This window comes from Frankia sp. Hr75.2 (assembly GCF_949319125.1).
In the GTDB taxonomy this organism is placed as follows: Bacteria; Actinomycetota; Actinomycetes; order Frankiales; family Frankiaceae; genus Parafrankia; species Parafrankia soli.
Window position 1 is genome coordinate 115,344 of sequence record NZ_CASGGV010000299.1, and the last position, 57,671, is coordinate 173,014.

45 protein-coding genes, 1 tRNA gene and 1 pseudogene (2 of these 47 cut by a window edge) are annotated in these 57,671 nt (G+C 73.1%); 14 read left to right on the forward strand and 33 right to left on the reverse strand.

Annotation, left to right across the window (positions count from 1 at the left end; genetic code table 11):
* A protein-coding gene (locus AC559T_RS24060; protein ID WP_498870191.1) for a hypothetical protein crosses the window boundary here: on the reverse strand, nt 1-323 show its 5' end (the start). The gene continues 922 nt to the left of window position 1, outside the view; only the first 323 of its 1,245 coding nucleotides appear in the window; the start codon lies at nt 321-323; the stop codon falls past the left edge of the window.
* A 559-nt stretch (nt 324-882) separates the two neighbouring features.
* Between AC559T_RS24060 and AC559T_RS24065 the strand changes: the two genes are divergently transcribed.
* Both AC559T_RS24065 and AC559T_RS24070 read left to right on the forward strand, forming a co-directional pair.
* Nucleotides 883-1,080: a hypothetical protein gene (locus AC559T_RS24065; RefSeq protein WP_071060904.1), complete on the forward strand. Its 198-nt coding sequence runs from the start codon at nt 883-885 to the stop codon at nt 1,078-1,080.
* A 657-nt stretch (nt 1,081-1,737) separates the two neighbouring features.
* On the forward strand, nt 1,738-2,613 hold the full coding sequence (locus tag AC559T_RS24070) for a helix-turn-helix domain-containing protein (RefSeq protein ID WP_235013682.1): 876 nt from the start codon (nt 1,738-1,740) through the stop codon (nt 2,611-2,613).
* An 18-nt stretch (nt 2,614-2,631) separates the two neighbouring features.
* Here the strand turns inward: AC559T_RS24070 and AC559T_RS24075 are convergent, their stop codons facing one another.
* The gene (locus AC559T_RS24075) at nt 2,632-3,438 is read right to left on the reverse strand and encodes a Cof-type HAD-IIB family hydrolase (RefSeq protein WP_071060907.1); all 807 of its coding nucleotides are present in this window, start codon (nt 3,436-3,438) and stop codon (nt 2,632-2,634) included.
* A gap of 238 nt (nt 3,439-3,676) precedes the next feature.
* Between AC559T_RS24075 and AC559T_RS24080 the strand changes: the two genes are divergently transcribed.
* The 3 genes from AC559T_RS24080 to glsA all read left to right on the forward strand — a co-directional run bounded on the left by AC559T_RS24080 (nt 3,677) and on the right by glsA (nt 7,047).
* Nucleotides 3,677-4,138 (forward strand): phosphoribosyl-ATP diphosphatase, encoded by a 462-nt coding sequence (locus AC559T_RS24080; RefSeq protein WP_243657398.1) that lies wholly within the window; start codon nt 3,677-3,679, stop codon nt 4,136-4,138.
* A 64-nt stretch (nt 4,139-4,202) separates the two neighbouring features.
* The gene (gene hisG, locus AC559T_RS24085; protein ID WP_071060945.1) at nt 4,203-5,048 is read left to right on the forward strand and encodes an ATP phosphoribosyltransferase; all 846 of its coding nucleotides are present in this window, start codon (nt 4,203-4,205) and stop codon (nt 5,046-5,048) included.
* A gap of 199 nt (nt 5,049-5,247) precedes the next feature.
* Nucleotides 5,248-7,047 carry a glutaminase A gene (gene glsA, locus AC559T_RS24090; protein ID WP_498870192.1) on the forward strand — a complete coding sequence of 600 codons (1,800 nt, stop codon included), beginning with the start codon at nt 5,248-5,250 and terminating at the stop codon, nt 7,045-7,047.
* Between the two features lie 102 nt (nt 7,048-7,149).
* On the opposite strand, the gene folE is transcribed toward glsA, so the two are convergent.
* From folE to dacB, 5 genes are all read right to left on the reverse strand, one after another.
* Nucleotides 7,150-7,914, reverse strand: coding sequence for a GTP cyclohydrolase I FolE (gene folE / locus AC559T_RS24095; protein ID WP_071060914.1), 765 nt, complete (start codon nt 7,912-7,914; stop codon nt 7,150-7,152).
* Nucleotides 7,911-10,172, reverse strand: a complete 2,262-nt coding sequence (gene ftsH / locus AC559T_RS24100) for an ATP-dependent zinc metalloprotease FtsH (protein ID WP_112105040.1) — start codon at nt 10,170-10,172, stop codon at nt 7,911-7,913. The genes folE and ftsH overlap by 4 nt, the downstream gene beginning before the upstream one ends.
* Nucleotides 10,173-10,472: 300 nt before the next feature.
* Nucleotides 10,473-12,299, reverse strand: coding sequence for a hypoxanthine phosphoribosyltransferase (gene hpt / locus AC559T_RS24105; protein WP_498870212.1), 1,827 nt, complete (start codon nt 12,297-12,299; stop codon nt 10,473-10,475).
* 70 nt (nt 12,300-12,369) lie between these two features.
* Nucleotides 12,370-13,503, reverse strand: coding sequence for a zinc-dependent metalloprotease (locus AC559T_RS24110; RefSeq protein WP_071060918.1), 1,134 nt, complete (start codon nt 13,501-13,503; stop codon nt 12,370-12,372).
* A 132-nt stretch (nt 13,504-13,635) separates the two neighbouring features.
* A complete protein-coding gene (gene dacB / locus AC559T_RS24115) occupies nt 13,636-15,123 on the reverse strand; it encodes a D-alanyl-D-alanine carboxypeptidase/D-alanyl-D-alanine endopeptidase (RefSeq protein WP_498870213.1) in 1,488 nt (495 codons plus the stop codon).
* A gap of 616 nt (nt 15,124-15,739) precedes the next feature.
* Between dacB and AC559T_RS24120 the strand changes: the two genes are divergently transcribed.
* Nucleotides 15,740-16,282, forward strand: coding sequence for an inorganic diphosphatase (locus tag AC559T_RS24120; protein ID WP_112108403.1), 543 nt, complete (start codon nt 15,740-15,742; stop codon nt 16,280-16,282).
* Nucleotides 16,283-16,441: 159 nt separating this feature from the next.
* Here AC559T_RS24120 and AC559T_RS24125 read toward each other — a convergent pair.
* Nucleotides 16,442-16,513: transfer RNA gene (locus AC559T_RS24125), tRNA-Thr, on the reverse strand.
* Nucleotides 16,514-16,972: 459 nt separating this feature from the next.
* Between AC559T_RS24125 and AC559T_RS24130 the strand changes: the two genes are divergently transcribed.
* A complete protein-coding gene (locus AC559T_RS24130) occupies nt 16,973-17,704 on the forward strand; it encodes a response regulator transcription factor (RefSeq protein ID WP_012157746.1) in 732 nt (243 codons plus the stop codon).
* Here AC559T_RS24130 and AC559T_RS24135 read toward each other — a convergent pair.
* The 9 genes from AC559T_RS24135 to AC559T_RS24175 all read right to left on the reverse strand — a co-directional run bounded on the left by AC559T_RS24135 (nt 17,664) and on the right by AC559T_RS24175 (nt 32,077).
* Nucleotides 17,664-18,332 carry a histidine phosphatase family protein gene (locus AC559T_RS24135; protein ID WP_071066210.1) on the reverse strand — a complete coding sequence of 223 codons (669 nt, stop codon included), beginning with the start codon at nt 18,330-18,332 and terminating at the stop codon, nt 17,664-17,666. The genes AC559T_RS24130 and AC559T_RS24135 overlap by 41 nt on opposite strands.
* 112 nt (nt 18,333-18,444) lie before the next feature.
* Nucleotides 18,445-19,482, reverse strand: coding sequence for a PSP1 domain-containing protein (locus tag AC559T_RS24140; protein ID WP_368951784.1), 1,038 nt, complete (start codon nt 19,480-19,482; stop codon nt 18,445-18,447).
* Between the two features lie 162 nt (nt 19,483-19,644).
* Complete coding sequence (locus AC559T_RS24145; RefSeq protein WP_498870193.1) at nt 19,645-20,565, reverse strand: metallophosphoesterase family protein; 921 nt, start codon at nt 20,563-20,565, stop codon at nt 19,645-19,647.
* Between the two features lie 42 nt (nt 20,566-20,607).
* Nucleotides 20,608-21,864 carry a DNA polymerase III subunit delta' gene (locus AC559T_RS24150; protein ID WP_498870214.1) on the reverse strand — a complete coding sequence of 419 codons (1,257 nt, stop codon included), beginning with the start codon at nt 21,862-21,864 and terminating at the stop codon, nt 20,608-20,610.
* Between the two features lie 16 nt (nt 21,865-21,880).
* Nucleotides 21,881-24,337 (reverse strand): dTMP kinase, encoded by a 2,457-nt coding sequence (gene tmk, locus AC559T_RS24155; RefSeq protein ID WP_498870194.1) that lies wholly within the window; start codon nt 24,335-24,337, stop codon nt 21,881-21,883.
* A complete protein-coding gene (gene topA, locus AC559T_RS24160; protein ID WP_498870195.1) occupies nt 24,337-27,423 on the reverse strand; it encodes a type I DNA topoisomerase in 3,087 nt (1,028 codons plus the stop codon). Before topA ends, tmk begins: the two co-directional genes overlap by 1 nt.
* Nucleotides 27,424-28,078: 655 nt before the next feature.
* A complete protein-coding gene (locus AC559T_RS24165; protein ID WP_071066187.1) occupies nt 28,079-30,439 on the reverse strand; it encodes a sodium-translocating pyrophosphatase in 2,361 nt (786 codons plus the stop codon).
* 657 nt (nt 30,440-31,096) lie between these two features.
* Nucleotides 31,097-31,699 carry an ATP-binding protein gene (locus AC559T_RS24170; protein ID WP_071066188.1) on the reverse strand — a complete coding sequence of 201 codons (603 nt, stop codon included), beginning with the start codon at nt 31,697-31,699 and terminating at the stop codon, nt 31,097-31,099.
* A 36-nt stretch (nt 31,700-31,735) separates the two neighbouring features.
* Entirely contained in the window at nt 31,736-32,077 is a 342-nt protein-coding gene (locus tag AC559T_RS24175) for an STAS domain-containing protein (RefSeq protein ID WP_012157755.1), read from the reverse strand.
* Nucleotides 32,078-32,412: 335 nt separating this feature from the next.
* Here AC559T_RS24175 and AC559T_RS24180 point away from each other — a divergent pair, with 335 nt between their 5' ends.
* Together AC559T_RS24180 and AC559T_RS24185 are read left to right on the forward strand one after the other, a co-directional pair.
* On the forward strand, nt 32,413-34,860 hold the full coding sequence (locus AC559T_RS24180; protein WP_498870196.1) for a DEAD/DEAH box helicase: 2,448 nt from the start codon (nt 32,413-32,415) through the stop codon (nt 34,858-34,860).
* Nucleotides 34,861-34,968: 108 nt separating this feature from the next.
* A complete protein-coding gene (locus tag AC559T_RS24185; RefSeq protein ID WP_498870217.1) occupies nt 34,969-36,018 on the forward strand; it encodes a hypothetical protein in 1,050 nt (349 codons plus the stop codon).
* 131 nt (nt 36,019-36,149) lie between these two features.
* Here AC559T_RS24185 and AC559T_RS24190 read toward each other — a convergent pair.
* The 7 genes and pseudogenes from AC559T_RS24190 to AC559T_RS24220 all read right to left on the reverse strand — a co-directional run.
* Nucleotides 36,150-36,527 (reverse strand): annotated as a pseudogene (locus tag AC559T_RS24190) (Rv3654c family TadE-like protein); the annotation flags it as partial.
* On the reverse strand, nt 36,524-36,934 hold the full coding sequence (locus AC559T_RS24195) for a TadE family type IV pilus minor pilin (RefSeq protein ID WP_112108391.1): 411 nt from the start codon (nt 36,932-36,934) through the stop codon (nt 36,524-36,526). The gene AC559T_RS24195 and the pseudogene AC559T_RS24190, both read right to left, overlap by 4 nt.
* A 10-nt stretch (nt 36,935-36,944) precedes the next feature.
* Entirely contained in the window at nt 36,945-37,199 is a 255-nt protein-coding gene (locus tag AC559T_RS24200) for a DUF4244 domain-containing protein (protein ID WP_071066192.1), read from the reverse strand.
* Nucleotides 37,200-37,390: 191 nt separating this feature from the next.
* Nucleotides 37,391-38,956, reverse strand: a complete 1,566-nt coding sequence (locus tag AC559T_RS24205; RefSeq protein WP_498870197.1) for a type II secretion system F family protein — start codon at nt 38,954-38,956, stop codon at nt 37,391-37,393.
* Nucleotides 38,953-40,332 carry a TadA family conjugal transfer-associated ATPase gene (locus tag AC559T_RS24210; protein ID WP_498870198.1) on the reverse strand — a complete coding sequence of 460 codons (1,380 nt, stop codon included), beginning with the start codon at nt 40,330-40,332 and terminating at the stop codon, nt 38,953-38,955. The genes AC559T_RS24205 and AC559T_RS24210 overlap by 4 nt, the downstream gene beginning before the upstream one ends.
* Before the next feature lie 215 nt (nt 40,333-40,547).
* A complete protein-coding gene (gene ssd / locus AC559T_RS24215; RefSeq protein WP_498870199.1) occupies nt 40,548-42,020 on the reverse strand; it encodes a septum site-determining protein Ssd in 1,473 nt (490 codons plus the stop codon).
* A 158-nt stretch (nt 42,021-42,178) separates the two neighbouring features.
* Nucleotides 42,179-43,126, reverse strand: a complete 948-nt coding sequence (locus tag AC559T_RS24220; RefSeq protein ID WP_498870200.1) for a Fic family protein — start codon at nt 43,124-43,126, stop codon at nt 42,179-42,181.
* Between the two features lie 353 nt (nt 43,127-43,479).
* Between AC559T_RS24220 and AC559T_RS24225 the strand changes: the two genes are divergently transcribed.
* Together AC559T_RS24225 and AC559T_RS24230 are read left to right on the forward strand one after the other, a co-directional pair.
* A complete protein-coding gene (locus AC559T_RS24225; protein ID WP_112108388.1) occupies nt 43,480-43,980 on the forward strand; it encodes a phage holin family protein in 501 nt (166 codons plus the stop codon).
* Nucleotides 43,981-44,096: 116 nt separating this feature from the next.
* Nucleotides 44,097-45,149 (forward strand): alpha/beta fold hydrolase, encoded by a 1,053-nt coding sequence (locus tag AC559T_RS24230; protein ID WP_368951796.1) that lies wholly within the window; start codon nt 44,097-44,099, stop codon nt 45,147-45,149.
* A 9-nt stretch (nt 45,150-45,158) separates the two neighbouring features.
* On the opposite strand, the gene AC559T_RS24235 is transcribed toward AC559T_RS24230, so the two are convergent.
* From AC559T_RS24235 to nth, 4 genes are read right to left on the reverse strand one after another with little or no spacing between them, the layout of a single operon-like run.
* Nucleotides 45,159-46,340, reverse strand: coding sequence for a MarP family serine protease (locus AC559T_RS24235; RefSeq protein WP_071066198.1), 1,182 nt, complete (start codon nt 46,338-46,340; stop codon nt 45,159-45,161).
* A gap of 19 nt (nt 46,341-46,359) precedes the next feature.
* Nucleotides 46,360-46,776 (reverse strand): cupredoxin domain-containing protein, encoded by a 417-nt coding sequence (locus AC559T_RS24240; protein ID WP_498870201.1) that lies wholly within the window; start codon nt 46,774-46,776, stop codon nt 46,360-46,362.
* Nucleotides 46,773-47,594: an NUDIX hydrolase gene (locus AC559T_RS24245; protein WP_498870202.1), complete on the reverse strand. Its 822-nt coding sequence runs from the start codon at nt 47,592-47,594 to the stop codon at nt 46,773-46,775. The genes AC559T_RS24240 and AC559T_RS24245 overlap by 4 nt, the downstream gene beginning before the upstream one ends.
* Entirely contained in the window at nt 47,591-48,316 is a 726-nt protein-coding gene (nth, locus tag AC559T_RS24250) for an endonuclease III (RefSeq protein ID WP_012157769.1), read from the reverse strand. Before nth ends, AC559T_RS24245 begins: the two co-directional genes overlap by 4 nt.
* 119 nt (nt 48,317-48,435) lie before the next feature.
* On the opposite strand from nth, the gene AC559T_RS24255 reads away from it, so the two are divergent.
* Together AC559T_RS24255 and AC559T_RS24260 are read left to right on the forward strand one after the other, a co-directional pair.
* On the forward strand, nt 48,436-48,672 hold the full coding sequence (locus tag AC559T_RS24255) for a hypothetical protein (protein WP_012157770.1): 237 nt from the start codon (nt 48,436-48,438) through the stop codon (nt 48,670-48,672).
* Between the two features lie 290 nt (nt 48,673-48,962).
* Nucleotides 48,963-49,652 (forward strand): Crp/Fnr family transcriptional regulator, encoded by a 690-nt coding sequence (locus AC559T_RS24260; protein WP_018506292.1) that lies wholly within the window; start codon nt 48,963-48,965, stop codon nt 49,650-49,652.
* 130 nt (nt 49,653-49,782) lie between these two features.
* On the opposite strand, the gene AC559T_RS24265 is transcribed toward AC559T_RS24260, so the two are convergent.
* From AC559T_RS24265 to sp36, 5 genes are all read right to left on the reverse strand, one after another.
* A complete protein-coding gene (locus tag AC559T_RS24265) occupies nt 49,783-53,622 on the reverse strand; it encodes a tetratricopeptide repeat protein (RefSeq protein WP_498870203.1) in 3,840 nt (1,279 codons plus the stop codon).
* A 475-nt stretch (nt 53,623-54,097) separates the two neighbouring features.
* Nucleotides 54,098-54,877 carry an MBL fold metallo-hydrolase gene (locus AC559T_RS24270; protein WP_071066202.1) on the reverse strand — a complete coding sequence of 260 codons (780 nt, stop codon included), beginning with the start codon at nt 54,875-54,877 and terminating at the stop codon, nt 54,098-54,100.
* Complete coding sequence (locus AC559T_RS24275) at nt 54,874-55,953, reverse strand: NUDIX hydrolase (protein WP_498870204.1); 1,080 nt, start codon at nt 55,951-55,953, stop codon at nt 54,874-54,876. Before AC559T_RS24275 ends, AC559T_RS24270 begins: the two co-directional genes overlap by 4 nt.
* Before the next feature lie 38 nt (nt 55,954-55,991).
* Nucleotides 55,992-56,483, reverse strand: coding sequence for a RidA family protein (locus AC559T_RS24280; protein ID WP_071066204.1), 492 nt, complete (start codon nt 56,481-56,483; stop codon nt 55,992-55,994).
* Nucleotides 56,484-56,569: 86 nt separating this feature from the next.
* Nucleotides 56,570-56,731 carry a Sp36 family protein gene (gene sp36, locus AC559T_RS24285; protein ID WP_012157776.1) on the reverse strand — a complete coding sequence of 54 codons (162 nt, stop codon included), beginning with the start codon at nt 56,729-56,731 and terminating at the stop codon, nt 56,570-56,572.
* A 119-nt stretch (nt 56,732-56,850) separates the two neighbouring features.
* Here sp36 and bagA point away from each other — a divergent pair, with 119 nt between their 5' ends.
* Nucleotides 56,851-57,671 carry the 5' portion of an ATPase BagA gene (gene bagA / locus AC559T_RS24290; RefSeq protein WP_071066205.1) on the forward strand. It continues 199 nt past the right edge of the window, so the window shows 821 of its 1,020 coding nt (coding positions 1-821); its start codon is at nt 56,851-56,853; its stop codon lies beyond the right edge, outside the window.

Below are 57,671 nucleotides of genomic sequence, written 5' to 3' on the forward strand. Positions count from 1 at the left end.
CCGAGGATGATGAGCACCGCGCCGAGCACGGTCAGGAAGAAAGCGCCCCAGTGCGTGCCGCCGCCGGGTGCGGCGCCGGCGGTGGCCTCGGGGGACAGGCTCCGCGCCGGCGGCGGGACTGTGTTGCCGCTGTCGGCCGTGCCGCCGAGCAACCAGCCGAGTATCGACGCGATGCCCGCGAGCAGCAGTGTCGGAATGCCGAGGATGAATGCGGCGCGGAGCCTGCCGAGGCAGGCGGCGACGACGGTGAGCGCCACACCGATGACGACGAGGTCCCCGACTGGGATCTCAGTTCCTGGCTCAATGGATGTGAGCGCGGTCATCTCACACCGCCCGCAGCCCTGTGTCAGCGCGGTCTGGCTCCAGGCGAGCCCCTCGAATGGGCCGCGAAAGCATGCTCCGGCGCGTCGCATATGGTTGGACAGGCATGAACGAAGGGGACCACGGCCGCGTTGACAATCGTGGTTCGGTGGATGGCCATGCCCCCGTGCCAGACATCCATGCACCTCCTCGGGTGCGGGAGGACCTTGAGGCCCTGGCCACCGCCAGGACCTACACGAATCGTGACCGTCCTGGCCGCGAATCGCAAGTACTTAAGCCGGAATAATCGGCGAGTTTTCGCGAATCCCGTCCAATGCCCGTTTCTGTCAACATCGGGTAGTTGTATGACTACTTCTTGTCCTATTTTTATGATTATGGGTGCTTTCGGGTGAGAGGTACGGATCCGTCGGCCGTCGCAGTCCGTGAGTGTGGTGCGCTGTTGTGGTCTACTCGGTTCAACGATCCCGTCGTAACGGACGGCGAGTCCGTCCGGGCTGCGCCACGCCACGCCTGATTTGTCGGTGGCGGTGGCCGGGGGCGCGCGAAGAGAGGTCGGACCGGATGCGTATGACCCCACTCACGCCCGCGTGTGGAGCGGGCTCCTGTCCTCGGCTGTATCTGACCGAAGCCGGCACGATCGCCGTCCAGGGGCCTGGCGTCTCCGCTGATGAGGCGGAGGTCGAACTGGCTCCGGGTGAGCATCTCGTGGAGATCCCACGGGAGCTTCTGATCGCCGCCGTACGGAGCCTGGGCGCCTAGGCCGCGCCGGGCGCCTGCCTCCGTCGCCACGCTGGAACCGGGCCACCGGACGGCCGCTGACGCCGCACCGCACCACCGCCGGCAGGTTACTGCGTCGATTGGACCGAGGTAGGTCCGTTGCGGCGTGTCAATCGTGTTTGGGAGTCCGTGACCAGCGCTGATTGCGCCAATGGTGATCTATGTGCGGGCCGTCGAGGGACGCGTCGCGGGCGTCGTCCACGGCGGGCCAGGCCGGTCCGCGACCGCCGTAGTATTCCGGGTGCCCGTCATAGTCCGCAGAGTCGCAGGTTATTCCTGTTCCGACCCTGCTAGTCTCAGCACACTCGCGTAGATCGCGTGCGCGAGGGGGGAAGGTAGCGAATGAAACTCGTGCCTGTGGCCACCTGCAACGGGGGCGCCTGTCCGACGATCTACGTTACGGACGACGGTGACGTCGTCGTCCAGGGCTGGGTGTTCCCGCAGCAGAGGTCGCACGAGGATCCCCCGGATGGGGAAGCCCGGGTCCGGATCCCACGTGAGCTGCTGCTCCGCGCCGCGGATTCGCTCCCGACAGGAATATAGCGAGGACAGGCTCGATGTCGGTCGGTGCTGGGCTCGGCGAGCGACACCGACCCGGCACCGCCTGCCTCCCGGGCGTCCCGATGGCGGACGAAGGAAATGACTGAGCGCGGTAGCGATCTTTCTGGCAGGGAGCCGGTGGGCGTCGTCCTTGCTCGGCTGCGCGGTGAGCGGGGGCTGACCGGGGAGCGGCTGGGAGCGCTGGTGCACATGAGCCAGGCGAAGATCTCGAAGATCGAGCGGGGTGTCGCGCGGCCGTCCCCCGCCGACGTGGAGCGCATTGCCGTCGCCCTGGACGCGCCGCAGGCCCTTGTCGCCAGCCTCGTCGACCAGGCGGGTGCGGATCAGGACCATGCCGGCACGACCCGTGGTCCCGCCCGCAGAGGCACTGTCGGTCAGCAGGACTTCTCCGCCGAGGAAACGCGAGCGCATCGGATCCGGAATCTGGAACCGATCCTGATACCCGGCCTGCTCCAGATCGGTGAATACACTCGACGGGTAATCAATGAGTACTTCGGTCTCACGCACGGGGACGCGGAGAGTAAATGGGCTGATACCGCAGCGACGGTGTCACTGCGTGCGCGCCGTCAAGAACTCTTATACGACCCGAGTCGAGAATTTGAGTTCGTAATATTCGAGACGGTTTTCCGGAACAGGTTCGCACCCCCGGGCGCCATGCTGGCTCAGGTCGACAGGGTCGAGGCCGTCGCCCAGCTCGCCAACGTGACCGTGAAAGTGGTTCCGGACACAGCTGATCTCGGTTACCCGCCTATGCAGGGGTTCACCATCCTGGACGACAACGTCGTGTTGGCGGAGTCGATGGACGCCACGATCCTGCGTGACCGGAAAAGCGTCGACTTCTACACGCGCTTCTTCGACCAGTACGCCAGCCGCGGCGTGGACGATCTGGAGCCGATCCTCTCGCGGTACAAGACCCTGTACGCCGACCTGGCCCGGCCGAGGGGCGACGGCTGACCCGGCCGGCCCGTCGTTTCAGGAAAACAGTCGTTCCAGTACCTGAGCGACACCGTCGTCGTCGTTCGACGCGGTGATCTCGTCGGCGGCGGCGAGGACGTCCGGATGGGCGTTGGCGACGGCGACCGCGTGCCCGGCCCAGGCGAACATGGGCAGGTCGTTGGGCATGTCGCCGAACGCGACCACCTCGGCGGCGAGCACACCGCGCTCGCTCGCCAGTTCAGCCAGCGCGACGGCCTTCGACACCCCCGGGCCGGCGATCTCGATCAGGTCGTGACTGGACGTCGTGACGACCGCCTCGGTTCCGGCCAGGGCGACGACCGTCTCGTACACGTCGGCCAGCGACGCGCCGCCCCGGCGGACCAGCAGCTTCGTCGCAGGCAGGTGCTCGAGCAGCTCGTGGAAACCGGCGACCAGTTCGCCCGGATCCGGCCACATGGTCAGGAAATCGGGTTCGCGGCCGAATCGCACACCGCTCTCCACCGCGAAGGTGGCGTCGGGTACCGCTGCCCGGATCGCGGCGGCCAGCTTCAACGCCGCGGGCGTCTCCAGAATCGTCTGGCTTACCGGAACGCCGGTGTCGAGGTCGTAGACGAGTGCGCCGTTCGCGCAGATGGCGAGGCCCGAGACCGCGGTCTGCCGGACGACGTCCGCCATCACCCGGGTGGGACGGCCGGTGACGAACACGACCGTGGAGCCGGAGTTCTCGACCTGTCGCAGGGCGTCTCTGGTCCGGTCGGAGACGGTGCCGTCGGTGCGGATCAGGGTTCCGTCCAGGTCGGTGGCGACGAGAACGGGACGGGACACAAGTAACCAGTCAACCATTCACCGGGATGGGACACCATCGTCCGAGAGGACTGTGCCGGTGTCGTCCTCATGTCCCGAACGGTGTCGCGGGCGAACGGTGTCCCGGGCGCGGGGAACCGGATCTCCGCCGGGGATGATCCCGTTCCCGGACACCGCCGACGAGCCGGATATCGGAGATCAACGGCGCCTGACACGGTGGCGCACACCGATGATCGTTGCCGGCTGTCGCCCCCGCCACTGCGGGTAGCATGCGGACATGGCCTTCTCCGACGCGTCCGAGGCGTCTCGTTCGCCCGTTACCGGCGGCGCGGGGGGCACCGACGGCGGGAGTGGCGGGGGCGTCCCGGGAGGGGAGTCCGCGGCCGCCGGTGGCCAGGCCGGTGGTACGCCGGGTGGAACCCCACCGTTGCCGTCTGTCGTCGGATCACCTCGTGGCGCGAGAACAGGCCGCGAGAGAAAAACATTTGACGAACTCTTTGCCGAGCTCGGCGGGAAATGGCGTGAGCGGACACCGGGCTCCGGTACTGTCGCCGCGCTCGACCTGGGCGTGCACCATCTCGGCAAGAAGCTCGTCGAGGAGGCCGCCGAGACGTGGATGGCCGCCGAGCACGAGAGTCGGGAGCGGGCTGCCGAGGAACTCTCCCAGCTCCTCTACTGGAGCCAGCTGATGATGATTTCCCTGGGCCTTTCCCTGGACGACGTATACTCGCACCTGTGAGTAGGTCCTGCCTTTCCGTGGTCGTCCGCTTTGCGGCCCTCCGTGCCTTTGGCGAGTGTTGATGATGCTGCGTATTGCGGTTCCGAACAAGGGCGGGCTCGCGGCGGCCTCCAGCCAGTTGCTGTGCGACGCGGGTTACCTCGCGCGGCGGGAGTCCGCCGAGCTGGTGGTGGCCGACGTCGAGAACGACATCGAGTTCTTCTTTCTGCGTCCGCGTGACATCGCCGTGTACGTCGGCACCGGCCGGCTCGATCTCGGCATCACCGGCCGTGATCTCCTCGTCGACAGCAACACGTCGGCGCAGGAGCTGGTGCCCCTCGGGTTCGGCCAGTCGGCGTTCCACTACGCGGCGCCGGCCGGCACCATGAGCGACATCAAGGAGCTTGACGGGCTGCGGGTCGCCACGTCGTTCCCCGGCCTGGTGCGTACCGACCTCGCCGGGCGCGGCATCTCGGTCCAGATCGTCAAGCTGGACGGCGCCGTCGAGACCGCCGTGCGGCTCGGCGTGGCGGACGCGGTGGCCGACGTCGTCGAGACCGGGCGGACCCTGCGGGCGGCCGGGCTCGAGCTCGTCGGCGAGTCGGTGCTGCGCTCCGAGGCAATCATGATCGCCAAGCGCGGGGCGGATCTGTCGGCCGCTCACGAGCGGCTGCTGCGCCGGGTGCAGGGCGTCCTGGTGGCCCGGCGGTACGTGATGATGGACTACGACGTGCCCTCCTCCGTGCTGGAGAAGGCCTGCGAGATCACCCCGGGCTACGAATCCCCGACGATCTCCCCGCTGCAGCGGGAGGGCTGGGTCGCGGTCCGGGCGATGGTCCTGAAGGCCGACGTCAACCGCACCATGGACGACCTGTGGGATCTCGGCGCGCGCGGGATCCTGGTCTCCGGTATCCAGGCCTGCCGGCTGTAGCGCTCGGCCCACTGACGGCCGTGCCGCGAGCGCCGGCCGCGCCTCGGCGCTGGCTGTCGCGCCTGGCGGGCTGGCGCTGGTTCGTCCGGCCACGTCCGCGCGATGTTCGTGTTTTCATCGATCCATGCGCGCGGGCGGGAACGCACGGACAGCCAAGGACTCCCGTCTACGAGCACCGGACGCCGGTCCGATGGAGCGGATGCTTGCGGACATCCATGAGGCTTTCCGCACCGACCGGTCCGGGAAGGTCGCCAGCTTCATCCCCGAGCTCGCGACCGCGGACCCGGACCTGTTCGGCCTCGCCGTCACGACGATGGACGGGCTGCGCTACCGGGCGGGCGACAGCGACGTCCCGTTCACGATCCAGTCGGTGTCGAAGCCGTTCGTTTACGCGCTGGCCCTGCGCGACCGCGGGACCGATGGTGTGCTGGCCAGGGTCGGGGTCGAGCCGACCGGTGACGCCTTCAACGCGATCACGCTCGAGCCGGAGACCGGCCGTCCGCTGAACCCGATGGTGAACGCCGGGGCGCTGCTCACCTCCAGCCTGGTGAGCGGCGGTGACGCGGCCGAGCGTTTCGACCGTGTCCTGACGGGTCTGTCGGCGTTCGCGGGCAGGCAGTTGACCGTGAATGAGCGGGTCTTCGCCTCCGAGCGGGACACCGGTGATCGAAACCGTGCGATCGGCTACCTGATGCGTGGCGCGGGGGCGCTGCGGGGGCCGGTGGACGAGATCTGCGAGGTCTACTTCCGGCAGTGCGCCGTGGAGGTCACCGCGGCGGACCTCGCGGTGATGGCCGGCACCCTCGCCCGCGGCGGGGTGAACCCGCTGACCGGCGAGCGCGTCCTGAACGAGGAGCACGTCAACCATGTGCTGACCGTCATGGCGACCTGCGGCATGTACGACCGGGCGGGAACCTGGCTGTTCCGGGTGGGCCTGCCCGCGAAGAGCGGGGTCGCCGGAGGAGTGTGCGCGGTGCTGCCCGGGCAGCTCGGGATCGGCGTCTTCAGCCCGCCGCTCGACGAGGTGGGCAACAGCGTCCGCGGCGTGCGCGCCTGCGAGCGGCTGGCCTCCCGGTTCGCACTGCATCTCCTTGCCCCGCAGGGAGAACCGCCGCACCCGGTACGGGGCACGCACCGTGGCGACGCGCTGAGCTCGAAGCGGATGCGAGGCGCGCGCGAACGGGCCGTCCTCGCCGTACGGGGTTCCGCGATCGTCATCCACGAGCTGCAGGGCGATCTGGTGTTCGCCAGCGCGGAGCGGGTTGTGCGCACCGTCCGCCAGCACCTGGACGACGTCCGCTGGGTGGTGCTCGACCTGCGCCGGGTGGCCGCCGTCCGGGAGCCCGCCCTCGAGCTCCTGCGGGTGCTGCTCGACGAGCTGGCCAGCAGGGATGTCAACGTCCTGTTCGCCGACCCGCGTGGGCTTCCGGGCGTCGACCGCCTGATGCGGGGGGACTGGAGCACGCAGCGCGTTGCCGATCTGGAGACCGCGCTCGAATGGGCGGAGGAGGCGCTGCTGATGCGCGAGGACCTCGCGACCCTCCCGCCGACCGCGCACGTCCCGCTCGGTGCGCAGGAACTGCTCACCGATCTCGGCAAGGAGGGCACCCGGGTCATCGGCGCGATGTGCGAACGACGCACCTACGAACGCGGCGCGACGGTCTTCGACGAGGGAGATCCGGCGGACGCGCTCTACTTCGTCACCAGGGGCCTGGCGAACGCGCAGGCGCCGAACGCGGACGGGACGCGCTGGTTCCGGCTCAGCTCGGTTCCAGCGGGCAGTGCCTTCGGTGAGCTGGCACTCGTCGACGGCGGCCGGCGTTCCACCCGGATCGTCGTCGCGGAGACCATGACCTGCGAGGTGCTCTCGGTCGCGGCGTTCGACACCCTGGTGCGCGAGCATCCAGACGTCTACAACGCGCTGGTGCGCGCGATCGCGCGCAGTCTCTCGGCACAGCTGCGCCGAGCGACCCGGGAGATCCAGTCGCTCGAAGAGTGAGTGCCTCCGGGCCTGGCCTGCCGCCTGCGGGCGCGAGCCGAGCCCGGAACGACTGCGAGCCGGGTGCCCGAGCCCGGAACGAGTCCGGGCTCGGACCGGGGGTCAGCGACCCCGAATGATCAGCGACATTCCCTCGCTGCGGGTGGCCGGGCTCAGGAACTGGCCGCGCACCGCCGAGGTCACCGTGGTCGCCCCCGGCTTGCGGACACCGCGCATCGACATGCAGAGGTGCTCCGCCTCGACGACGACCATGACGCCCCGCGGGTCGAGGACGTCGACGAGTGCGTCGGCGACCTGAGAGGTGAGGCGCTCCTGGACCTGCGGCCGGCGGGCGTAGAGGTCGACCAGCCGGGCCAGCTTGGACAGGCCGGTGATCTGCCCCTTCTCGTTCGGGATGTAGGCCACGTGTGCCTTGCCGGCGAAGACCACGAGGTGGTGCTCGCACAGCGACGAGAAGTCGATGTCGCGGACCAGCACCATCTCGTCGTGGCCCTCGTCGAAGACCGTGGTCAGGACCTCCGCCGGGTCCCGGCCAAGGCCTTCGACCGCCTCCTGGTAGGCGCGCGCGACGCGGTCCGGGGTCTTGCGTAGGCCTTCGCGGTCCGGGTCCTCGCCGATGCCGATCAGCAACTCACGGACGGCCCGGGCGACCCGCTCGTGGTCGAAGGGCCGAACCATCTCCGGCCGCTTCAGCCGCCGCCGCGCCTCGATGCCGCTGCCGGCGCCCTTCGCGTCGGTCACGTTGTCCGAGACGTTGCTCTCGGTAGCCGATCCCGGCGAGACGCCCTGGTCCAGCCCGGAGGAGCCCGCGTTCAGCTCACCGGCCTGTCGCACGATGGTCTGCGCCTGGTCGGAATCGGAGGTCAACGGCGTCTCCTGTCGTCATCGTTGTCCCAGGTGGGCGGTGCCCAGGGGTTCGCGATCCGGGGGCCTTCCGGTGGCGGGGATCCCGGCGGGGGTGTGCCGTGGGCCGGGCTCGGGGCGCTGTGTCCGGGCCCGCTCTGCGCGGGGTCGCCGTGCCCGAGGCCCGCGGGACCTCCGGCGGTGCCCGGGTCGGCCTGGCCTGCCGGGCGGGGGTGGCCCGCAGTGCCGTTGCCGCCGCTCACCCCACCGCCGTTCGCCGAACCGCCGCCGTTCGTGCCGCCGCCGTTCGTGGCATGGCCGGCCGGCCCGCCGTTGCCCTTCACCAGGTCAGAGACCTTGGACGGGACGAGACCCAGCTCGGCCGGGGTCTGCACCGGCGGTCGGTCCGACGGGATGCGCCGCCCCACGCCGGTGTACGAACCACGGCTGGGGCGCTTCTGGACAGTGGCGAAGACCTCGAGCACGTCGTCCTTGCTCAGGGTCTCGGTGTCCATCAACCGCAGGACGAGGTTGTCGAGGACGTCCCGGTAGGTGACCAGGATCTCCCAGGCCTCGTCGTGCGCGGCCTCGATCAGCCGGCGCACCTCGTCGTCGATCTCGCTCGCGACCTCCTCGGAGTAGTCGCGCTGGTGGCCCATGTCGCGGCCGAGGAAGACCTCACCGGACTCGCTGCCGAACTTGATCGCGCCGAGCTTGTCGCTCATGCCGTACTGGGTGATCATCGCGCGGGCGATCTGGGTCGCCTTCTCGATGTCGTCGCTGGCCCCGGTGGTCGGCTCGTGGAAGACGAGCTCCTCCGCGGTGCGCCCGCCGAGGAGGACGGCGAGCCGGTCGAGCATCTCCGACCTGGTCGACAGGTACTTGTCCTCCAGGGGGAGCTGCATCGTGTACCCGAGCGCCCGGCCACGCGGCAGGATCGTGATCTTGTGAACCGGGTCGGCGTTGGGGAGCGCGTGCGCCACCAGGGCATGACCGCCCTCGTGGTAGGCGATCCGCTTCTTCTCCCGGTCGCTCATCGCGCGGGTCTTGCGCTCCGGCCCGGCCATGACCCGGTCGATCGACTCCTCGAGCAGCGCCGACGAGATGAACCGGACGTCCGACCGCGCGGCGAGCAGCGCCGCCTCGTTGAGCACGTTCGCCAGGTCCGCGCCGGTGAAGCCGGGGGTGCGCCGGGCGATGATCAGCATGTCGACGTCCGAGCTGATCGGCTTGCCCTTGGCGTGGACCTTCAGGATCGCCTCGCGACCGAGCAGGTCGGGGCGGTCGACCACGATCTGGCGGTCGAACCGGCCGGGACGCAGCAGGGCCGGGTCGAGGATGTCGGGCCGGTTGGTCGCGGCGATCAGGATGACGCCGCCCTTCACGTCGAACCCGTCCATCTCGACCAGGAGCTGGTTGAGGGTCTGCTCGCGCTCGTCGTGGCCACCGCCCAGGCCCGCCCCGCGGTGCCGGCCGACGGCGTCGATCTCGTCCACGAAGATGATCGCGGGCGCGTTCGCCTTGGCCTGCTCGAACAGGTCGCGGACCCGGCTCGCGCCGACGCCGACGAACATCTCGACGAAGTCGGAGCCGGAGATCGAGTAGAACGGGACGCCCGCCTCACCTGCGACGGCGCGGGCGAGCAGCGTCTTGCCGGTGCCGGGCGGCCCGTAGAGCAGGACGCCCTTGGGGATCTTGGCGCCGATTGCCTGGAACTTGCCCGGGTTCTCGAGGAACTCCTTGATCTCCTGGAGCTCCTCGATCGCCTCGTCCGAGCCGGCGACATCCGCGAACGTGGTCTTGGGCGTGTCCTTGCTGACCAGTTTCGCCTTGGACTTGCCGAAGTTCATGACGCGGTTGCCGCCGCCCTGCATCTGGTTCATGAAGAACAGCAGCAGGAACACGATCAACAGCACGGGGAGCAGGTTGAGTAGCAGCGAGACGAGGACGTTCCCGCGGTCGACGGAGACGTTGTACTTGATGTTCTGCTGCTTGAGCTCGTTGGCGAGGACCAGGGCCTGCTCGGTGGCGAAGGACGACTCGTACTTCTTGCCGTTCCCCAGCTCGATCCGGATGATCTGCTTGGAGTCCTGGATCGTCGCATCGACGACCCTGGTCTCGGGTTTTGCTCCGGCGCTCTGGTCGATCTGCTGCTGTACGAAGCTCAGGTCTGCTTTCTGATACTCACTCGGTCCGGACAGCACGCCCGTCGTGAGGATGATCACGAAGAGGACCAGGAGCAGCAGAGGTACCCAGCCGCGGAAGATTCTTCTTGGAGTCATCTGTCTGGAACGCCGGACACAAGCGTTCCACCCTCCTGCCGTGTGTGCTGCCCTCGATCGGGATTCCCTTGTGCCGAGGGTACCGCCGGCACGCGCATCTCACCGCGCGTACATCCGAGCAACGGACCGGGGGGCCGCACTGTTCCGTAACGGCCCTCGGGGACGTACCGGCGGGCTACCGGACACCTGCCGATCAGCGGTGCCGGCCCCGCCTGACTCGGGTGAACCGGCCCGTGACCTCCCCGGAACCCGTGTCGTGGCCGGGCCTGACCGGGGGACGGATCCCCGCCTCGCGGCCCGTCAGGCGCGCCGGGCGATCGCCTCGGGCGTGAGGGTGCCTACGAACGGCAGGGTCCGATAGTGCTCGGCGTAGTCCAGGCCGTAGCCCACGACGAAGGCACTCGGGATGTCGAACCCGACATAGCGGACGTCGACGTCCACGGTGATCGCCTCGGGCTTACGGAACAGCGCCAGCACCTCCAGCGACGCCGGCCCGCGCGACCGCAGGTTCCGCAGCAGCCAGGAGAGGGTCAGCCCGGAGTCGATGATGTCCTCGACGACCAGCACGTCCCGGCCCTCGATCGACCGGTCGAGATCCTTGAGGATGCGGACCACACCGGAGGACGACGTCGTCGAACCGTACGACGAGACGGCCATGAACTCCATCGTGATCGGCACCGACAGGGCCCGGGAGAGGTCCGCCATCACCATCACGGCGCCCTTGAGTACGCCGACCAGGAGGATCTCGCGACCGGCGTAGTCCGCGTCGACGCGGGCCGCCAGCTCCGCGATCTTCGCGGCGATCTCATCCCGGCTGACCAGGATCTCGTCGATGTCGGGATGCGCCCGGGGCGGCCCGCCGGCCGGGATCGAAGTGCCGTCGTGGTCGGGCTTCGCGGTCGCGGCCTGGCTCACCGGCCTGTCCTCCTCGTTGCGCGCTGGGTCGCCTGGTCCTCGGTCGCCCGACGCCGGGGTGCCTGGCGTCAGAGTGCCCGACGCCGGGGCGCGGGACGTCGGTCCGCCACGCTCACCGGGCGCGCGGACCACACCGGGACGGCCCGGGTGGCCCGCACCGGCCGGCATGTCGGGACGGACCGGTGCATCCGGGCCGACGAGGGCGATCCTGCCACCGGTCCGGCGGGCGAGCACCCCCGACGGCAGCGGGACGGGCTTCTGCCCGCGCCAGCGGGTCACCAGGTCCTCGACGGCCCAGATGTGGTCGGCGCGCAGCGCGGACGCCGACGACCCGGCCGCCAGCGCGGCGCGGCGCAGGACCCGGCTCCGCAACGCCTGTGTCAGGCCCGCGAGGGCCGCCACGTCGAACTCGACCCGCGGCCCCAGCTCCGCCTCCGCCGCCAGCGGCGTGCGCGGTGCCCGTGGCGCCGTGGCATCCGCGGCGCTCCCGGCGAGCTCGGCGTAGACCGACTCCGCCTGTGCCTCGAGCGCGTCCGCGTCCGCCCGCAGCAGGTCGGCTGTGCGGGCCAGCGCCTCGGCGATGCCCGGCCCCAGCTCCGCCTCCAGCACCGGCAGCACGGTTGACCGTGTCCGGGCCCGGGCGAAGGCCGGGTCGGCGTTGGTGGGGTCGTCCCAGAACTCCAGGCCGAGAGACTGGCAGGCCTGGCGGGTCTGGTCGCGCCGCAGCCGCAGCAGCGGGCGGCGGATGGCTCCGTCCGTGGCGGGCATGCCGCTCAGCGACCGTGCTCCCGAGCCGCGGGCGAGCCGCAGCAGGACGGTCTCGGCCTGGTCGTCGAGGGTGTGGCCGAGCAGCACCGCGTGCGCGCCCAGGCGCTCGCCGGCCGCGAGCAGCGCGGCGCGGCGCGAGTCCCGGGCCGCGCCCTCGGATCTCGGTGACGGTGCGGCGAGCACCTCCACCGGGGACAGGCCGAGCAGCCGGCCGCTCGCGGCGACCTCCTCGGCGCGGGGTCGTGAGGTGTCGTCCCATCCGTGGTCCACCGTCAGGAGCCCGGCCCGCAGCGCGCGGCGGGGAGCCACGAAGGCCAGCGCGGCGGCGAGCGCGAGTGAATCCGCTCCGCCCGAACAGGCGACGAGGACGAGGCCGCCGGGTGGGACGTCGGCCACCGCGTCGCGGACGGCCAGCCGCACCGCGGCGACGGCCGGAGCGGGCATCCCCCGGCCCCGCCCGAGCGCGGCGGGCTGTGGACCGTGCGTCGGCCGGACCGTCACGCGGGCCGAACCGTCACGCGGACATCGACGGGCGGGTGCCGAGCACCCGGAGCATCCACGCGCCCGGGTCGGTCAGCTCAGGGCGGGTGGGCAGGGTCTGCGGCGACTGCCAGACGTGGTTGAAGCCCTCCACGCCGACCTCGGCGACCACGGCGCGGACGAACGCCCCGCCCTGGCGGTACTGCTGCATCTTGAGATCCAGCCCGAGCAGGCGACGTAGGAAACGGTCGATGGGCGAGCCGCCGGAGCGCCGGTTGTCGAACTTGCCGCGGATGTCGGCCACCGTCGGCACGACCTGCGGGCCGACCGCGTCCATGACCTGGTCGGCGTGCCCCTCGAGCAGGGTCATCAGCGCCTGGAGGCGGTCGAGGACGGCGCGCTGCGCCGGGGTCTGCAACGCCTCCACGACGCTCGGCGTGTCCGGCCCGTGGTCGCGCACGGCGCTGCGCAGCGCCGTGACGGCGGAGCGGAGCCGGTCGGCGAGGACTTCGGGATCGAGGTCGGTCGCGCCGATGAACGCCGCGATCTCGGACTCGAGGTGCTCGCGCAGCCACGGGACGGCGGTGAACTGGCTGCGGTGCGTCTGCTCGTGCAGGCAGACCCAGAGCCGGAAGTCGCGCGGGACCACCCGCAGGGTCTCCTCGGCGTGGGCGATGTTCGGCGCGACGAGGCTGAGCCGCCCCACCGGGGTCGGAGCGCCGGGCTTCGCCAGGGACGGGGCGCTCGCGGCGCCGCCCGCCTCATACTCCTCCGGCGGGAGGAAGACCTCGAACTGGCCGAGAACCTTGCCCGCGAGGTAGGCGAGCGCGGACCCGACCTGGACACCGGTGACCCGCCGGCCCACCGCGGCGGCGAGCCGGCCGCGGCTCTGGTCGGAGAGCTTCTCGATCAGGGGCGTGGTGGCCACGCGCAGCCCGGCGACGTTGGAACGAACCCACTCCGGCCGGTCGACGACCGCGATCGGGGTCGGTGGCCCGGCGGGGACGAGCTGGGTGTAGTCCTGCACATGGCCCTCAGCGATGACAGCCAGGCGCCGGAGCTCCGAGACGATCTCGTCCGCCTCCGCCCGGCTTCGCTGCGGCCCTGGTCGGACGAGCTTCTTCGCCGTCGTTACGGCGAGTTCCCAGTCCACCAGCTCAGCGTCCACGAATAGGAGCGTACCGGGCTTCCGGCCGCTTCGCCCGCCCGATCGGACGACGCCAGTCGGGCCCGGGGAGCCGTCCGTGGTGCCTGCCGTTGAGGTCGGCAGGGCCTGTGGTGTTCTTTGTTGTCCGATGACCTAGCCGCCCGGCGGCGCCGGTGGCCCGGCTGATGGCGGCCCGGCGCCGGCCGGCGGACATCCGCAGGAGGCGAGGGCCGCCGCGACCCGGTCCAGCGCCATCTTGGTCAGGCCCTGCTCCTCGACCGGGGCGAACAGCCCGAACAGCAACAGCCGTCCGTCGCTGTCGGTCACCATGCCGGCGAGGCTGGTCACGATGCGCAGGCTGCCGGTCTTCGCCCGGACGACGCCGGCCCCCGGCGAGGTGTCACCGGGGCCGTACCGGTCGCCGAGCGTGCCGGTGAAGCCCGCGACCGGCAGCCCGGACAGGACCGTCCGCAGGGCCGGATGACCCGGCAGGGCGGCCGTCCGCAGCGCCGCGACGAGCGTCGCCGGGGCGATCCGGTTGTCGATCGAAAGTCCGCTGGTGTCGCGCAGCGAGGCGCCGTCGGTCGGGATGCCCGCGTCGCGAAGGGCGCCGAGCACGCCCCGGGTGGCCCCGTCGAAGCTCGCCGGAAGCCCCCGGGCGATCGCGACCTGACGTCCCAGGCTTTCCGCCAGGTCGTTGTCGGAGTCGGTGAGCATCCGCTCGACCAGGACCGGGATCGGCGGGCTCTGCACGGACCCGACCTCGCGGGCCGCCGCGTCCGCCCGGCCCGTCGAGACCGAGCCGACGGACACGCCGGCCGCGGTGAGGGCCGTGCGGAACGCGGCCGCCGCGGTGGCGTCCGGGGTCAGGCTGCGCGGCCCGGCGGCGCCGGGTGTGGCACGCCCCGCGTCGACCGACAGCGCGGACACCGGGGTCACGTTCCCGTCGGTCACGTAGCCGTCGCGCCAGCCGGGTGCCATCCCCGGGCCCTCGTAGGCCGTCCCGTCGCCGACCACCGCGCCGACAGCGGTGATGCCGGCCTTGCGGACCTGCTCGGCGAGGTCGCTCAACCGGGCCGCCGGCGGGTACCCGGCCGCCCCGGTCGCCGCGGTCAGGGTCGGATCGCCCGCGCCGACCAGCCAGAGCGTGCCGCCTGGGGCCAGGGGCGCCCGGCCGGGCACAGTCGCCGACCCGGTGGTTGCCGCAGGTGACCCCGCGGTCGCCGCGGGTGGCGCGCTGGCCGGCGGGAGGTAGACCGCGCGGGTGCGCAGGCGGGCGTCCGGATCGAGCGTGGTGAGCGCCGCGGTCGCCGTGGCGATCTTGACCGTGGACGCGGGAGCGGTCGGCTCGGTGGGGCGGTTCGCGAGGAGCACCTGCCCGGTCAGCGCGTCGACCACCAGTGTCGCCGGGCCGCCCAGCACGGGGTCGGAGAGCGGCCCGAGCAGCCGCGCGGCCACCGCGGCCGGGTCGGCCTTCGGTGCGTCCGGGTCCAGCCCCGGCAGCGCGGACGCCTCGGCGCGTACACCCGGCGGGGCCGGTGACGCGCCGCCCGGAGGCGCCGCCGGACCGGGCGAGAGCGATCCGGCGAGCAGCGCTCCGGCCAGTGCCGTGAGGCCACCGGCCCGCGCGCCCAGCGGCACTGTGGTCACTCGGGAAGGTTACGCAGGTCGGTGTCGCGCGGGTGGCGCACTGCCGGTCACGTCCCGGCTTTCGTAAGGTGGACGGCCTCGCCCCGGCGACGGGAGAACGCGGTGTGCCTCCCGGCCGTCCGGAGCCCGCGACCGTGCTGGCCGCGTGGGTTTCCGGCGAGCGGGAACACCCCACGCGGGGGTGGCTCGGTCTCAGTCCGGGGTGGAACCGCTTCGGCAATCATGTGGATCGGGTACGAAGAAGGCCACACCATGGTGTGCGCCGCGGGGTGTGACAGGCACGATGGATGTCGCCCGGGGGCGCTCGGAGCCGACTGCGCGGCGCGCCTCGCGGGGCGTGGCCGTGCGATCGTGCGAGTGGCGGCGCCGTGCGGTGGCACCGCGGCCCGGTGGCCGCACCCCGCCACAGCGCGTCACCGCGCACAGGGCACAGTGGACCCGCACGAACCGCGGGTCCGGGTCTCGGCTTGACTACCGCGACCGAGTGACGCGCCACGCGGGTAGCGGCGCATCGCGAGACGGACGACCCATGGACGCCGGACACGGCGTCCTTCAGACACAGAGCCGGCCTTCGGTGCCGGACGGACCGAAGGAGACAGGGAACGGCGTGGACCTCGAGTTCGACGTGACCATCGAGATCCCCAAGGGGCAGCGCAACAAGTACGAGATGGATCACCACACCGGGCGCATCCGGCTGGACCGGATGCTGTTCACGTCCACCCACTATCCGTCCGACTACGGATTCATCGAGGGCACGCTCGGTCGGGACGGCGATCCGCTCGACGCGCTGGTTCTGCTGGAGGAGCCGACTTTCCCGGGCTGCCTCGTGCGGTGCCGCACGATCGGCATGTTCCGGATGACGGACGAGAAGGGCCCGGACGACAAGGTCCTCTGCGTCCCGGTGGCGGACGTCCGGCAGGAGCACCTGCGTGACATCCGTCACCTGCCGGAGTTCGACCGGCTGGAGATCCAGCACTTCTTCGAGGTCTACAAGGACCTCGAGCCCGGGAAGTCCGTCGAGGGCGCCTCCTGGGTGGACCGGGGGGCCGCCGAGAAGGAGATCCTCGCCTCGATCACCCGGCTCAAGGACTCCGAGGGCGTCGAGCACGGCGCGGACGAGGACGGCGCCGCGCACGCACACACGGCCTGACAACCACGGCGACGGCCACGCTCCGGCATCGAGCACGGCCGTCCCGGGCGGCCGGTGGGATTGCCCCCACCGGCCGCTGTGGCATGCCCTGAGGCAGGTGCGAGGGGGTTGGCCAGGCCGCCGCTGACGGTGAACGGCGCTGGCTGGGAAGAGAGTCTGAGCCGGAGGCGGGGATTGAACCCGCGACCTATCGCTTACGAGGCGATTGCTCTGCCACTGAGCTACTCCGGCATCGGCCAGGCGGCTGCGAGCCGGTGGGCTCCGGCGCCGTCCTGCCCGGACGAGTATGCCAGACGAAGACGATGTGGCGATCGGCGCCCGTCCGTGGTCCGGGCCCTGACGTGGCTCGCGCGCACGTCACCCTGGGTCGGGGTGGCCGGGCTGCCGGCGGGTGACGGGCTCGATCCGGTGCGTCCCGGATCCGGATGCGGTCCAGTTCGGTGGCTCGGTGTGTGCTGGGGTGTCCGTCGGCGGGAAGTCACCGCTCTGCCTGTCTGCGCACCCCGCCACATCCTGTCGACGTTCGGTTGTCCGCGGGATACGGAATGATCGGGACGCGCACTGATCGCATGTCTTGCAAGGCTTTCTGTTACGGATTTGAATGCTCGAACCCCCGCGCGTCGGCCGAAGGTGTCGAAAAGGCACCCCCGGTCGCAGTGGCTCCGGAGAGGTTGCGTAGGGTTTCGCACCATGACCGGGGCCGGGGAAGGTGCGCCAGGCACGACGCGCGGAGCGTCGCTGCTTGTCGCCGAAGACGACGAGGCATCGCGAATCGCGCTGGCACGCAGCCTTGAGCGATTTGGGTACCGGGTGCTCGAGGCCGCGGACGGCGAGGCAGCGCTGCGACTGTTCCAGACCACCGAGATAGATCTCGTTGTGCTGGACGTGGCCATGCCGCGGATGGACGGTTTCGCCGTCCTCAGCCGGCTGCGCCAGACAAGCGAAGTGCCGGTGATCATGTTGACCGGACGTGCCGAGGAGGTCGACCGGGTCGTCGGCCTGGAGCTCGGCGCCGACGACTACGTGGTCAAGCCGTACTCGTTGCGCGAGCTGGTCGCCCGGGTGCGTGCGCGGCTGCGCCGCCGGCCCGTCGAGGCGCCGCCGCAGCGAACGGGGGACGGCAACGAGCCCCTCATCTACGGCGACGTCTCGATCGACCTGCGCGCGCGGGAGGTGGCCGTCGCGGGTGAGCGGGTGGATCTCACCGCCCGTGAGTACGAGCTGCTGGCCTTCCTCGCCCGACATCCACGCCGGGTGTTCAGCCGCGAGGAACTGCTTGAACAGGTCTGGGGCACCCGCTTCCAGGACCCGGCGACCGTGACCGAGCACGTCCGGCGGGTGCGCACCAAGGTCGAGGGAAGACCGCCGCAGCGCCGCCTGGTCACCACGCTCCGGGGGATGGGCTACCGGTTCGATCCCTGAGATCCGGCTCCGTCGCCTCGCGTAGCTCCCGGTCACCCTCCTGGAGCTCGATGATCGATCCGTTCGGCACGGGTCGGCGCCGGTGGTGTTCCCGGTAGCCGCCCATGTCGAGCCGTTCGGCCGTGCCGGCGCGTGCCCGTAGGCACCAGTCCACCGCGCGGATGAACATGCCGTGGGTGAAGACCACGACAAGTCCCGGGGGCGCCTGGTGCAGCCGGGCGAGGAGCCGGTCGGCCCGGTCCATCAGCCCGGCGAACGACTCACAGCCCAGCTCGGGCCGGTCCACCGAGTACGGGTTCGCCTGGTGCCAGTACTGCCGCGCGAACGGCGCCCGTTCGAGGTCGGTCAGTTTCTGACCGTGGAGACTGCCCAGGTAGGTGAACTCCTGGACGTCCCAGACCTCCAGCGGGGTGGCCGGGAACCTGCGCGCGGTCGGTTCCGCGGTCAGCCGGGCGCGTAGGTACCAGGAGACCACGATCAGGGACGGGTCGTGGGGAATCATCCCGGCGACCGCGTCAGCCTGGCGCACTCCGAGGTCGGTGAGCCCGATCCCGTGCGGATCGGCCGACGGCTGCCCCGCGTTCGCCGTGCTCTCGCCGTGGCGTACCAGCCACACCCGCCGTTGCATGGTTCCCCCCATGTGGATGCCGCCGGCCGCGCCGGCGCGCGGTCATGTCGCGCTGTCTGTTTTGCCGCGAGCTGCCGTCCCGAAGTTCGGGCGGTCTGTGCCGCGTACGCCCTCAGTGCTCCGTGCGCCGCCGGGAACGGCGGCGGTGGGACCGCCCGCCGGCCGTGTCGGGGGAGCTGTCCTCGCCGCCGTCCGGCGCCGGGCCCGCCGTCCCCGCCGGCCCGGCTGGTTCCGCGGTCCCAGTTGGTTCCGCCGTGGCGGCTGGCCCTGCCGTGGCGGCTGGCCCTGCCGTGCCGGTCGGGTCCGCGGTGCTGGCCGGGCGTGCCGGTCCGGCGGCATGGGTGGCCTCGTAGGCCTTGCGTGAGCCGCAGACGTCCGCGCGGGAGCAGGCGTGCCGGCCCCCGCCGTCGAGGGCGACCGTCACCTGCTGGCGCGGCACGTCGTGCGCGACGACCCGGCCGTCCCCGTCCGGTGTGGACGCGCGGGCGCCCACCGCGGGGACGGCGGCGGTGAACTCCTCGTAGAGGGGATGCTCGTAGCGCAGGCAGCACATCAGCCGGCCGCACGCCCCACTGATGCGCATCGGGTTCAGTGAGAGGTTCTGGTCCTTGGCCATCCGCACGCTCACCGGCTCGAAGTCGGTGAGGAAGGTGGAGCAGCAGAGGTCCCGCCCGCAGGAGCCGATCCCGCCCTGGAGTTTCGCGCTGTCGCGGGCCGAGAGCTGCCGCAGCTGTACGCGGGCGGAAAGCGTCCGGTTGAGATCACGCACGAGGGCACGGAAGTCGACACGGTTCTCGGCGGTGAAGTAGACGGTGAAGGCGTTGCTGTCGGGGACCACGTCCACTCCGACCACCTTCATCGGCAGGCCGTGCTCCCGGACGAGCCGGCGGGCGGCGACCCTCGCCTGGGCGCGGCGCCGTCGGGCGGCGTCGTCACGGCGCAGGTCGTCCTCGTCCGCGAGGCCGGCCAGCACCGGCAGGCCGCCGACATCCTCGCTGACCCACTGCGGCGCCCACACGCAGGTGGCGACCTCGGGCCCCTCGTCGGTGGGCACCAGGACCCGGTCACCGACCCGCGGGCTGTACGGGCCCGGATCGGCGTAGTAGAGCCGGCCCCGGCGGGAGAAGGACACCGCGCACATCATCGGCATGCGACGTCCCGCCACCTTCCGCCCTCGGATGCCCGGTCCACGGAAGACTACGACGGGAGCGGCGGCGAGGCTCCCGGTTCGCCCATCTCGCCCGATGCGGGGTGCGACGGCTCCATTCCGGATGGAGACGGGTCGGTCGGCGCGCCCCGGGGCCGGCCGGTGTCATCCGATGCGGGCGCCGCCCGGGACCTGGTAGACGGCGAACGGGGCCACGATGACCGGGCGGGCGACGTTGCGCACCGGCGTACCGCCCGGGGTGCGTCCCGTCTCCTGGCCGTGGTGGGCGTGGCCGTGGACGGCGAGCGCGGTGGCGGGCGCGTCGGCGGCGCCCGCGCCGGAGCCCGGGGCCACGGAGCCCGGGATCACGCTGCCATGCCAGGAGCCGTCGGCTGGCGCCGGAGCGGGGCCGTCCGAGGGAAGGACCGACGCCGGCCCCGGCGGGTCGAGCGTGCCCGCCATGCCCGACCTGCGCGCTGCGGTCGCCCCGCGCCCGGGACCGGTGCCGCGCCCGGCTCCCGCCGCGCGTGAACCGTCGATGGCGGCGCCGAGCAGGGAGCTGCCGAGGAACCGGTGCAGCCCCGGCGCCTCGCCCGTCAGCGTCTCCCGCACGGGCGCGTAGTGGGTGAGGGCGATGCGGACGTCGGTGTCGAGCGAGGCGAGCGCGTCGCGCAGGTGAAAGGCGTCGGCCGCGGCGTCCTCGGGCGTCCGGCCGCCGGGCCCGCCGTCGGCCAGGTGGTTGTCGGCGAACCCCGTCACGCCCGCGACCCCGACCGGGCCGGCCGCCGTCCCGATCGTCGCCGCGGTGCCGTCGAGCACGATCGCGCCGGCGTCACCGAGCATCGCGGCGACCCGCGGGCCCTCGCCGGCGTCGTGGTCGTGGTTTCCCAGCACCGCCACGACCGGCAGGTCGAGCCCGCGGACAACCGTGCACAGCTCCGCCGCGGAGTCCAGCTCGCCGTCGTTGGTCAGATCACCGGCCAGCAGCAGGACGTCGGCGACGAGCGCCGCCCGCTGGTAGAGCGGCCGGAGCCGGAACGCGGATCCGGGAACGACATGGAGGTCGCCGACCGCCGCAACCCGCATGCCCGTCCTCTCCTCCGGTGGCGCCTGCCGCCGAACAGGTTCTTATGCGTCGCGCAGCGTGAGGGCAAGAGACTCGGCAGCCAGCTGCGGCACAAGACCCGGGTTGTCCGCCAGCGCCTGCCGTGTCGCCAGGACGGCCTCCCACCGGCGCAACGTCTGCTCCGGGGTGGCCGCGGCGGCCAGCTGGGCGACGGCGTCGGCCTGGTCGGGGTGCACCGGGGTGACCTGCCCCCGCAGCTGCTGGACCAGTACGTCCCGGTACAGCCCGGCAAGATCCACCAGGGCCCGGTCGAGGGAGTCGAGAACAGTGCGCCGCCCGCGGCTCTTCTGGGTCCGCTCCAGCTCCTTGAGTGCCCCGGCAGCGCCGCGGACCTGGAGAGACCTCGGCTTGGCCCCCGCCTTGGCACCCCGCGCGGACGTCGACCTGGTACCGGAGGACGTCGCGCCGACGCCCAGCGCCGTCTTCAGCGCCTCGGTCTCGACCTCGTCGCGCTCGGCGTTCGCGGCCTGCGCGTCGGCGTTCGCGGCGTCCACCAGGTCGGCGGCCGCGGCCAGGCAGTCGCCGACCCGCCGCAGCCGGGAGGGCAGGCGCAGCACCGACTCCCGCCGTGCGCGGGCCTGCGGGTCGGTGGCCAGCCTGCGAGCCTGCCCGACATGCCCCTGGGACGCCTGCGCCAGCACGGCGGCGAGATCCTCGGCTGTGCCCTCCCGTATGAGGACGTCGGCCACGTTCTTCGGGTTCGGCAGCCGCAGGGCGACCGACCGGCACCGGGAGCGGATGGTGGGCAGCACGTCGTCGACGGATGGGGCGCACAGCAGGAACACGGCTCGCTCGGCCGGCTCCTCCAGCGCCTTGAGTAGCGCGTTCGCCGCCGAGTCGGTGAAGCGGTCCGCGTCCTCAATCAGCAGGATGCGCCATCGGCCCGCGCTGGGGGTGCTGGCGGCGTCCCTGATCAGGGCACGGACGTCCCGCACTCCGATCGAGAGACCCTCCGGGCGGACCGTGCGAAGGTCGGCCGCGGTGTCGGAGAGGACGGTGTGGCAGCCAGGGCACTGCCCGCAGCCTGGCGGGATGTTCTCGCAGAGCAGGCCGGCGGCGAAGGCCCGGGCCGCGTCGGCGAGGCCCGAGCCGGCCGGGCCGGTGAACAGCCAGGAGTGGGTCATGCCCGCCCGGGCGGCGACCAGCGACCCACCTTCGGTGACCAGCGCCGCCGCCGTGGCCGCGGCGGTCAGGGTGGCGACGACCGCGTCCTGTCCGACCAGGGTGTCCCAGACCGTCACACCGTCATTGTCGTGCATCACCGCGACCTGATCGTCATCGCGGGTCGTCACCGGTGATCGCCGGGCGCAGGCGTCCGGCGATCACCGCACGGATCTGCCGGTGCAGCTCCTGCGGGGAGAGCGTCGCGTCCAGGATGACGTGCCGGTCCGGATCCTCGTCCGCGAGCCTGCGGAAGTGCTCGCGAACCCGTCGGTGGTAGGCCACGGCCGCGACCGGGTCGGTGCCGGAGCGATCCGGCCCCGCGCCGTGCCCGGCACCGCCGCCGTGCCCGGCACCGCCGCCGTGCCCGGCACCGCCATCGTGTCCGGTACCGCCATCGTGTCCGCCGCCGTCGTCCTCGCTCTCCCGCCCGAGGTGAGGATCACCCCCGCCTCGGGCCAGCGCCTGCTCCGCAGGCAGGTCCAGCAGGATCGTCACGTCGGGCAGCAACGAGTGGCTGGCCCACTGGGTCAGCACCGTCAGCTCGTCGCTGTCGATCCGCTGGCCGAGCGCCTGGCACGCGATCGCGGAGTCCACGTAACGGTCGGTGAGCACGATCGCGCCCCGTGCCAGCGCCGGTTCGATGACCCGGGCCACGTGCTCGGCGCGGTCGGCCGCGTCCAGCAGCAGCTCGGTCCGGGCGTGCAGCCGGTTCGCGGGGTCGTCCAGCAGGTCCCGCAGGCCCGCGCCGAGGGACGTCCCGTCGGTCTCGTACGCCGGAACGACCTCGCGCCCGCTCGAGGACAGCCAGCTTCGCAACAGCTCCAGCTGGGTCGTCTTGCCGGCGCCCGCGGCACCCTCGACGGTGATGAACAACCCGCCATGACGGCGGCGGGCAGCGCCCGGCCGCCGCCCGCGCAGCGCGTTCCACAGCTCGGGCAGGACGGCTTCCCCGGTGTGGTCGTCCATCTGGCGGTAGGAGAACAGGCCGACCGCGACGGCGAGCAGCCCGCCGGCGAGCAGGACGACGGTGACACCGTCGGCCCGGACGTTGATGTCACCCCAGAGGTGGACCTGGTGCGAACCGATCAGACCGACGAGGGCCGGCGCGGCCGCGAGTACGACCAGCAGGTCGACCCGTACCAGCGACTGGACCAGCGCGAAGGTGCGCCCGCGCAGCTCATCGGCGACCTCGGCCTGCAGCAGGGTGTACCCGGTCACCCAGGCGACGCCGGCGAGGGCGCCGACGAACACGACCAGAATGCAGGCGATCACCAGGTTCGGGATGATCGCGACGATCACCAGCGTGATTCCCGCGGCGGTGACGCAGACGCCGAAAAGGCGGGTACGGCTGTAATCCCCGAGCAGCTTCGGGCCGGCGCCCATTCCGGCGGCGAGGCCGATGAACACCGCGCCGAACAGCACGCCGTAGGCCGAGTCGCCACCGCCGAGGATCTCGACGTAGAGCTTGCCGAGCGCCACCACACAGCCGGCGCCGGCGAAGCCGCCGAGGATTCCGACGACCAGCCCGCGGACGAGGCGGTCCTGGCCGACGAACTTCCAGCCCTCGGTGATCGAGGCGAAGAAGCCCGGCTCCGTGCTGTGCTCGGGCCGTTCCGCGCGGCCGATCGACCGCAGGCCCCAGATGACGATCGCCGACCCGAGGAACGTGGCCGCGTTGAAGTACAGCGCGATGTCCAGGGAGGAGTCGCGGAAGAAGTGAATGGACGGGCCCAGGGCCCGGGACACGGTGGCGAGCAGCGTGAAGATCGCCGCGGCCAGCGGCGCCGTGCCGTAGGTCGTTATCAGGCTGAGGGTGTTGGCCGCCGCGAGCCGGTTACGCGGGACCAGATGCGGGATCGAGGCCTCCTTGGCCGGTGCCCACACCAGGCTCACGCACTCGACGAGAAAGGACGCGATCAGTAGCCATCCGAGGGTTCCCACGATCGGGATGGACAGGAACAGCCCGAACCGCATCACGTCGGTGATGACCATGGTCATCCGGCGGTCGAGGCGGTCGGCGATCGCTCCGGCGAGCGGGCCCAGCACGAGCGCGGGCAGCAGACGGACGATCAGCAGGGAGCTGATCGCGAACGCCTGTCCGGAGAAGCTCTCGGTCAGCTGGGTGACCAGGGCGGTGGTCGCCAGCAGGCCCATCCAGTCGCCCAGGCTGGAAAGGCTGAGCTGGATCCACATCCGGCGGAACTCGGGAATTCGCAGAACCGCCCGCAGGTCGCCGTCCGAGCCGCTGGTGGTGCGCGCACGCGGTGGCGAGGGCACCGTCGTGACCGGATGACGGCTCAGTGGCCGCCGGACCCGCATCCGTGGCGGACGCGGGGCCCGCCGACCAGCCGGCGGCCCAGTGCCTGGCGGCTCGGTGTTTGGCGGCTCGGTGTTTGGCAGGTGAGTGCCTGGCGGGTCAGTGGTCGGCGAATCGGTGCTCGTCGAGTTGGCGCTCGGCGGGTCGGTGTTGACCACGGGAGTCGCCGCGGGCTCCCGCGGAGCCGCCCGCGCGGCCCGCAGCGGTGTCTGGTCCAGCTTGCCGTGGCTCTCGCCGACGGGCAGATCCATCAGCTCGACCGCTGAGAGCCACCGGACGTTGCTCCGGTGGCGCTGTCGGTGCCGGATGCGTCGCCCGCGGCGGTGCCGGTCTCCCCGGCGCCGCTGGCGGCGGACTTCGACGCGCGGGAGCCGGACTTCGCCGTGCCGCCCGACGTCTTGCCCGCGGGCTTGGCCTTCGTGGTGGTCTTCGCGGCCGTCCGGGGCTTGGCTGTGGCCTTCGCGGGCGCCTTGGCCGTGGTCTTCGTGGTCCGGCGCGGCGTGGTCGTGCCGCGGGCTCGGCGGTCCGCGAGGAGCTCGGCGGCACGCTCGACCGTGATGGTCTCGACCGCGTCGCCCTTGCGCAGGCTGGCGTTGGTCTCGCCGTCGGTCACGTACGGGCCGAACCGGCCCTCGCGCAGGACCATCGGGCGCTCGGTGGCGGGGTCGGGCCCGAGCTCACGCAGCGGCGGCGTCTGCGCAGCCTGGCGCCGACCGCGGGCCTTCGGCTGCGCGAGCAGCGCGAGCGCCTCGTCCAGCGTCACCGTGAACAACTGGTCCTCGGACTCCAGCGAACGGCTGTCGGCGCCCCTCTTCACATAGGGGCCGTACCGCCCGTTCTGGGCGGTGACCTCCGCGCCTTCCGCGTCGGTGCCGAGGACGCGGGGGAGCGTCAGCAGCCGCAGCGCGTCCTCGAGGGTCACGGTCTCCAACGACATGGTGCGCAGCAGGCTCGCGGTCTGCGGCGGCTCGCTGTCCGTCGTCACGTACGGGCCGTAGCGGCCGGCCTTCGCGGTGATCGACGCACCCGTCTTCGGGTCCGTGCCGAGCAGACGGTCGCCGCTGGGCGCGGCCAGCAGCTCGAGCGCGCGCTCCACGGTCAGCTCGTCGGGAGCGACCTCGTCCGGGACGCTGGCACGCCCGTCAGCGTGCTGGACATAGGGCCCGTAACGACCGACCCGCACGACGACAGGCTCGCCGTCGTCCGCCTTGCCCAGCGGGATGGAGTTGACCTCGCGGGCGTCGATCTCCCCGAGCCGCTCGCCGACCAGGTGCTTGAGGCCCTCGACCGCGCCGGAACCGCCGGTGTCGGTCGTGTCGGGCAGACCGAAGTAGAACCCGGTGAGCCAGTCCGTGGACGCGGCCGTACCAGCGGCGATCGCGTCGAGGTCGTCCTCCATCGAGGCCGTGAACTGGTAGTCCACGAGCCGGGTGAAGTGGTCCTCCAACAGCCCGACCACCGCGAACGCGACGAAGCTCGGGACCAGCGCGGACCCCTTCTTCCACACGTAGCCGCGGTCCTGGATCGTGCCGATGATCGACGCATAGGTGGACGGCCGGCCGATCCCCAGCTCCTCCAGCGTCTTGACCAGGCTGGCCTCGGTGAACCGCGGCGGCGGGCTGGTCGTGTGGCCACGCGGGGTGAGCGTGCGGGTGGCCAGCGGGTCCCCCCGCCGGACGTCGGGCAGCCGCCGCTCGCGGTCCTCGAGCTCGGCGTCCGGGTCGTCGGCGCCCTCGACGTACGCGCGTAGGAACCCGGGGAAGGTGATCACCTTGCCGGAGGCGGAGAACTCCGCGTCCTCCCCGGAGCTGGAGGTCGCGCCCAGGCGGATGGTGGCGCTGGTGCCGCGCGCGTCGGCCATCTGGCTGGCCACCGTGCGCTGCCAGATCAGCTCGTACAGGCGGAACGAGTCACCGTCGAGCTCCGAGCGCACCTCACCCGGGGTCCGGAAGTGATCCCCGGCGGGCCGGATCGCCTCGTGGGCCTCCTGGGCGTTCTTGACCTTCTTGGCGTAGGTGCGGGGCCGGTCCGGGACGTACTCGGCGCCGTAGAGGGTGCGGGCCTGGTCCCGGGCGGCGACCAGGGCGGTCTCGGACAGGTTCGTCGAGTCCGTCCGCATGTAGGTGATGTAGCCGTTCTCGTAGAGGCGCTGCGCGACCTGCATCGTGCGCTGGCTGGAGAACCGCAGTTTGCGGCCGGCCTCCTGCTGGAGCGTGGAGGTCATGAACGGCGGGTAGGGCGAGCGCCGGTACGGCTTGGTCTCGACCGACCGCACCGCGAACGCGGCGCCGGTGAGCCGGCCGGCCAGCGCGCGGGCGCCGGCCTCGTCGAGCAGCGCGACCCCGTCGGACGTCAGCTCGCCGGTCGGGGCGAAGTCGCGGCCGCTGGCCAGGCGCCGCCCGTCCAGCGCGACGAGGGTCGCCGGGAGCGGGGTCGTGTCGAGGGCGGCGCCGTCGTGCGCGACGGTCTGCTGGAAGACACCCTCGATGTTCCAGTACTCCGCGGTGCGGAACCGCATCCGCGCCCGCTCCCGCTCGACGAGGACGCGGGTCGCCACGCTCTGGACCCGCCCCGCCGAGAGCTTGGGCATGACCTTCTTCCACAGCACGGGGGAGACCTCGTAGCCGTAGAGCCGGTCCAGGATCCGCCGGGTCTCCTGCGCGTTGACCAGGTTCTCGTTGATCTCCCGCGGGCTGTCGACCGCACGCTGGATCGCCTGCGGGGTGATCTCGTGGAAGACCATCCGCTTGACCGGGACGGTCGGCTTCAGGGTCTGCAGGAGGTGCCAGGCGATCGCCTCGCCCTCGCGGTCCTCGTCTGTCGCCAGGTAGAGCTCGCTGGCGTCCTTGACGAGCGACTTGAGCTTGCTGACCTGGACCTTCTTATCCGGGCTGACGACGTAGAGGGGCTCGAAGCCGTTGTCGACGTCGACCCCGAGCCGGGCCCACGGCTTGCCCTTGTGCGCGGTCGGCACGTCGGCGGCGCTGCGCGGCAGGTCGCGGATGTGGCCGATGCTCGACTCCACCTGCCACCCCGGGCCCAGGTAGCCCGCGATCGTCTTCGCCTTGGCCGGCGACTCCACGATCACCAGACGGGTCCCGTTCCCGTTCGCGGTGGCCCGCGCCGGGCGGCGCCCGCCCGTGGCGCGGGCGCCCGAAGCGCGCCCTGCGGTGGCGCCGGCCTCGGCCGTCTCGGCCGTCTCGGCCTCGGCCGCCGTGGCGCTCGCCGCCGTGGCGCTGGCCGCCGTGGCGCTCGCTGCCGCGGGCTTGGCGGGCTCGGCGACCGGCGTGGGCGACCCCGCGGTCGTCCGGCTCGTCGAATTCGTGCGCGGTGGCACTTCTCTCCTCGTTACGGCGTGCTGCTCCGGTGGACCGCTCGGGACGTCAGTGCCGCCCGGGTGATCCTCGTGTGATCTACCTCTGTCAGTTGCTCCAATGCCCGCCCGGGGCTGTTGTCGGCGCGCCGGCGATCCCCGCTCCATGGGCGTGGACACGGGCCCGGCACGACCGGACATCTCCCGCTGCCGGAATCGGCCGCAGGGAGCACCGTACGCCGGTGTGTGGCTGGAGGGCTCCCCCCGTCCGCCGTCGGGGGCCGCGCGGGCACTCCCTCGGCGGTTGCGCCGGCAGGCATCCGCACCATCGTGCCGTCGTCCACGCCGGGCGGTCCAGCGGCAGACGATCGCGTGCCGGATGACCCCGCCCGATCACCACTTTGCCCCGGAGACGCTCGCCGGACTGCCGGACCCGGCGACCACGAACGGGGCCGCATCCCGCCTACCAGGCGGGATGCGGCCCCGCATCGCTTCGGCGAGCGAAGGGCCGACCGGCTGCGCACGACCGCACGGGCGGGCGTCCACCAGGCCTCGACACAGCACCGGTGGCGATCCGGACGGGGTCGGACGAAGATCGTCGGGCAGCATTCGCTGCGGGACACCGTCAGATCACGCGGTCGGTGTGCCGGTTACGCGCCGACAGCGCCGGATCTCGTCGTCAGACCTTCACCTCCGAGCCCGACGGCGGGGTGCGCGTCGGCGGTGCCGAGGGCGTCGGCGGCCCGTCCCCCACCGACGAGCCCCGCCGCCTGGACGTCGCGACGACCGCGACGATCACCACGACGGCGGCGAGGGCGATGCCGATGCGGGCGGCCGTGTTCTCGTCCTCGCCCACCGAGAACTTCACGACCAGCGGAGCGATCAGCAGGCTGACGAGGTTCATCACCTTGAGTAGTGGGTTGATCGACGGTCCGGCGGTGTCCTTGAACGGGTCGCCGACGGTGTCCCCGATCACCGTCGCGGCGTGCACCTCAGAGCCCTTGCCGCCGTAGTTGCCGTCCTCCACGAGTTTCTTCGCGTTGTCCCAGGCGCCGCCCGAGTTCGCGAGGAAGACCGCCATCAGCACCCCGGCGGCGATCGCCCCGCCGAGGAACGCGCCCAACGGCGGGTAGCCGAGGCCGAACCCGACCGCGATCGGGGCCATCACGGCGAGTGTTCCCGGTGTCACCAGCTCGCGCAGCGAGTCCCTGGTACAGATGTCCACAACGGCGCCGTAGTCGGGCTTCTCTGTGCCCTCCATGATTCCCGGCTTGGTCCGGAACTGGTTGCGCACCTCCATCACGACCCGGCCGGCGGCGCGGCCGACCGCGTTGATCGCCAAACCGGAGAACAGGAAGACTACGGCGGCGCCGATGATGAGGCCGACCAGGGCGTCCGGATAGGCGATGTTCAGCCCACCAACGGTGCCCCGGGCGGCCTCCGTGGACGCCCCCGCGTCGGCGAGCGCGGTCGTGACCGTGTCGGTGAACGAGCCGAACAACGCGGTCGCGGCGAGCACCGCCGTGGCGATCGCGATGCCCTTGGTGATCGCCTTGGTGGTGTTGCCCACCGCGTCCAGCGAGGTCAGGATCGCCCCGGCGCGTTCGTCGATGCCCTCCGGCCCGGCCGACATCTCGGCGATGCCCTGGGCGTTGTCGCTGACCGGGCCGAACGTGTCCATCGAGACGATGACACCGACCGTGGTGAGCAGGCCGGTTCCGGCAAGCGCCACCGCGAACAGGGCGATCGTGACGCTGCCCGAGCCGAGGAGATACGCGCCGAACACAGCCGCGCCTATGAGCAACGCGGAGTACACAGCCGACTCGAGACCCACCCCGATTCCGGCCAGGATGTTCGTCGCCGGCCCGGTCGTCGACGCCTCGGCGACGCCAAGGACCGGGCGGCGGTTCGTCTCGGTGAAGTAGCCGGTCAGCAGCTGGATGGCGGCGGCGAGCACGATGCCGATGAGCACCGCGCTGATCGCGATCACCCGCGGATCGCCGCTCTGGGTGCTGCCTTCCAGCCCCGGGAACTCGGCGAAACTGCCCGGCAGGTAGACCATGGAGACGATCACCACGCCGATCGCGGAGACCACGGCGGAGATGAAGAAGCCCCGGTTGATCGCGGTCATGCCGGTGCGGTCGCCGTCTCTGGGGGAGACGGCGAAGATCCCGATGATCGCCGTGAGCACGCCGACCGCCGGGATCAGCAGCGGATATACCAGCCCGTTCTCGCCGAACGCCTTGACCCCGAGAATCAGCGCCGCGACCAGGGTCACCGCGTATGACTCGAACAGGTCGGCGGCCATCCCGGCGCAGTCGCCGACGTTGTCGCCGACGTTGTCGGCGATCGTCGCCGCATTGCGCGGGTCGTCCTCGGGAATGCCCTGCTCGACCTTGCCGACCAGGTCCGCTCCGACGTCTGCCGCCTTGGTGAAGATCCCGCCGCCGACTCGCATGAACATCGCGAGAAGGGCGGCGCCGAACCCGAACCCCTCGAGCACCTGCGGGGCGGTGTCCCGAAAGGCCAGGACCACCACCGCCGCCCCGAGGAGGCCGAGTCCGACGGTGAACATCCCGACGACGCCGCCGGTACGGAACGCGATCCGCATCGCGGCACGTTCACCGCTCTCGATCGCCGCCGCCGCGGTGCGGGTGTTGGCCCGGGTCGCGAGCGACATGCCGACGAAGCCGACCAGCGCGGAGAAGACGGCGCCCACGACGAAGAACACGGAACGGCCCACGCGAGCGCCCGTGTCATCCGCCGGTAGGAGCAACAGGACGAACGGGATCACGATGACGAACCCGGCGAGGGTCCGGAACTGCCGGCGGAGGTAGGCTGCGGCTCCCTCCTGAACCGCTCTGCCCACCTCGATCATTTTCGGAGTGCCCGCGTTCGCCGCCAGTACCTCGCGCACCAGGTAGGCGGCGACGAGGAGGGCGAGTGCTGCGACGATCGCCACACCGGCGACCAATCCGACAGCTCCACCGCTAAGGTCGATAGGGGGGTCCTCGGCCTGTAGGGTGTGGATCGGGGACATGGCTCCTCCCGGTCTGCTGTGTGCGCCCTCTGTGGCCGCGGCAGATGTGGGCCGGGCACAGAACGCCCGCCGTGCACCGTTCGTCGATCACAGCCGTACACGTCGCATCCGACGACGTCCTGGGTGGCGACCGACACCGGTCAGCGGGCGGGAGCCACCTTCCAGCGGGCGCCGAGCGGGCGCCGGACGTTACTCCGGTGAGGTAGCGGTGCCGGTCCGTACCCGGCGCCGCCGACCAGCCCGCGCGGTGAACGCCTTCGTGTGGCCCTGGCCTGTGGCCCGGGGCCAGGCCCCACGGGGAACACCAAGGGAAACACCGACGGCCCCGATCGACCGTCGGTGAGATGCGGCGGAGTCTATCCGCACTTCTGTGACGTGCGCTCGTTTTTCGGTTGTGGCTGGCCGAGTCGCCCGTTTTTGTTGTAGCGCGGCCCGTGAGGTGTCGCCCGGGCTGACGCCCGCAGGCCGGCGTGCCGTTCGGCTGCCGACGGCCTGCTCGAAGTGTGGCTGGACGCGCTCGAACCTCGGGTGGGCCCCGATCGCTGTCGGGAACTCACCCGAGTCGCTGCCAGGCGTCAAGCAGGCGTCGGGCCTTTCTCGGCCGCGTCAGGGCCCGCAGGGTCTCACTGCGGCTCGCCAGGTCTCGCTGTCGGCTCGTCAGGCCTCGCGGCGGGCGGAACCGGCGATCTCCGCGGCCAGTGCCGCGTAGGCGGCGGAGTCGAGATCGGAATCGGCCGGCGGCTCACCGGTGTGCCAGGTCATCTCGACGACGGTGCCCGTGCCGTCCGTGCCGCGCCGGACGGCGACCTCGTCGACCAGGCCCTCGATGAGGGCCAGGCCCAGGCCGGGCGGGAAGGGCTGGTCGGCGTCAGGGTCGCCATCGAGGCCCGGCGCGGTGAGCGCGGCGGAGCCGAGGGCCGCCGCGCCACCGAGGTCCGCGCCACCGAGGTCCAGCAGGGCAGGCGCGCTGATGAGGCCGCCGTCCGGCCCGGGGGCGACCTCGTCTCCCGGGGCGCCACTGTCCGACACGACGACGGTGAACGTCTCCGGCGCGTCGGTCAGCGCCACGTGCACCAGCGCCTCGGGATTGCTCCGGCGGTTGACCCGGACGGCTCGGGCGCACGCCTCACCAACCGCCAACTTGATCTCGTCGACGGCGCCGGCTGGCACGCCCGCGCGCCTGCTGACCGCGGTCGCGATCATCCGGGCGGTACGGACATGGCCGGGCAAGGCGGCGAAGTGCAACTCGACGGTGGGCATGCGTCCGAGGACCTGCCTTTCGCGAACGGGACCTGATCAGTCCCTGGCGGCCAGGGCTTCCTCGACGGAGGAGTGGATGGGGAAGACCTTGGTGAGTCCCGTGATCCTGAAGATCTTGAGGATACGTTCCTGGGTGCAGACCAGGTGCAGCGAGCCCTCGTGGGCACGAACCCGCTTGAGTCCGCCGACCAGGACGCCGAGACCGGTGGAGTCGAGGAACTCCACCCCCTCCATGTCGACCACCAGGTGGTACGACCCGGCCGAGACCAGGTCGATGAGCTGCTCGCGAAGCTTGGGGGCGGTGTAAACGTCGATCTCGCCGCCCACCACGACGACCGTGTGGGTCCCCTCCTGGCGAGTCGTGAGGGACAGATCCACGGATCCTCCTAGTGGTTCTTCCCGGCGCCCGCGCCTCGGGCGACCGACATCACGGCGGCACTACCCTCCCATGAGGAGGATCAATCCGATGGCCCGCAACACAGATGGCGAGCCGGCATTCGGCGCCGCCGACGGATGAATCGACCCGGTGTTGCTCCTCGCTCATCCGAGGCGACGCACCTCGGATGATGCTATCGCCGATCTAGTGTTGGACCCGGTGTGGGGTGTCATCAGGTTGCCTACCGTGACCTGGCAGGGATCGGCCAGGTAATGGGAGCAAGTGGTTTGGATGGTGGGCGGACGTCGTCCTCGGGCGACCGCCTATCGTGACGGGCGTGGGTTCGCCGGCCGTCACCGAGCACGATCCCGCGCGAGTCGGAACCGTCCTGAACCGACTCGCCCGGGACAGCCGACGGGCGGCCAACATCACCCACGTCGAGAGCGTTCCCGCCCGGCGGGGCCGGCCGGCCGCGTGGCCGGAGTGGGCCGACCCGCTGCTCGTGAGCCGGCTGCGCGCGGCGGGGATCGAGCAGCCGTGGACCCACCAGGTCGAGGCGGCCCGGGCGGCGCACGAGGGGCGCGGCGTCGTGCTGGCCACCGGTACCGCTTCGGGGAAGTCTGTGGGCTACCTGCTGCCCGTGCTGACCCGGCTGCTGGCGGAGCCGAGCTCGCGCGCCATCTACCTGGCGCCCACCAAGGCGCTGGCCAACGACCAGCTTCGTTCGGTGCGCTCACTGATGCTGACCGGTGTCCGGGCGTCCACCTATGACGGTGACACCCCGGGCCCCGAGCGGGAGTGGGTGCGCGCGCATGCCACGTTCGTCCTCACCAACCCGGACATGCTGCATCGCGGGATCCTGCCGGCACACCGCCGCTGGGCCCCGTTCCTGCGCGGTCTCCGGTTCGTCATCGTCGACGAGTGCCACGGCTACCGGGGCGTGTTCGGCGCGCACGTCGCCCAGATCCTGCGGCGCCTGCGGCGGGTCTGCGCCCGGTACGGCACCCGGCCGGTGTTCGTGCTCGCCTCGGCGACGGTGGCTGATCCGGGCCTGTCCGCCTCCCGGCTGACCGGCGTGGACGTCGACGTGGTCGACGCCGACGCGTCTCCCCGAGGGCCCATGGACTTCGCGCTGTACGAGCCGCCGCTGCTCGGCGTCCGCGCGGGACGGCCGAGCACCCCCGCGGACGGCACAGACGTGGGTGGCCCGGACGTGGACGGTGCGGGAGTGGACGGTGCGGGCGCTCCCGTGCCACACGGAGAGAACGACGCCCCCGTCCGGCGGGCCGCGACCGCCGAGTCCGCTGATCTGCTCGCCGATCTTGTCGCCGAGGGCGTGCGGACGCTGGTGTTCGTCCGTTCCCGCCGGGCCGCTGAGGTGGTGGCCGCCGCCGCCCGCCGCGGCCTGGGCGAGGCCGCCCCCGAACTGGTCGAGCGGGTCGCCGCCTACCGGGCGGGATACCTGCCCGAGGAACGCCGTTCGCTGGAGGGACGCCTCCGGACGGGTGAGCTCCTCGGCGTGGCCGCCACGTCCGCGCTCGAGCTCGGCGTCGACATCAGCGGACTCGACGCCACGGTGATCGCTGGCTTTCCCGGGACCCTGGCATCGCTGTGGCAGCAGGCCGGCCGCGCGGGCCGGACGGGGCAGGCGGCGCTCGCGGTCCTGGTCGCGCGGGACGATCCGCTGGACACCTACCTCGTCCACCATCCGGAGGCCGTCTTCGGCCGGCCGATCGAGGCCAGCGTGTTCGACCCCGACAACCCGTACGTGCTCATGCCCCACCTGGAATGCGCCGCCAGCGAACTGCCGCTGACCGAGGACGACCTGGAGCTGTTCGGGCCCGGTGCCCGCGCGGCGGTCGACGACCTCGTCCGGCGCGGGCGGCTGCGTCGACGACCCACCGGCTGGTTCTGGACCCAGCGGCACCGCCCGGACGTCGACATCCGTGGTGTCGGCGGCCCACCGGTGCGGATCGTCGAGACGGCGACGGGCCGGCTGCTCGGCACCGTCGACGCGGCGACCTCGCACTCGACGGTGCACGCGGGGGCGGTGTACCTGCATCAGGGCGCCAGCTTCATCGTCAACGAGCTCGACCTGGACGACGCGGTGGCCTTCGTCGACGCGGCGACGCCGGACTGGACCACGGTCGCGCGGGAGCACACCGACATCCGGGTCGTCGAGTCCACCCGCTCCGCACGGTTCGCCGACGTCGAGATCCATCTCGGGACGGTCGAGGTCACCAATCAGGTGATTGCCTTCCAACGGCGCCGGCTGACAACCGGGGAGGTCCTCGGGCAGGAGCCGCTCGACCTGCCGCCGCGCCAGCTGCGTACGCGGGCTGTCTGGTACACGGTGACCGACGAGCTCCTCGCCGCGGCCCAAATCGAACCCGCCGACGTGCCGGGGGCGGTGCACGCCGCCGAGCACGCGGCGATCGGCCTGCTGCCCCTGTTCGCCACATGCGACCGGTGGGACATCGGCGGGGTCTCCACCGATCTGCACCCGGACACCGGCCGCACCAGCGTCTTCGTCTACGACGGCCATGCCGGTGGGGCGGGGTTCGCCGAACGCGGTTTCCTGCGGGTGGCGAACTGGCTACGGGCGACCCGGGACGCCGTCGCCGCGTGCGAATGCCCGGCCGGCTGCCCGTCCTGCGTCCAGTCGCCGAAGTGCGGCAACGGCAACGAGCCGCTCGAGAAGGCAGCCGCGGTCCGGCTGCTCGACGCCGTGCTGGCAGCGGTGGACGGCGACCCTGCGGACCCGCCGAGCCCCTGGCGGGAATGAACACGATCGCGGGCCGGGGGTGCAGACGACCGTATCGGGGGTAGACCGCCCTCTGTCGGATTTTCAAGGCGGCGCAATCGATACGTAGCAGGAAATCTGGAGGTTCCGGTGGTCACCGTCGGTGTGGTCCTGTTGCTTCTGGCGGGTGTTCTCACCGCGGACATCGTCCTGGAGAACTCCGGTCAGACAGAAGTAATGATCATGGGTCAGTCGCTCTCCTTCGACGTCTGGGGGCTATTCGTTCTCGGGCTCGCGACCGGCGTGTTGGTGGTGGCCGGTACGCAGATCACGCTGCAGGGCTTCGCCCGGGACAGGCACCGGCGTCGGCTGGAGCGCCAGCGTGCCCGTGACCTGGCCGCCATGACGCGGGCCGTGCCCACCCCGGCACCTCGGCACTCGGCCCCGACCGCACCGACTACCGCCTCCGCCCCGACAGCTGGGTCTGCCGCGACCACTGGGTCCGCCGCGACCGCTGGGCCCACTCCGGTGGGGGTGGCGCCTCGTTCCGGCCCGGCCCCGGTCCCCGCCGGTGGCCCCGGCGCCGTCATGCCGGGTGGGGCCGCTGGTACCGCGCCCTCGCGCCGATCCGCGGTACCGACACCGGCTATGCCCGCACAGACCGGCTCCGTGCCGACGACCGCGCCTGACCCGGTCGTGCGTTCCCAGTCCAGTCGCCAGGCGGCTGCCGCGGCAGCCGCGGCAGCCGACACCGGTCCGCTTCGGATGGGGCGCCGTGGGACCGGGGAGGGCCAGCCCGGCGAGGGGCGGGCCGCTGGCGCACCGACCCAACAGGGTGCCGCCGTGACCGTTCCGGTCGGCCAGGCCGGGGGCGGGCGAGCGAACGCAACCGCCCCCACGCCGGTGGCCGCGCCGGAATCCGCGCCGGGGTCGGGACGGTCGGCGGGACGTCGGTCCGCCCGCGCCGAGCGCGCCGCCACGACCGGCTCGCCGGCCGCTCCGGCGCGGCCCGTGCCGACGGCGCATCCGGGGGACCGCGTCGTGGCCCGGGTTTCCGACCTGCGGCGCAAGAAGCGCGAGGCGCAGGCGGCCGAGACCGTCCCTGGTGCTCCCACGGCGCCGGGGCCCGTCTCCGGGGCGTCCGGGGCGGTGCCGGCGTCCGGGCCGCCCACACCTCCCGCGGGTGTGCGCACCCCCTGACCCGTGGGCGTGCGCACCGCCCGATCCGTCGGTGTGCGCACGCCCTGACCATCAAGTGAGCGAGTGGAGCTGACACCTTCCACCGCGGTCGGCTGATACGCGCCGGGCCCACCCTCCCAGGGCCCGGCGCGCGCCCATGACCGGGCCGGGCCGAGCACCCGCAGCGGGCCGGGCAGGTCGGCCTCCACGCCGATCCTGATGCTGTCGGATTCGACCTGACAGCGGGACAGCCTTCCGGCGTTGGCGGACGCCGTCGCCGCGGCCCGGCGACAGGCCGCCTCGGGCTGGGCCGATCGGTCCGACGCCGCGGCAAGTACGGCGAGGTCGGCCGCGGCCGCCGCGCGCTGGCGGGCCGCCCCGGCCACCATCAGGCCCAGCGCCGCCGACCCGACCAGCACGATGACGGAAAGGGCGCCGAGCAGCCAGATCGTGGCCGAGCCGCGGTCGGCGCGGGCTTCCCCGAGAAGCAGGTGCGAGAGCCGCCTGGCGGGCGGTGGAAGCCGATTCACGGGTGTTCCACCAGGCCCTCCTCCACAGCGGCGACCGCGACCGCCGCCACCGTGACCACCGGCACCAGGCGGCCGATGTCGTCGCCACCCACCGCCACGGTGACGCGGACGCGGACCGCGCCCTCGGCCCGGGTGATCTCGATGGCGGCGCCTGGCGGTGCCACGCGCTGCGCCCAGGCCCGGGTGGCGGCCTCCGCCTCGCCGCGGGCGGCGGCCCGTGCGCCGAGGCGGGCGGCGTCGGCACACCGGGCCTGCGCCGACACCGCGCCGATCATCCAGATGAGCATGAACACGACCGCCACGAGACTCGGCAGGCCCATGGCGAGCTCGGCGGTCACCTGGCCGCCGTCGTCGTCGCGGTCCTCGTCGTCGTGGTCGTCGTGTGGCTGCCGTACCGGTACGGGCATCGCGGCGAGGTCAGAACGTGACCGTCAGCGCGCGCTGCACGACCGAGGAGATCAACGAGCGGGTGGCCGAGCTCGAGATGACTGCGTAGAGGACCCCCGCGAACGCGACGGCGGCCAGCGTTCCGACCGCGTATTCGGCCGTCGACATTCCCGCGTCCGTCGGCATGCCCGTGTTCGACCGGGGCGAGCGGTACCAGCGCCGGTGCCGTGGCCGCGGCGAGGGCACGGAGCGCCGCGGGCGGAGCAGCGCGTACAGGAACAGCATGGTTGCCTCCGGGTTCAAGGGGAGCCGGGCCGGCCCGGCCCGTGCACCATCGATCGTGTCGCCGGATCAGCCGCCCCGCGCCGACGAAGGAGCTCCTGTGGACGGCGGGTTCCCGTCCACAGGGGCCGCCGTAACCGAACGGCCGCGACCGAGGGGCCGCAAACGGGTCCTCCCGGCGTGGCCAAGGCGCCTCAGCCCTGGTGCGTGGGTGGAGTGGTCGGGCCGAACGCCGGGCCGAGATCCGGCGCCGAGCCGATGACGACGGGTACGACCCCCAGCAGCAGGAACGCGGGCAGGAAGCACAGCCCGAGCGGGGCGACGGCGAGGACACCCGCTCGGCGTGCGGCGGCGATGGCCGCGGCGTGGGCCTCCTGTCGGGCGCGGTCCCCGATCCTGGTCAGTGTCGCGGCGAGCTTCGCCCCCGACGACTCCGTCCGGCCGATGGCGGCGGCGGTGGCCGTCACCACGCGGGTCTCCCTGCGCCGGTTCGACCCGCGCCCCGTGCGGTGCGGATCGGCTCGCCACGACCTGCGCGAGTGCCGGGTCGGGCCCCTGCCTGGTCCGCCGCTCTCGTGCCTGGAGGAGTCGTGCCTGAGCCCCTCACGGCGACCGGCTGCGCGCCGGTCGCCCCCACGCCGCCCCACCGCGCGGGCCGCGCCGGCGCGGCCCGTTCCGGCACGGGCCGCATCGGGACGAGGGGCGCCGCCGGCCGCCAGGAGCCGGTCGCATGCCTCGTCGACGGGGACGCCCCGGCGCATGGCCCGGCCGGCGGCTTTCAGCTGGGAGCCCGCCGCACCGCCCGTCGCCACGCCGACGACCTCCAGCGCGTGCTGGGTGGTCGCGCCCGACCGCAGGCACGCGGCCACGAGGTCGAGGGCGAGCGGAAGATCGGCCAGTAGGCGGCGCCGGTACTCGCGCGAGGTCGAACCGCCCCAGCGCCGGCCGGCGGGCAGCGGCCCGGCGCAGACCGGCGGCACTCGAGCCTGCACGCCGTCCGCGATGCGGCGCAGCCAGCGCAGTCCCGCGAGGTCGAGCAGGACGCCTGCGGTCAGGCACGCCCGACCGGCCGATCCGGTCAGCAGCACCTCCACCGGCGACGAGCCGACGAGCGCGCCCAGCGCGAGCCCGAGCAGGGGCAGACCCGCCACCAGGCGACCCGAGGACCGTGGCCCGGCGAGCGCGGACGCCAGCTCGTCGGCCCGGGCGGCATCCGCGCGGGCGGCGTCGGCGAGCATGGTCGCGACGGGGGCGAGCCGGACGCCGGCCAGCCGGCAGACCCGGTACGCCGTCGCGAGCTGGCGCAGCGCGGGAGCCTCGCACCGGGCCAGCAGGCGCGCGGGGTCCTCCGCGCCGGGCAGCAGCTCCCGCAGGCGCGCCAGGTCGAGCCCACCGGCCGCCTGCCCGGTCACGCCTGCCTGGCCGTGGCCGTGGCCCGCGCCGCGTCGCCGTCGGCCGGGCCGGGTCGGCAGGTCCCCGACCGAGTACAGAGCGGTTCGGAGAGCCTCGTCGGGGGCCGCGCCGGCATCGAGCTCGGTCGACAGAGCGGCCAGCACGTCCTCGGCCGCGCCGCGCAGCTCCGCCTCGTACCGCTGGTCAGTCGCGCGCCGGATGGCGAGCTGCGCCGCCCGACCGACGATGACGGCAAGCCCGGCGAGCGGGCCGGCGAGAGCCGTCACGGCGACGATCAGGCCCAGCCGTGCGGCCCCGCCGGCGAGCCTCGAGGTCGCCACCCGCCGCCCGCGGCCGCCGGTGGTCATCGTGCCTCCGGCGCGCTCGCGGGAGGCGGCGGTGCGGTGACCGGGGCCGGCCGTGGGCCGCGCCGGACCGGGGTGGCCTGATCGAAGGGCCACAGCGAGAACCCGCGGTCGCGCAGGAGCGCCCGCAGGATGGGAAGCCCCTCGCGCTCGACGCCGGCGAACGGACGCCCGCCGTGGACTCCCCGGCCACCGGGTGGCCGCTGATCGCCGGACGTCCGCTGGTCACCGCGCGCTCGCTGGCCGCCGCGGGACCGGTGGTCGTCGTGGGCCCGCCGGTCGCCGCGTGCTCGGTCATCGCCACGTGCTCGGTCGTCGCCGTGCGGGTCGCGGTGGACCGGGCCGGTTCCGCCGGCAAGCGCGGGCACGATCCGCACGATCCCGTCCGTGTCGCGGCGCACGACACCGATGCCGGTGACGCGGCGGGCGCCGTCGCCGTCGCGACCGAGGTGGACGGCGACGTGGACGGCCGCGGCCAGATGGCTGTGCAGCGCGGCGCGCGGCAGGCCGGCGAGCGCCCCGAGAGCCTCGAACCGGGCGGGCACCGTCTCGGCTGTGTTGGCATGAACCGTACCGAGCCCCCCTTCGTGACCCGTATTCATCGCCATCAGGAGGTCGAGCACTTCCGGCCCCCGCACCTCGCCGACGACCAGCCGGTCCGGGCGCATCCGGAGTGCCTGCCGGACGAGCTCGCGTTGGGTGATCTCGCCCGCGCCCTCGATGTTGGGCGGGCGGGCCTCCATCCGCACCAGGTTGACCCGGGCGAGGACGAGCTCGGCGGTGTCCTCGACCAGCACGATCCGTTCGCCCGCGGGGACGGCGTCGAGCAGCGCGGCGAGCAGGGTGCTCTTCCCGGTGCCCGTCCCGCCGCTGATCACGGTCGTCAACCTGGCGGCGAGGACGGCGCGCAGCACGATCACCTCGGACGGCCCGATCGTTCCCAGCGCGGCGAGCTCGTCCAGGGTGAACGGCCGGGGCCGTGGCCTGCGCAGTGAGAGGCACGTCCCGCCGAGCGCGGGCGGGGAGAGAACCGCGTGCAGCCGGATCCCGTCGGGCAGCCGGACGTCGACGAACGGCATCGCCGTGTCCAGGCGCCGGCCGCCACTGCCGGCGAGCCGCACGGCGAGCCCGCGGACGGCGGCGTCGTCGGGGAAGCGCACGGCCGTGTGCCGCAGGCGGCCGGCCCGCTCGATCCAGACCTGATCGGGGCCGTTGACCAGGACGTCGGTGACCTCCGGGTCCCGCAGCAGGACGCTGAGTGGCCCGAGTCGTTGCTCGCCGCCCGCGGATGCGCCGGGGATTTTCGGGGCGGCCTCGCGTTCGCCTGTTCGGCCGGGGCCGCTGCCGGCGATCCCACCGATCTCCGCCATCCCGGCCATTGCGCCGAATCGACCGATCTGGCTGATCTGGCTGATTCGGTCGATCCCGCTGGTCGCGCTGAGCCCACCGATTCCACCGGTCCCACCGATTCCACCGGTCCCACCGATTCCACCGGTCCCGCCGGCTCCACCCGTTCCGGGGAGAGGGGAACTGGCGCGAGCAACGCCGGGCAGGCGCGGGCGGTTCCCCGGGGAGGGGAGCGACTGGCGGCCATTCATCGCCGAGCTCCGCCGTCCAACCCGAGTTCTGCGATGAAGAGGTCACTGAACTCGATGATCGATGCGCCGATTCGGGGTTCCGAGCCGGTCGCCGCGTTGTCGACGACGCCCCGCTTCGTGGTCCCGTCTGTGGTATCTGAGCGCGGCTTGCCCGAAGTGCGACCTGTGGTCGGACGGTCTCCCTCACCGTCCGCCTCCCGCCGCCGGCTCTCGGTGGCGAGTGCGGCGGGGCTCGCCCCGGGCTCGTCGCGGATCACCCCGGTCAGGGGGAGGCCCAGCCGGGCCGCGACCGCTCCGGCCGTCGCCGGACGCCCGGACAGGTCCGTCCCACCGGGCAGCATGAGCTCGCCGCGGCCACCGGGACCGGACGGCGGCAGCCGGACGACCAGCCTGACGTCCGAGCAGGTGCGAGCGGCGTACGCGATCACCCGGGCCGCCGCGGCGGTCGCCCACGGCTGCGTCGTCACGACGACGAGCACCGTCTCGCAGAGGAACAGGCCGACGTCGCAGGCCGGGTCGGCCGAGCGGGGGAGGTCCGCGACGATCAGGTCGGCGCTCCCGCGCGCCGTGGCGAACAGGGCGCCGACCGCCGCGGGTGGCAGCACCGGGATCGCCCCGCGGTCCCAGGAGAGCACCGGCAGGTCGCCGCCGGTCATGGTCGGCCCCGCGAGCAGCCCGTCGAGGAAGCCGTCCTCCTCGTTGGTGATGGGCGCCTCGCGTGGGCTCCCGCCGGTCGCGGTGCCTCCGCCGGGACGTCCGTGCGCCCCGCTGGGCGGGCCGGGACGGTGCCGCCGCGACCGGTCACCCGGCGGCACCGGGCGTGCGCCGCGAGGGGCGGTGGTGAACGGGCCCCGGCCGACCCCGGGCGGGTCCGCCGGCGGTGCCGCGGTCGACGGCATCGTGGCCGCTGACGGGCCGGCCGTCGGCGGCCTGTCGTCGCCCACCGCGATGCCGCCGAACGGGTCGACCTCCAGCAGCACCGAACGGACGCCACGCCGCAGCCCCGCCCGGGCGAGGGCCACCGCCAGCGTCGTCGAGCCGACCCCGCCCCGGCCGCCGAGGACGCCCACCGTCCGCGACCGCCGCCGCGCCGCGTCAGCCGCGCGCGAGAGCAGGTTGACCAGCCAGGTCTCGGCCTCGGGTAGGAAGATCACGTGCTCGGCGTTGATCAGGAGGGCGAGGTTCCAGGTGCGGTGATCGTCGACGTCGGTGCCGACGAGCACGATGTCGGACCGCTCCGGCAGGCCCGCGGCGACGCAGGCGGCGGCGCGGTCGGCGCCCACGACGACGAGCGGCGCGCTCGCCCAGTACCGGCTCGCGGCTCTGGCCGTCGGCACCACCGTGACGGCCGCTCCCGCCGCGGCCGCGAGCCGGAGCAGGTCGTCCAGCAGGTCGGGCGCGTCGGTGACGACGAGGGGGCGCTGGCGATGGTTGTCGTCTGCTGATGTCAGGGGCTTCGCGGGAGTCATGGCGGGGCCCGTCCCTTCGGCGCGGGTGGCTGTGTGCGGCCACCATGCGCCGTGCCCCCCGGTCTGAGTGGATCTTCAGGGTGGGCCGGGCCGTGCTATAAGAACCGTTTCGCGCGGGCCGTGCCTCGGCAGGCGTCCCGCCGGGAACGGGCCTGTACTCAGCCCCGGGAGAGTGCCTCGCACACCGCGAGAGACTCCCGCGCCGCCAGCTCCAGGGCTCCGGCACAGTGCCGCACCCAGACCCCGACACCCTCGGCGCCGCCCGCGACGTACGCGGCGAGCGCGGCACGGTAGTCCGGCTCCGTGCCGACACCCACACCCGGCACTACGGCATCCGTGCCGGCCGCTCCCGCCGAGCCGGTGCGGTCGCGGTCGAGCTCGAGATGGCCGACGTCCGTTGCCACCAGTGCCTTCGGGTCCAGGCCGCGGCTGACCAGGACGAGGCGCGTGGCGGCCCGGGCGATGATCCCGTCGAGCGCGCCGAAGGGACGGATCGCGAGCAGCTCACCGTGCGTGATCGCCGCGACCACGATCGCGGGAGCCCTGGTCGGCACGGTCAGCACCGCGGTGAGCCCGTCCAGGCGCTGGGACATCTCCGCCGCCGGCATCGCCGGCACGGGCGGAGATCCCGCGACGTCCGTGACGGCGGCCCCGGTGATGCTGGTCGGCGACCATGAGGCGTCCGTTCGCGGCCGGCCGAGCACGTCGTCGGGAAGCAGCCCGCGCCCGGCGAGGACGTGCATGCGTGCCAGCGCCTGGCGCGGCGCGCGCTCCCAGGCGGAGGAGAGCGTGCCCAGCTCCGCGTAGAGGCGTACCGCTCCCAGCGTCACGGCGAGTGAGCGTTCCCATGGGTCAGCCGACTGGCTGACCGAGACCGCGGGCTGGTCGTTGTCGCGGCCGGTCTCGCCCAGCCGGGCCCGCAGCGCGTCCAGCGCGATGTCGTGGCCCTCCAGCGCGGCCGAGGCGCGGGCCGCCCGCAGCGATGCCTCGGCGGTCACCTCGGCACTGCGGCGCCGCAGGATGCGATGCCGAAGGAGCGCGTCGACGGCCGCGCGGGCCGCCGTCGCGGCCTCGTCGACACCGGGAATCGCCGCAACCTGGCTCAATGGGTCGGTTCCGACGACTGATACCGACGAACGTGCTGTCACCCCGCAGACGCTACCCCGGCTGGGTTCGCCGGCACCGGCCCACCGTGCGGGCGGAAGGCGCCAGGTCGTCCGCCATCAGGTGTGTCATGAGGTGCGCCATGAAGCGTGAGGTGGGCGAATCGTCCTCCGGATCACATCGCTCCTTCGGGTTGTTGCCCCCCGTGGTCCGCAACGAGCGGTCACACTGCAGGCAGGGCATCCGGACGGGTCGGCCGCGTGACGGCGGCCGTGCGCGCTCCCGGGAGGGCATCGGTCCCGGATCTGACCGCGGGGTCCGCCGACCGACTTCGAGAGGGAGGGCCAGTGTGCCGATGACGACCGACAGTTCGCGAGCGGGGCGGGAACCGACGCTGGGGGAGCTGGTCGCGCTCGCGACCCGGGACATGTCGTTGCTGATCCGCCAGGAGATCGAGCTCGCCAAGGCGGAGCTCGCGCGCCAGGCGGTGTCGGCCGGGCTGGGCATCGGGTTCCTCGTCGCGGCGGCCGGTCTGGGCCTGGGCGCGTTCATCGCCGGCACGGTGTTCCTGGGTGAGCTGTTCACCTGGGCGGGCCTGGAGCGATTCTGGGCGTACCTGTTGACGGCGGTGCTCTACCTCGCCGCGGCCGGCCTGCTCACGATCTTCGCCGTGACCAGGTTCAAGCGCCTCTCACCGCCCGAACGGACCATCCAGACCGTCCGCGACGACATCGCCTGGCTGCGCAACCCGACGAACGGGTCCAACGGCTCGGCGCGGGCGCGCACGAAGCCGGGAAACGCCGGAACGCCGCCGGCGCCGACGGCGCACCTGGACGACGGCCCCAGCGTCCACTGAGGCCGCGGAGCCGCGGAGGCCCCTCTGGTCACTCAGGCCGCCGAGGTCCCGACGATCCGTGTGACCCGCGCAACCACTGGTCGGCACAGCCGCGGGATCTGCCATCCTTGCGAGCGATGGAGGATGCGACCCCCGAGTCCGCCACGGTTCTCGTCGACGGGCCGTGGCGCCACCGTGACGTATCGACCAACGGGACCCGCCTGCACGTCGCCGAGGCCGGCGAGGGGCCGCTGGTCCTCCTTCTCCATGGCTTCCCGCAGTTCTGGTGGACGTGGCGCAGCCAGCTCCGGGACCTCCCGCGGGCCGGCTACCGGGTGGTCGCCGCGGACCTGCGCGGGTACGGCGCCAGCGACAAGCCGCCCAGAGGCTACGACGCGTTCACCCTGGCCGACGACGTCGCCGGCCTGGTGCGGGCCCTCGGCGAGCGGGACGCGGTGATCGTCGGGCACGACTGGGGGGGCCTGCTCGGCTGGACGACCGCGGTCCGCCGCCCGCGGGTGGTGCGCGCGCTGGCGGTGATCGGCATGCCCCATCCGCTGCGGATCCGGCGCCAGATCGCCGCGGACCCCCGCGGACAGGGCCTGGCCAGCCGCCACCTGGCCGCCTACCAGCTGCCGTGGCGGCCTGAGCGTCGCCTCGTCGCCGACGGGGCGGCGCACGTCGGCGAGCTGCTGCGCTCCTGGGGCGGACCGGGCTACCCGGCGCCGGAGACCGAGGCCCGCTACCGCCTCGCGATGCGGATCCCCGGGGTCGCGCACAGCTCCCTGGAGTACCACCGCTGGGTCGTGCGCTCGCTGTTCCGCCCCGACGGGGCACGTTTCGCCGAGCTGCTCCGGACGTCCGTGCGGGTGCCGACGCTGCAGCTGCACGGACGGCTCGACCGCTGTTTCCTGCCATCCACGGCGGCCGGCTCGGACCGCCACGTGGCTGCCAGCTACTCCTGGCGGCTGTACGACGGGCTGGGCCACTTCCCGCACGAGGAGGACCCCGACACCGTCACCCGTGACCTGATCACCTGGCTGGCCGAGACCGCGCCCGAGCAGGCCCGCACGGCCGAGGGCGCGGCCGAACCGGCACCGGACGTCGAACCGGACGCCGAGCCGGCGGCTGAACCGAACGCCGAGCCGGACGCCCGAGCGGAGCCTGGACGGGAGTACGGGCGGCGGTGACCCCGCCGGTCAGTCGCAGCTCTGGGTGCTCACCGGCACGAGGGCCTGCGCTCCCTGCCGCACGGGCTCGCTGACCTCGTCGGCAGTCAGCACGTACCCGGTGTCGTTGTCGTCGGTGGCCGCGGCGAAGACCACGCCGTAGACCGTCCCGGCGCTCGACAGCAGCGGCCCGCCGGAGTTGCCCGGCCGTACCCGCCCGCGGATCGCGTAGATCTCGCGGCGAACCGTGCCGCGGGAGTAGATGTCCGGCGCCCGCGCGACCTGCTCGTTGCGGATGCGCGCGGGCTCGGTGGTGTATGGCCCGTCCTGGGGGTAGCCGGCGACGACCGCCGAGTCGCCCATGTCACCGGGCGGCGCGGACTGGAAGCGCAGCGGGGGCCGGAGCAGCCCCGGTACGTGCAGGACGGCCACATCCCGGTCGGGGTCGAACAGCACCACCTCGGCCGGCAGCGCCCCGGAGTCCAGCTCCACGACGGCCTCGGTGACACCGGCCACGACGTGCGCGTTCGTCATCACCCGCTGGGGCGCGATGACGAAGCCGGTGCCCTCGACCTGCTTCCCGCACGACGGCGCCTGCCCCCGCACCTTGAGGATGCTCGCCGCGGCGTTCTGGACGTCCGCCGCGCTGACGACCGCAGGGTCCGGTGGATCGGTGGCCACGATGCGCTCGCCGTCCAGGCCGGCGAACACCTCGGGAAAGCCCTGGTCGTCCATGAGTCGGCGCAGGTCGGCGAAGGTGTGGCGGACGTCGTCGGGCATCGTCGTGTCGACGGTGCCCAGTACCTCGGATCCGCGGGCGGCGCGGGCGAGGGTCTGGAACGGCGAGCGGTCGACCGCGGTCGCGACGAGCCAGGCGACCAGCAGCACGGACACCCCGGAGAGCACGGCGCCGGCGACCGCGTCCAGCCGCTGGCCGGGCCGCCAGGTGAGCCGGCCGCGCAGGGCCGCTCCGAGCGCGGTGCCCGCGATCTGCCCGACGAGGGCCAGGCCCACCACGACGATGAGGCCGACCAGGGCACCGTCCTCCTCGCGGCCGATGAGCTCTGCGAAGGGGCGTGCCACCTTGGCGCCGAGCACACCGCCGCCGAGGAAGCCGACGAACGACAGCGCCCCCACGGCGAACCCCTGGCGGTAGCCGGAGACCGCGAACATCACGACCAGGACGATCAGGACGAGATCGAGAAGGTTCACCGGGGCTCGTCGGCCGAGCTCAGACGATCACAAGCGTGGCTGTCATGCCCTGGTGCAGGGTGCAGACCACCGGATATCGCCCGGGCTTGTCGGCGGTGAACGTGATCGACTGGGAGTTGCCGGCGCTGACGATCCTCGTGGTGGCGCCGGGGATGGCGGAGATGACGAAGTTGTGCGGCGCGGACCCCTTCGCGACCGAGAAGTCGACCCGGATCGTGCCGGGGTGGGCGACGAGCTCGCGGGCCGAGAACGTCTGGTCCACCTGGCCGACCACGGCGAAGACCTGGGTGCCGTCACTGACGCTCGGGGTCAGCGTCGCCGCGGCCGAGGGTGTGCCGGCGTCGTCGCCGCCGCTCCCGCACCCGGTCAGCGCGGTGAGCACCGCCACGGCCGTGGCCAGCGCGGCCAGGGCCGATCGAGCGGATCTTGAGGTCATCTTCCGACGGTACCGCCCGCTTCGTCGAGTGGTCCCCGCGGCTCCACCACCGCGTGGGGGAGGGCCATGGCCGCGGAGATCGCCACGGTGATCTCGGGCACGTCCACTTTCGTCCCGGTGTCCCAGGGGCGTTCCCATCCGCCGAGCCGCAGCAGGGCGTCGAGGACGCCCGCGGTGAAACCCCAGACCGTCATACCGCGGACGCGGAACGCCGGGGTGCCGAAGCCGGACGGATGCCACAGCAGGATCCGGTTCGCCGGGTCGGCGAGCTCCGCGACGGGTACCCGGGCCACCGAGGACGTCTCCGCCGGGTCGACCGCGTCCACCGCGGTGGGCGTGCGCCACCAGGCGAGCACGGGGGTGACCAGGAAGTGGCTGGCAGCCAGGTAGAGGGGGCTGGCGGTGACGAGGACCTCGACGCCGGCCGGGTCGAGCCCGACCTCCTCCTCCGCCTCACGCAGCGCCGTCGCGGCCCTCGACGCGTCGGTCTCGTCGGCGCCGCCGCCGGGGAACGCCGGTTGCCCGGCATGGTCGCGCATGTCGGCGGCCCGCTGCAGGAGCAGCACGTCAGGCCCGTCCGGACCCTCCCCGAACAGGATCAGGACGGCCGCCGCCCGCCCGCCCGGCCGCGTCTGGCGAGCGTGTCGCGTCTGGACGGGGATGCCGTCGCCCACCGCCGCCGTCAGCGCGGTCAGCCACGGGGGAACCGGAGCTCCGCCGCCGCTCGCCGGACGAGTGTCTCCGCCGGCGCTCGCGGAGTGGGCGTCCTGGCTGGCGTCCTGGCTGCTCGGATCCCCGGACGGCGCGGGGTCGCTCACCGGGCCGCCTCCGCGTCCCCGCGGACGAGACGCGCGGCCTCGGCCGGCTCGGTCGGGCCGGTGCCGAAGGACGGGCACATCCGCGCGATGGCGCAGGCGCCGCAGGCCGGCCGGCGGGCGTGGCACACCCGGCGGCCGTGGAAGATCATGCGGTCGGAGGCGATCGTCCAGTCGCGTCGCTCGATCAGTGCGGCGAGGTCGCTCTCGGCCCGGACGGGATCGGTCTCGGTGGTCAGGCCGAAGCGGCGGGAGAGCCGCCCGACATGGGTGTCGACCGTGATCCCGGGGATGCCGAAGCAGTGGCCCAGCACGACGTTCGCGGTCTTGCGGCCCACACCGGGCAGGGTGACCAGGGCTTCCAGCCGGCCAGGGACCTCGCCGTCGAAGCGCTCGACCAGGGCGGCGCCGATGCCCATCAGCGAGTTCGCCTTCGCCCGGAAGAAGCCGGTGGGCCGCAGGATCGCCTCGAGCTCGTCGCGGTCCGCGGCAGCGTAGGCGGCGGCGGTCGGGTAGCGGGCGAAGACTCCCGGCGTGACCTCGTTGACCTTCTTGTCCGTGCACTGCGCCGACAGCACCGTGGCGACGAGAAGCTCCAGCGGACTGCTGAAATGCAGCGCGATGCGGGCGTCGGGGTGAAGCTCGCCGAGCGCGCGCACGATCCGCCGGGCGCGCCGGGTGCGCGCCAGCGCCGTCTCGGCTCGCGCGTCGACGGTGGTTGCCATGCCTCGCAGCGTATCCGGCGTGTCGGCCCGCGGGACCCGTCGCTTCGACGTGGTCCGGCAGGGCGCGTCGACCCCCCGGGTGCGGGCGCGGCGCCGACATCGGCGACCATGGACGGGCCATGTTTGTCTTTGCCGCGATCACGTTCCCATTGGTGCTGCTCGGGCTCCTGCTGGCGATGGAGCGGGTCGAGCGGCCACTCAACGCCGCCGACACGGGTAAGGGGCTCGAGGGCTTCCTCGACAGCGCCCGCCCGGACGAAGTCGCCACGTTCGTCCAACAGGGCCTGCCGGCCGCGCTCGAGCGTTACCGGCGCCGGCTTCGCCGCACGCCGCCGGGCAAGCACCGTGCCGCCTGACGGGCAACTCATGCGGCCCCGGGCGTGTCGCGTGTCGTGCCCTCCTGACCCCCGAACAGCCGTCCTGAACTGGGCCGGGCTGTGTCGATGTGACCCCCGCCGGGAGTGGCACGATCGGGCCGGTGCCGATCGGCCGTACTAGGCGGATTGTGACCTGGACCACTTTGGTGGTCCTTCTTGCGTCACTTTACGTATCAGAACAGAGCATTCGGGTGCATCTGCGTGACCTGGTCAGGCCGATGGGGGTCCCTGGCCGTGCTCTGCGTCCCGTGTCCTGGCATGCTCAGGGCGTGGACGATCTGCTAGCCCGCGTTCCGCTGTTCGCCGGGTTGTCCGAGCCCGACCGCCAGGCGCTTTCCGATCACCTGGACCGGCAGGACGTGACCCGTGGCGACGTGCTGTTCCGCGAAGGGGATGTCGGCGACCGCGTTTTCGTGGTTCTGTCCGGCAAGGTCAAGATAGGACGCCAGTCCGCCGATGGGCGGGAGAACCTGCTGTATGTGATGGGGCCGGGAGACCTGTTCGGAGAGCTCTCCCTGTTCGATCCCGGGCCGCGCACCGCGACGGCGACCGCCGTGACCGACGCGTCGCTCGTCGCGCTGGAGCACACCGCGCTGCGGCCATGGCTGCGTTCCCGGCCCGAAGCCGGAGCGCTGCTGCTGCGTGTGCTGGCCCGCCGCCTGCGGCGGACCAACGACACGATGGCGGACATGGTGTTCACCGACGTGCCCGGTCGCGTCGCCAAGGCGCTGCTCGACCTGGCCGACCGCTTCGGTGAACCGGCCCAGCCGGGTAACGAGGCGGCCGGGGTCCGGGTCGAACACGGCCTCACTCAGGAGGAGCTGGCTCAACTCGTCGGAGCCTCGCGGGAGACGGTGAACAAGGCCCTCGCCGACTTCGCCACCCGTGGCTGGCTCCGGCTGGATTCCCGCGCTGTCGTGCTGCTCGACCGTGAGCGGCTCGCCCGCCGGGCCCGCTGAACCCACCGCCGGTTTGAAAACCGGCCTGTCCCCTGCCCGTTCGTCCCCCGGATCCGCCGCCGCCGCCGGATCCGGGGGACGCATCCGTGCGGCAGACGTCCTCAGCGGTGTAGTCGCCAGCGGTACCCGGCTACCGGCTGGTGCCCTCGGCGGGCGGCATCTCCACCGAGGGCACGGCCTCACCGGACGGGTCGGCCACCGGCACGACCACCGGTGATCCCGGCAGGCGCGCCGCCGTCCTGGCCCGCGCCCTCGTCCCGTTCACGCTCACCTTCGCCAGCGCGGCCGCCGCGCCCAGCCCGTCCTGTGCGCTCAGGTCATCCTGGGCGGCCAGCCCGTCCTGGTGTGGTGTGCCCAGCCCGTCCGCCACGCCCGGTCCGTCCGCTGCGCCGAGCCCTTCCGGTGCGCCGAGCGCTTCCGGGGCGGATCCCGGCAGGGCCGCGAGCAGCCGCCGGGTCTGCGGCGCCTCGCTGACCGCGCCGGTGGCCGTCGCGGCGGCCAGGGCCTGCTCGTAGGCCTCGCGGCTGCCCTCGACGTCACCGTGCGCCGCCAGGACCGTCCCCAGCGCCCGGTATGCCAGCACCTGTGCCCGGACGTCCTCGGCGTCCACTCCGACCGCCTGGCGGGCCACCCGCAGGGCCTCGTCGGGCTCGCCCGCGTCGAGCAGGGTGCCCGCGAGGTGGGCGTAGGCCTGCCGGCGCGGGAACATCAGCGTCGCCGGCTCGCTGGCGGACAGCGCCCCCCGCAGCTCGGTGATCGCCTCGTCGAGGCGCCCGCGCGCCCGCGCGATCTGCGCGACGAGCACCTTCGCCCCGAGCTGGGCGTGCGGGCGCAGTTCCAGCCGGTCCAGGTCGGCCAGGGCGCGCCGGGCGGCCTCCTCCGCGGCATCCACCTCGCCGGCGTCCAGCCTGGTCAGGCCGAGCAGCACCTGGGCGAAGGCGCCGATGAGCACATGCCCGGTGGACGCCGCCTCCGCGCACGCCTCGGTCAGCAGGTCCGCACCGCGCCGGGGGCGGCCAGCCCCACGGGCGGCCAGCCCGCGCGCGATGAGGGTCAGGGTGCGCCCCCAACTGTCGCCGGTCTCGGTGAACAGCTCCGCCGCGCGGGCCGCCTCGCTCTCGGCGGTCTCGATGTCGCCGAGCTCGGCCGCGGCGACCGCGTCGATCGTCAGGCAGACCGCCTGCCCCCAGCGCTCGCGCATCGACTCGGCGAGGTTGATGAGCACGCGGGAGACCTTGCGGGTCCGGGTGAGCTGACCCGAGAGCAGCAGGACGAGGGCCTCGGTGCCCGAGCACCAGCCGAGCCCGCCGGCGTCCTCCAGCCGCTCGAACACCGCGGACGCCTCGCGCAGCGTGCGCTCGGCCTTCGCGTAGTCCCCGCGGGTGGTGGCGCTCCACGCCAGGTGCTGCAGCGCCCAGCCGACCCCGCGGGGGTCGTCGACGCGGCGGGCGAGCGAGAGTGCTTCGCGGTAGCGCTCCTCCGCGGCCTGGATGCGGCCGGCGGCGTATTCGAGCAGGCCGAGCCGGCGCAGCGCCGCGGCCACCGCCCGGTCGTCGCCGGCCCGGTGCGCGGCCTCCAGCGCCGTGATCAGCGACTGGCGGGCCTCCTCGCCACGGCCCTGCTTCTGCCGTAGCTCACCGAGCACCGCGTAGGCGGCGGCCCGCCGGCTCGGGACGTTCACCCGCAGCGCCGGGCGCAGCGTCCGCTCCGCCTCGTCGAGCCGGCGCAGCCAGACCAGCGCCTCGGCGTGCAGGATCCGCACGTTGATGTCGTCGTCGCCGTCGATGACGCCCCGCCCGAGCCGGCGGGCGTCGGCGAGCAGGTCCGCCGCGGCCCGATGGTCGTCGCGGGCGAGCGCCGAGCGGGCCAGCCGGACGTGCGCGTGGAAGCCGGCCTCCCGCGCCGACCAGGCCGGGTCACCCGCGGGCAGCGCCATCGAGGCGGCCAGGTCGTAGGCGCGCAGCGCGTGGGTGGCGACGAAGGTCGACACCTCGCGGGACGAACCGATCATCGCCGTGACGCCCCAGCGCGCCGCCGTGGCGTGCCGGCGGGCCCGCTCCACCTTCGGCAGGCCCGAGTAGGCGACGTCGCGCGCCATCGGGTGGACGAACCGCCACAGGGTCTCGCCCTGCCGCGGTGGGCGGACGAGCTGGCGCTCGGTGAGCACCGACAGCGCGCGTTCGACCTCGGCCGCCGGGCGCTCGCCGACCACCTGGAGCGCCTCGGCGGGGAAGCGCGGGCCGAGCACGGCCGCCGCCCGCAGCGCCGCCTTGGCGGCCGCGTCCAGGTCGTCGATCCTGGCTGCCAGCACCGACTGGACACCGGCGGGCAGGACGGTCGCGGCCAGCGAGCCCTCCAGCACCCAGCGCATCCCCTCGCCGCCAGGGTCGGGCACCTGGTGCAGCAGACCGCGGTCCACCAGCAGGTTGAGCAGCTCGGTCAGGAAGAACGGGTTCCCGTGCACCCGGGCCAGCAGCTCGGCCTGGGTCGCCCGGGACAGGCCGGGCTCGCCCAGGTAGTCCTTGAGCAGGGCACGCGCCGCGCTCTCCGGCAGCGGGCTGAGCGCGATGCGGCGCGCGCCGACGAGATCGGAGAACTGCGGGCTCTCCCGGTCGAGCAGGACGAGCATCACCGGGCCGTTGAGGGTCGTCGTCAGCCGCCGCAGGGCCGTCGTCAGCCGGCTGGTCGCCCACTCCAGGTCGTCGACGACGACCAGTACCGGGTTGCGGACCGCCAGCGCGCTCAGCAGGAGGCCGACGGTCTCGACGGCGTCGTCGGCGGCCCGCTGGACAGCCTCGCCGTGGGAGGCCCGGCCGACCGGGTCACCCGGCGGGGTGGTCGCCCCGGCGCTGGGACGGCGGTCCGGCGGCACGCCGAGCATCCCGAGCAGGCGGTCCCCGATGCCGCTCGGCAGCTTCGTTTCGAAGATCGGATGGGTGAGGCCGGCGACCGTGCGGCGTACCCGGTCGGCGACCCGGTCGAGGGTGTCGCCGTCGGTGATGCCGCACGCCCCGCGGATGAGGTCGATCAGCGGGGCGAGGTCGCGGACGTCGCCGTGGCGCACGGTGCGCCCCCACAGCACGGTCGCGCCCGCGGTCGCCTCGGCGGTCTCGGCGAGCTCCCGGGCCAGCCGGGTCTTGCCGATGCCGGCCTCGCCGATGACCACCGCCATGTCGGGCTGGCCGGCGTCGACCACGCCGGCGAAGTAGCGGCTGAGCTCGGCCAGCTCCTGCTCGCGCCCGATGAACGTCGCGTCGTCGGCCAGGCCCGGCCGGGCGATGTTGGACGGGCGCAGACTGACCAGCTCGTAGGCGGGCACCGGCTCGCGCTTGCCCTTGAGCACCAGGGGCGGCAGATCGCGCCAGGTGGCGACGGAGCGGGTGGCGGTGACTGTGTCCCGGCCGGCGTAGACGGTGCCCACCGCCGCCGCGCCGGACAACCGCGCGGCGGTGTTCACCGTGTCCCCGATGACCGTGTATGACAGCGCCGCCTGCACGCCGGCGAGCACCTCGCCGGTGTTGACGCCGACCCGCAGGCCGAGCGGGCTGCTGTCGCCGCCCTCGTCCTTGATCAGGCGACGGGCCGTCTCCTGCATCGCCGCCGCGGCGCGCACGGCGCGTTCCGGGTCGTCCTCGTGCGCCGTCGGGGCGCCGAAGACGGCCATGATCCCGTCACCGCTGAGGTTGTCGACCCGCCCGCCGACCTCGTCGACCTCGCGCGCGAGCGCGGCGAGGACCCGGTCGGTGACCTCGCCGACCCGTTCGGGGTCGCGGTCCTCCGCCCAGGCGGTGAAGTCGGACAGGTCGCCGAACAGGACGGTGACGACCCGGCGCTCGGCGGCCTCGGCGCGCGGCGTGTCGGTCTGGGTGAACCGGAGCCCGCAGTTGAAGCAGAACCGCCCGCCGGGCACCGTCGGGGTGCCGCATCTGGGACAGACCAGGGGACCGGTCGTGGGGGAGCTGATCACCATCGTGGATCGGTTCCTCTCCGCCGGATGATCGCTGGGCCGCGCGAACCGCTGGGTCGGAAGGCCGGGTGGGGGCCGGCACCGGAGCGCGCGCGGTCGGTAACGTCCCGCGGGTACGAGGGCCCGCGGTCGGTACCAATGGTCCAAAGGGTCACAAAGCGCACGAGCGGTCTCCTCCGCCGGAAAGTTTAGTGGCCTTCGTCTCCCTTTCTGGATCAAGGTGTGTCGGATGACCGACCTGGCCCCGTTCGCGGGGATCCAGACCGCGAGCGGCCCGGCCTCTATAGTGGCGCAGCTCACTTGTCTACCCGGTTTCCGGGATATGACCCGCGTCTTTCGGCAGGTTGCGGCCAGTCTCTGAACGTCCACACCGGCCCCGCCGGCTACCCGCGGTGACCGCCGCCGGGGCCCTGACCTGCGCGGGGCGTGGCGGACCGGCGTGCGCCGGGGTGACCCCGCGCGCGCGGCGGCGGGTGGCTCAGCGTGGGCGGAGATAGTCCAACTGGGCCCGTACCGACAGCTCGGCCGCCGGCCAGAGTGCCACGTCGACGTCCGCGTACACGATCCGGACCACGTCGATCGGCGTCACCTGCTCGGCCGACGCACCCAGATCGGCTAACGCGGAGACCACCTGATCGAGCCGCCGGGCCCGGTGCTCCAGGTATGCCTCGGCCGCCCGCCCGGCCGCTGGCAGCTCGGGGCCGTGGCCGGGCAGCACGGTGGTGTCGCCGAGCTCGCGCAGCAGGCGCAGGCTCGCGAGGTAGTCGGCGAGCCGGCCGTCGGGATGGGCGACGACCGTGCTGCCGCGCCCCAGGATCGTGTCGCCGGTGAGCACGGCCGGGTGCTCGTCGTCGCCGGCCAGCACGAAGGACAGCGAGTCCGAGGTGTGCCCAGGGGTGGCCAGCACCCGCAACTCGACCCCGGCGGCGGCGACGACGTCCCCGGCGCCGAGGCCCTCCGAGCCGAGGCGGTGCGCTGGGTCGAGGGCGCGCACCTGCGCCCCGGTCAGCGCGTGCAGCGTCGCGGCGCCCTCGCTGTGGTCGGAGTGGCCGTGGGTCAGCAGGATCGTGCGCACCAGGCCGGCGGCCGCGACCCGGGCGAGGTGCTCGCCGTGGTCGGGGCCGGGATCGACCACCACGCAGCCGGCGTCGCCCGGTGACCGCAGGATCCAGGTGTTCGTGCCGTCGAGGGTCATCGGGCCGGGATTCGGCGCGAGGACGACGGAGGCCAGCTTCGTGACCCGGCGGAGGGCGGTCACCGCGGGACACCACTGCGGGTGCCCGCGGCCGGTGCCGGGGCGGTTCCCGAAGGCGTGCCCGGCTCGGTGCCGGGGGCACCGTCCGGCGGTAACAGGTGTGGGAACGACAGCTGCCAGGTGCCGTCGCGGGCGACGATCCTCGCCATGATCGGCTTCAGGTCGCGGGTGCGCGCGGCCGCGAGCGCACCGGCGACGTCGTCGTAGGCCGACAGCTCCGCGAGGGTGAAGGCGGTGGGCGGGAGCATGCCGATCTCGCCGGCGACAAACCGCTCCATCGCCTCCGCCGGACGGATCCACAGCATTCCGTCAGCCTCGGTCGAGAGCTCCGTCGCGAGCTCGCCCGGCAGCTGCCCGGCCGGCAGCGCGGCGACGAAGAACCTGGTGTCGTACCGTCGTGGCTCCAGCTCGGGGGCTATCCAACGGGTCCACGGGGCCAGCAGGTCGGCCCGCAGGGCCAGCCCGCGGCGGGTCAGCAGCTCGGCGAGGCCACTGCGGTGGCTCTCCACCGCCCGCCGCTCGGCGGCCCAGCCCGGATCGCCGGTGCCCGGATCGCCGGTACCGGCAGCGCCGCCCGCCGCGTCGACACGTCCGGCCGGCACGTTCCTGCCCGTCGGCGTGGCTCCGCCGGCCGGCGCGACTCCGCCGGCTGGTGCGGCTCTGCTGGCTGGTACGGATGTGCCCGTCGGTACGGCGAGCAGGACGCCGCACTCCTCGAAGGTCTCGCGGACGGCCGCGCAGACCAGGGCCCGCGCGCGGGCGGGATCGTCGTCCAGCCCCGGCATCGCCTCCTCGACGGAGGGCCCGACCCACGGGAGATCCTCGGCGGCGTCCGACGGGTCGACCCGCCCGCCCGGGAAGACGTGCATGCCGCCCGCGAACGACATCGCCCGGGTGCGCCTGAGCAGGTAGGCCTCGATGCCGGAACCGGCCGGCGCGTCGCGCAGGAGCACAACGGTCGCCGCGTCCCGGGCGGGTGCCGGGTTGGCGGCCAGCCGAGCCAGCCGGAGTTCCTCCTCCGGTTCCATCCGGCGGGACGCGCCGAACCGGGCGACGATTGCCGCCTGATGATCAGCCATCCCCTGATGGTAGACAGTACGGCCGACAGAAGCCGAGGTCAGCCGGCCACGCGGGCGACGAGCTCCACCTCCACGGGCGCTCCCAGCGGGAGCGCCGCGACCCCGACGGCGGAGCGCGCGTGCAGTCCGGCGGCACCGAAGACGGCGCCGAGCAGCTCGCTGGCGCCGTTCAGGACGACCGGCTGGCCGACGAATCCCGGCGCGCTCGCGACGAAGCCGACGACCTTCACGATCCGGGTGATCGTGTCCAGGCCACCGGCCGCGGCCGCGGCCGCGGCGAGCGCGTTGAGCGCGCACACGCGGGCCAGCTCAGCGGCCCGCTCGGCGGTGATCTCCGCACCGACCAGGCCGGACGCCAGCAGCTTCCCGGCCACCAGCGGGAGCTGCCCCGCGGTCCAGACCAGATCGCCGTCACGCACCGCGGGGACATAGGCCCCGGCCGGGGTGGGCACCGCCGGGAGGACCAGCCCGAGCTCGGCGAGCCGCCCGGACGGCGTCGTGGCGGCCGCGGGCGGGACGGGAGCGGTCATCGTCGGAGTCGACCTTCTGTCGAGGAGGGCACGTCAGGGAACAGGGGACGGGGCGGAGACGACCGTCCCGTCGCGGGTGGACGTCCCTACTGGGACTTCGGCCGCTTGAAGTACGCCACCAGGCTCTCCGGGTTGGGCCCGGGGACGACCTGGACGAGCTCCCAGCCGTCGGCACCGAAGTTGTCGAGGATCTGCTTGGTGGCGTGGATCAGGAGCGGGGCAGTCATGTACTCCCACTTGGTCTGCATGACGATGGACCCTAGAGCATCCGCGGACCGCCACCCGGTTGGGTAGGCGGTGTGGCCGCCGTGACGAGGGTCCGGGGCGTGGCAGTCCGGATCGGCGGCCCACGGGTACGGTCGAGCACGTGACCGGTGACGACAACGCGCCAGCGGCGACCGCCGGCCCCTGGGACTGTCGGTTGCACATCGTCACCGGCAAGGGCGGCACGGGAAAGACCACGATCGCCGGCGCGCTGGCCGTCGCGCTGGCCACCGGGGGGCGCCGGGTGCTGCTGACCGAGGTCGAGGGGCGCCAGCAGATCGCCCAGCTCTTCGATACCCCGCCGCTGCCCTACCGTGAGCGCAAGGTGGCGAGCGCGCCCGGCGGCGGCGAGGTCTTCGCACTGGCCATCGACGCGGACGAGGCGTTGCTGGAGTACCTCGAGATGTTCTACAACCTGCGCCGCGCGGGTCGGGCGCTCGGCCGCATCGGCGCCGTCGACTTCGCCACCACGGTCGCCCCCGGTGTCCGTGACGTGCTCCTCACCGGCAAGGTGAAGGAGGCCGTCAACCGGCCGGACGGCACCCGTCCGAGTGGGCTCGCCTACGACGCGGTCGTGCTCGACGCGCCCCCCACCGGCCGGATCGCCCGTTTTCTGAACGTCACCGCGGAGGTCGCGGGGCTGGCGCGGATGGGCCCGATCAGGGCACAGGCGGACAGCGTGATGGCGGTGCTGGCGCCCGAGCGGGCGGCGGTCCACCTGGTCACCCTGCTCGAGGAGATGCCGGTCCAGGAGACGGTGGACGGCATCCGGGAGCTGCGCGAGGTGGGCCTGCCGGTCGGCGCGGTGGTGGTGAACATGGTGCGCAGCCCGCTGCTCGCCCCCGGCGATCTCGACCTGGCCCGGCGTGGCCAGCTCGACCGCGAGGAACTGGCCACCGGCATCAAGGAGACCGGCATCGAGCC

Coding starts and splice junctions, on each gene's coding strand:
- sp36 (WP_012157776.1), bottom strand. CDS start 56,731: ATGCAGACCAAGTGGGAGTACATGACTGCCCCGCTCCTGATCCACGCC.
- nth (WP_012157769.1), bottom strand. CDS start 48,316: ATGGCAACCACCGTCGACGCGCGAGCCGAGACGGCGCTGGCGCGCACC.
- AC559T_RS24130 (WP_012157746.1), top strand. CDS start 16,973: ATGACCGGGGCCGGGGAAGGTGCGCCAGGCACGACGCGCGGAGCGTCG.
- hisG (WP_071060945.1), top strand. CDS start 4,203: ATGCTGCGTATTGCGGTTCCGAACAAGGGCGGGCTCGCGGCGGCCTCC.
- AC559T_RS24080 (WP_243657398.1), top strand. CDS start 3,677: ATGGCCTTCTCCGACGCGTCCGAGGCGTCTCGTTCGCCCGTTACCGGC.
- AC559T_RS24150 (WP_498870214.1), bottom strand. CDS start 21,864: ATGCACGACAATGACGGTGTGACGGTCTGGGACACCCTGGTCGGACAG.
- AC559T_RS24170 (WP_071066188.1), bottom strand. CDS start 31,699: ATGCCCACCGTCGAGTTGCACTTCGCCGCCTTGCCCGGCCATGTCCGT.
- AC559T_RS24070 (WP_235013682.1), top strand. CDS start 1,738: ATGACTGAGCGCGGTAGCGATCTTTCTGGCAGGGAGCCGGTGGGCGTC.
- AC559T_RS24195 (WP_112108391.1), bottom strand. CDS start 36,934: ATGCCCGTACCGGTACGGCAGCCACACGACGACCACGACGACGAGGAC.
- AC559T_RS24205 (WP_498870197.1), bottom strand. CDS start 38,956: ATGACCACCGGCGGCCGCGGGCGGCGGGTGGCGACCTCGAGGCTCGCC.
- glsA (WP_498870192.1), top strand. CDS start 5,248: ATGCTTGCGGACATCCATGAGGCTTTCCGCACCGACCGGTCCGGGAAG.
- tmk (WP_498870194.1), bottom strand. CDS start 24,337: ATGGATCTGCCCGTCGGCGAGAGCCACGGCAAGCTGGACCAGACACCG.
- AC559T_RS24075 (WP_071060907.1), bottom strand. CDS start 3,438: ATGGTTGACTGGTTACTTGTGTCCCGTCCCGTTCTCGTCGCCACCGAC.
- AC559T_RS24145 (WP_498870193.1), bottom strand. CDS start 20,565: ATGCGGGTTGCGGCGGTCGGCGACCTCCATGTCGTTCCCGGATCCGCG.
- AC559T_RS24200 (WP_071066192.1), bottom strand. CDS start 37,199: ATGCTGTTCCTGTACGCGCTGCTCCGCCCGCGGCGCTCCGTGCCCTCG.
- AC559T_RS24275 (WP_498870204.1), bottom strand. CDS start 55,953: ATGGCTGATCATCAGGCGGCAATCGTCGCCCGGTTCGGCGCGTCCCGC.
- AC559T_RS24210 (WP_498870198.1), bottom strand. CDS start 40,332: ATGGCCGGGATGGCGGAGATCGGTGGGATCGCCGGCAGCGGCCCCGGC.
- AC559T_RS24265 (WP_498870203.1), bottom strand. CDS start 53,622: ATGGTGATCAGCTCCCCCACGACCGGTCCCCTGGTCTGTCCCAGATGC.
- AC559T_RS24240 (WP_498870201.1), bottom strand. CDS start 46,776: ATGACCTCAAGATCCGCTCGATCGGCCCTGGCCGCGCTGGCCACGGCC.
- ssd (WP_498870199.1), bottom strand. CDS start 42,020: ATGACTCCCGCGAAGCCCCTGACATCAGCAGACGACAACCATCGCCAG.
- AC559T_RS24135 (WP_071066210.1), bottom strand. CDS start 18,332: ATGCAACGGCGGGTGTGGCTGGTACGCCACGGCGAGAGCACGGCGAAC.
- AC559T_RS24225 (WP_112108388.1), top strand. CDS start 43,480: ATGACGACCGACAGTTCGCGAGCGGGGCGGGAACCGACGCTGGGGGAG.
- AC559T_RS24255 (WP_012157770.1), top strand. CDS start 48,436: ATGTTTGTCTTTGCCGCGATCACGTTCCCATTGGTGCTGCTCGGGCTC.
- AC559T_RS24065 (WP_071060904.1), top strand. CDS start 883: ATGCGTATGACCCCACTCACGCCCGCGTGTGGAGCGGGCTCCTGTCCT.
- ftsH (WP_112105040.1), bottom strand. CDS start 10,172: ATGACTCCAAGAAGAATCTTCCGCGGCTGGGTACCTCTGCTGCTCCTG.
- AC559T_RS24140 (WP_368951784.1), bottom strand. CDS start 19,482: ATGCCGATGATGTGCGCGGTGTCCTTCTCCCGCCGGGGCCGGCTCTAC.
- AC559T_RS24165 (WP_071066187.1), bottom strand. CDS start 30,439: ATGTCCCCGATCCACACCCTACAGGCCGAGGACCCCCCTATCGACCTT.
- AC559T_RS24280 (WP_071066204.1), bottom strand. CDS start 56,483: ATGACCGCTCCCGTCCCGCCCGCGGCCGCCACGACGCCGTCCGGGCGG.
- AC559T_RS24230 (WP_368951796.1), top strand. CDS start 44,097: ATGGAGGATGCGACCCCCGAGTCCGCCACGGTTCTCGTCGACGGGCCG.
- hpt (WP_498870212.1), bottom strand. CDS start 12,299: ATGCCCGCTCCGGCCGTCGCCGCGGTGCGGCTGGCCGTCCGCGACGCG.